Origin of the sequence: Guptibacillus spartinae, assembly GCF_028610625.1 — a bacterium.
In the GTDB taxonomy this organism is placed as follows: Bacteria; Bacillota; Bacilli; order Bacillales; family Guptibacillaceae; genus Guptibacillus; species Guptibacillus spartinae.
Map to the genome: position 1 here is coordinate 230,687 of NZ_JAQQWU010000001.1, position 55,372 is coordinate 286,058.

The 55,372-nt window shown below is 40.4% G+C and carries 66 protein-coding genes and 1 other annotated feature (2 of these 67 cut by a window edge); of the genes, 38 read left to right on the forward strand and 28 right to left on the reverse strand.

Annotated elements, in window-relative coordinates:
* On the forward strand, window positions 1-735 hold the 3' portion of the coding sequence (locus PQ511_RS01180; protein ID WP_273850111.1) for an energy-coupling factor transporter transmembrane component T family protein. It extends 60 nt beyond the left edge of the window; only the last 735 of its 795 coding nucleotides appear in the window; its start codon lies beyond the left edge, outside the window; it ends in the stop codon at window positions 733-735.
* A gap of 40 nt (window positions 736-775) precedes the next feature.
* Here the strand turns inward: PQ511_RS01180 and PQ511_RS01185 are convergent, their stop codons facing one another.
* Both PQ511_RS01185 and PQ511_RS01190 read right to left on the reverse strand, forming a co-directional pair.
* Window positions 776-907, reverse strand: a complete 132-nt coding sequence (locus PQ511_RS01185) for a DUF3941 domain-containing protein (protein ID WP_224595022.1) — start codon at window positions 905-907, stop codon at window positions 776-778.
* An 80-nt stretch (window positions 908-987) separates the two neighbouring features.
* The gene (locus PQ511_RS01190; RefSeq protein WP_273850112.1) at window positions 988-1,842 is read right to left on the reverse strand and encodes a DegV family protein; all 855 of its coding nucleotides are present in this window, start codon (window positions 1,840-1,842) and stop codon (window positions 988-990) included.
* Window positions 1,843-2,130: 288 nt separating this feature from the next.
* Between PQ511_RS01190 and PQ511_RS01195 the strand changes: the two genes are divergently transcribed.
* Complete coding sequence (locus PQ511_RS01195; protein WP_273850113.1) at window positions 2,131-2,967, forward strand: YitT family protein; 837 nt, start codon at window positions 2,131-2,133, stop codon at window positions 2,965-2,967.
* 435 nt (window positions 2,968-3,402) lie between these two features.
* Here PQ511_RS01195 and PQ511_RS01200 read toward each other — a convergent pair whose 3' ends face one another.
* Window positions 3,403-3,663, reverse strand: a complete 261-nt coding sequence (locus PQ511_RS01200) for a NifU N-terminal domain-containing protein (protein ID WP_224879337.1) — start codon at window positions 3,661-3,663, stop codon at window positions 3,403-3,405.
* Window positions 3,664-3,734: 71 nt separating this feature from the next.
* A complete protein-coding gene (locus tag PQ511_RS01205; protein ID WP_273850114.1) occupies window positions 3,735-4,193 on the reverse strand; it encodes a GNAT family N-acetyltransferase in 459 nt (152 codons plus the stop codon).
* A gap of 148 nt (window positions 4,194-4,341) precedes the next feature.
* Between PQ511_RS01205 and PQ511_RS01210 the strand changes: the two genes are divergently transcribed.
* Entirely contained in the window at window positions 4,342-4,998 is a 657-nt protein-coding gene (locus tag PQ511_RS01210; protein WP_273850115.1) for a Dph6-related ATP pyrophosphatase, read from the forward strand.
* 26 nt (window positions 4,999-5,024) lie between these two features.
* Complete coding sequence (locus tag PQ511_RS01215; RefSeq protein ID WP_273850116.1) at window positions 5,025-5,606, forward strand: SGNH/GDSL hydrolase family protein; 582 nt, start codon at window positions 5,025-5,027, stop codon at window positions 5,604-5,606.
* 77 nt (window positions 5,607-5,683) lie between these two features.
* Here the strand turns inward: PQ511_RS01215 and PQ511_RS01220 are convergent, their stop codons facing one another.
* The 3 genes from PQ511_RS01220 to PQ511_RS01230 form a co-directional block, all read right to left on the reverse strand.
* Window positions 5,684-5,902 (reverse strand): DUF3813 domain-containing protein, encoded by a 219-nt coding sequence (locus PQ511_RS01220; protein ID WP_273850117.1) that lies wholly within the window; start codon window positions 5,900-5,902, stop codon window positions 5,684-5,686.
* 2 nt (window positions 5,903-5,904) lie between these two features.
* Window positions 5,905-6,048, reverse strand: coding sequence for a hypothetical protein (locus tag PQ511_RS01225; protein ID WP_273850118.1), 144 nt, complete (start codon window positions 6,046-6,048; stop codon window positions 5,905-5,907).
* An 88-nt stretch (window positions 6,049-6,136) separates the two neighbouring features.
* Window positions 6,137-6,976, reverse strand: a complete 840-nt coding sequence (locus PQ511_RS01230) for a Cof-type HAD-IIB family hydrolase (protein ID WP_273850119.1) — start codon at window positions 6,974-6,976, stop codon at window positions 6,137-6,139.
* Window positions 6,977-7,164: 188 nt separating this feature from the next.
* Between PQ511_RS01230 and PQ511_RS01235 the strand changes: the two genes are divergently transcribed.
* From PQ511_RS01235 to PQ511_RS01245, 3 genes are all read left to right on the forward strand, one after another.
* Window positions 7,165-7,482: a hypothetical protein gene (locus tag PQ511_RS01235; protein WP_273850120.1), complete on the forward strand. Its 318-nt coding sequence runs from the start codon at window positions 7,165-7,167 to the stop codon at window positions 7,480-7,482.
* Between the two features lie 121 nt (window positions 7,483-7,603).
* Window positions 7,604-8,371 (forward strand): prolyl oligopeptidase family serine peptidase, encoded by a 768-nt coding sequence (locus PQ511_RS01240; protein ID WP_273850121.1) that lies wholly within the window; start codon window positions 7,604-7,606, stop codon window positions 8,369-8,371.
* An 81-nt stretch (window positions 8,372-8,452) separates the two neighbouring features.
* Window positions 8,453-8,773 carry a metal-sulfur cluster assembly factor gene (locus PQ511_RS01245; protein WP_098443103.1) on the forward strand — a complete coding sequence of 107 codons (321 nt, stop codon included), beginning with the start codon at window positions 8,453-8,455 and terminating at the stop codon, window positions 8,771-8,773.
* A gap of 86 nt (window positions 8,774-8,859) precedes the next feature.
* Here the strand turns inward: PQ511_RS01245 and PQ511_RS01250 are convergent, their stop codons facing one another.
* Window positions 8,860-10,539, reverse strand: coding sequence for a LysM peptidoglycan-binding domain-containing protein (locus tag PQ511_RS01250; protein WP_273850122.1), 1,680 nt, complete (start codon window positions 10,537-10,539; stop codon window positions 8,860-8,862).
* A 141-nt stretch (window positions 10,540-10,680) separates the two neighbouring features.
* On the opposite strand from PQ511_RS01250, the gene PQ511_RS01255 reads away from it, so the two are divergent.
* The 4 genes from PQ511_RS01255 to moaD are packed head-to-tail and all read left to right on the forward strand — an operon-like array spanning window position 10,681 to window position 13,131.
* Window positions 10,681-11,940, forward strand: a complete 1,260-nt coding sequence (locus PQ511_RS01255) for a molybdopterin molybdotransferase MoeA (RefSeq protein ID WP_273850123.1) — start codon at window positions 10,681-10,683, stop codon at window positions 11,938-11,940.
* Window positions 11,934-12,437, forward strand: a complete 504-nt coding sequence (mobB, locus tag PQ511_RS01260; protein WP_273850124.1) for a molybdopterin-guanine dinucleotide biosynthesis protein B — start codon at window positions 11,934-11,936, stop codon at window positions 12,435-12,437. Before PQ511_RS01255 ends, mobB begins: the two co-directional genes overlap by 7 nt.
* A 2-nt stretch (window positions 12,438-12,439) precedes the next feature.
* Window positions 12,440-12,901 carry a molybdenum cofactor biosynthesis protein MoaE gene (locus tag PQ511_RS01265; RefSeq protein ID WP_273850125.1) on the forward strand — a complete coding sequence of 154 codons (462 nt, stop codon included), beginning with the start codon at window positions 12,440-12,442 and terminating at the stop codon, window positions 12,899-12,901.
* Complete coding sequence (gene moaD / locus PQ511_RS01270) at window positions 12,898-13,131, forward strand: molybdopterin converting factor subunit 1 (protein ID WP_273850126.1); 234 nt, start codon at window positions 12,898-12,900, stop codon at window positions 13,129-13,131. Before PQ511_RS01265 ends, moaD begins: the two co-directional genes overlap by 4 nt.
* A gap of 757 nt (window positions 13,132-13,888) precedes the next feature.
* On the opposite strand, the gene PQ511_RS01275 is transcribed toward moaD, so the two are convergent.
* The gene (locus PQ511_RS01275; RefSeq protein ID WP_273850127.1) at window positions 13,889-14,578 is read right to left on the reverse strand and encodes a Crp/Fnr family transcriptional regulator; all 690 of its coding nucleotides are present in this window, start codon (window positions 14,576-14,578) and stop codon (window positions 13,889-13,891) included.
* A 116-nt stretch (window positions 14,579-14,694) separates the two neighbouring features.
* Entirely contained in the window at window positions 14,695-15,489 is a 795-nt protein-coding gene (locus tag PQ511_RS01280; protein ID WP_273850128.1) for an undecaprenyl-diphosphate phosphatase, read from the reverse strand.
* A gap of 171 nt (window positions 15,490-15,660) precedes the next feature.
* Here PQ511_RS01280 and PQ511_RS01285 point away from each other — a divergent pair, with 171 nt between their 5' ends.
* Complete coding sequence (locus PQ511_RS01285; RefSeq protein ID WP_098443110.1) at window positions 15,661-15,849, forward strand: YjzC family protein; 189 nt, start codon at window positions 15,661-15,663, stop codon at window positions 15,847-15,849.
* 51 nt (window positions 15,850-15,900) lie between these two features.
* On the opposite strand, the gene PQ511_RS01290 is transcribed toward PQ511_RS01285, so the two are convergent.
* Together PQ511_RS01290 and PQ511_RS01295 are read right to left on the reverse strand one after the other, a co-directional pair.
* Window positions 15,901-16,080 carry a YjzD family protein gene (locus PQ511_RS01290; RefSeq protein ID WP_273850129.1) on the reverse strand — a complete coding sequence of 60 codons (180 nt, stop codon included), beginning with the start codon at window positions 16,078-16,080 and terminating at the stop codon, window positions 15,901-15,903.
* Between the two features lie 75 nt (window positions 16,081-16,155).
* Window positions 16,156-16,617 (reverse strand): TspO/MBR family protein, encoded by a 462-nt coding sequence (locus PQ511_RS01295; RefSeq protein WP_273850130.1) that lies wholly within the window; start codon window positions 16,615-16,617, stop codon window positions 16,156-16,158.
* A gap of 214 nt (window positions 16,618-16,831) precedes the next feature.
* Between PQ511_RS01295 and PQ511_RS01300 the strand changes: the two genes are divergently transcribed.
* Window positions 16,832-17,554, forward strand: a complete 723-nt coding sequence (locus PQ511_RS01300) for a hypothetical protein (RefSeq protein WP_273850131.1) — start codon at window positions 16,832-16,834, stop codon at window positions 17,552-17,554.
* Between the two features lie 4 nt (window positions 17,555-17,558).
* On the opposite strand, the gene PQ511_RS01305 is transcribed toward PQ511_RS01300, so the two are convergent.
* Window positions 17,559-18,746, reverse strand: coding sequence for an NAD(P)/FAD-dependent oxidoreductase (locus tag PQ511_RS01305; protein WP_273850132.1), 1,188 nt, complete (start codon window positions 18,744-18,746; stop codon window positions 17,559-17,561).
* A 92-nt stretch (window positions 18,747-18,838) separates the two neighbouring features.
* On the opposite strand from PQ511_RS01305, the gene PQ511_RS01310 reads away from it, so the two are divergent.
* From PQ511_RS01310 to PQ511_RS01325, 4 genes are read left to right on the forward strand one after another with little or no spacing between them, the layout of a single operon-like run.
* Complete coding sequence (locus PQ511_RS01310) at window positions 18,839-19,750, forward strand: NAD-dependent epimerase/dehydratase family protein (protein ID WP_273850133.1); 912 nt, start codon at window positions 18,839-18,841, stop codon at window positions 19,748-19,750.
* Window positions 19,751-19,779: 29 nt separating this feature from the next.
* On the forward strand, window positions 19,780-20,334 hold the full coding sequence (locus PQ511_RS01315) for a DinB family protein (protein ID WP_273850134.1): 555 nt from the start codon (window positions 19,780-19,782) through the stop codon (window positions 20,332-20,334).
* Window positions 20,335-20,340: 6 nt separating this feature from the next.
* Window positions 20,341-20,556, forward strand: a complete 216-nt coding sequence (locus PQ511_RS01320; RefSeq protein ID WP_273850135.1) for a ComZ family protein — start codon at window positions 20,341-20,343, stop codon at window positions 20,554-20,556.
* Between the two features lie 12 nt (window positions 20,557-20,568).
* A complete protein-coding gene (locus tag PQ511_RS01325; protein WP_273850136.1) occupies window positions 20,569-20,712 on the forward strand; it encodes a hypothetical protein in 144 nt (47 codons plus the stop codon).
* A 31-nt stretch (window positions 20,713-20,743) separates the two neighbouring features.
* Here PQ511_RS01325 and PQ511_RS01330 read toward each other — a convergent pair whose 3' ends face one another.
* The gene (locus PQ511_RS01330) at window positions 20,744-21,064 is read right to left on the reverse strand and encodes a YppG family protein (protein ID WP_273850137.1); all 321 of its coding nucleotides are present in this window, start codon (window positions 21,062-21,064) and stop codon (window positions 20,744-20,746) included.
* Window positions 21,065-21,235: 171 nt separating this feature from the next.
* Here PQ511_RS01330 and PQ511_RS01335 point away from each other — a divergent pair, with 171 nt between their 5' ends.
* The 3 genes from PQ511_RS01335 (at window position 21,236) to PQ511_RS01345 (ending at window position 24,840) form a co-directional block, all read left to right on the forward strand.
* Complete coding sequence (locus PQ511_RS01335) at window positions 21,236-22,174, forward strand: beta-ketoacyl-ACP synthase III (RefSeq protein WP_273850138.1); 939 nt, start codon at window positions 21,236-21,238, stop codon at window positions 22,172-22,174.
* 34 nt (window positions 22,175-22,208) lie between these two features.
* On the forward strand, window positions 22,209-23,447 hold the full coding sequence (fabF, locus tag PQ511_RS01340; protein ID WP_273850139.1) for a beta-ketoacyl-ACP synthase II: 1,239 nt from the start codon (window positions 22,209-22,211) through the stop codon (window positions 23,445-23,447).
* Between the two features lie 646 nt (window positions 23,448-24,093).
* Complete coding sequence (locus PQ511_RS01345; protein ID WP_273850140.1) at window positions 24,094-24,840, forward strand: YjbA family protein; 747 nt, start codon at window positions 24,094-24,096, stop codon at window positions 24,838-24,840.
* Window positions 24,841-24,881: 41 nt separating this feature from the next.
* Here PQ511_RS01345 and trpS read toward each other — a convergent pair whose 3' ends face one another.
* Together trpS and PQ511_RS01355 are read right to left on the reverse strand one after the other, a co-directional pair.
* Complete coding sequence (trpS, locus tag PQ511_RS01350) at window positions 24,882-25,871, reverse strand: tryptophan--tRNA ligase (protein ID WP_273850141.1); 990 nt, start codon at window positions 25,869-25,871, stop codon at window positions 24,882-24,884.
* Between the two features lie 63 nt (window positions 25,872-25,934).
* Window positions 25,935-26,161 (reverse strand) — a binding site (T-box leader).
* Window positions 26,162-26,213: 52 nt separating this feature from the next.
* On the reverse strand, window positions 26,214-26,585 hold the full coding sequence (locus PQ511_RS01355) for a DUF3899 domain-containing protein (protein ID WP_273850144.1): 372 nt from the start codon (window positions 26,583-26,585) through the stop codon (window positions 26,214-26,216).
* Between the two features lie 462 nt (window positions 26,586-27,047).
* On the opposite strand from PQ511_RS01355, the gene PQ511_RS01360 reads away from it, so the two are divergent.
* From PQ511_RS01360 to PQ511_RS01380, 5 genes are all read left to right on the forward strand, one after another.
* Window positions 27,048-28,727 (forward strand): peptide ABC transporter substrate-binding protein, encoded by a 1,680-nt coding sequence (locus tag PQ511_RS01360; RefSeq protein ID WP_273850145.1) that lies wholly within the window; start codon window positions 27,048-27,050, stop codon window positions 28,725-28,727.
* 176 nt (window positions 28,728-28,903) lie between these two features.
* Window positions 28,904-29,833, forward strand: coding sequence for an oligopeptide ABC transporter permease (gene opp3b / locus PQ511_RS01365; protein ID WP_273850146.1), 930 nt, complete (start codon window positions 28,904-28,906; stop codon window positions 29,831-29,833).
* Window positions 29,834-29,838: 5 nt separating this feature from the next.
* Window positions 29,839-30,861: an oligopeptide ABC transporter permease gene (gene opp3C / locus PQ511_RS01370; RefSeq protein ID WP_273850610.1), complete on the forward strand. Its 1,023-nt coding sequence runs from the start codon at window positions 29,839-29,841 to the stop codon at window positions 30,859-30,861.
* A gap of 11 nt (window positions 30,862-30,872) precedes the next feature.
* Window positions 30,873-31,943: an ABC transporter ATP-binding protein gene (locus PQ511_RS01375; RefSeq protein WP_273850147.1), complete on the forward strand. Its 1,071-nt coding sequence runs from the start codon at window positions 30,873-30,875 to the stop codon at window positions 31,941-31,943.
* Window positions 31,936-32,868: an ABC transporter ATP-binding protein gene (locus PQ511_RS01380; RefSeq protein ID WP_273850148.1), complete on the forward strand. Its 933-nt coding sequence runs from the start codon at window positions 31,936-31,938 to the stop codon at window positions 32,866-32,868. The genes PQ511_RS01375 and PQ511_RS01380 overlap by 8 nt, the downstream gene beginning before the upstream one ends.
* Before the next feature lie 38 nt (window positions 32,869-32,906).
* On the opposite strand, the gene PQ511_RS01385 is transcribed toward PQ511_RS01380, so the two are convergent.
* Window positions 32,907-33,083 carry a hypothetical protein gene (locus tag PQ511_RS01385; protein ID WP_273850149.1) on the reverse strand — a complete coding sequence of 59 codons (177 nt, stop codon included), beginning with the start codon at window positions 33,081-33,083 and terminating at the stop codon, window positions 32,907-32,909.
* 62 nt (window positions 33,084-33,145) lie between these two features.
* Between PQ511_RS01385 and PQ511_RS01390 the strand changes: the two genes are divergently transcribed.
* Window positions 33,146-33,538 carry a hypothetical protein gene (locus PQ511_RS01390; protein ID WP_273850150.1) on the forward strand — a complete coding sequence of 131 codons (393 nt, stop codon included), beginning with the start codon at window positions 33,146-33,148 and terminating at the stop codon, window positions 33,536-33,538.
* Here PQ511_RS01390 and PQ511_RS01395 read toward each other — a convergent pair whose 3' ends face one another.
* Window positions 33,539-34,081, reverse strand: a complete 543-nt coding sequence (locus PQ511_RS01395; RefSeq protein ID WP_273850152.1) for an HD domain-containing protein — start codon at window positions 34,079-34,081, stop codon at window positions 33,539-33,541. It lies immediately after the preceding gene.
* 184 nt (window positions 34,082-34,265) lie between these two features.
* Between PQ511_RS01395 and PQ511_RS01400 the strand changes: the two genes are divergently transcribed.
* Window positions 34,266-35,468 carry a putative glycoside hydrolase gene (locus PQ511_RS01400; RefSeq protein ID WP_420541652.1) on the forward strand — a complete coding sequence of 401 codons (1,203 nt, stop codon included), beginning with the start codon at window positions 34,266-34,268 and terminating at the stop codon, window positions 35,466-35,468.
* Window positions 35,469-35,509: 41 nt separating this feature from the next.
* On the opposite strand, the gene PQ511_RS01405 is transcribed toward PQ511_RS01400, so the two are convergent.
* Window positions 35,510-35,689 carry a hypothetical protein gene (locus PQ511_RS01405; RefSeq protein ID WP_273850154.1) on the reverse strand — a complete coding sequence of 60 codons (180 nt, stop codon included), beginning with the start codon at window positions 35,687-35,689 and terminating at the stop codon, window positions 35,510-35,512.
* Window positions 35,690-35,840: 151 nt separating this feature from the next.
* Between PQ511_RS01405 and PQ511_RS01410 the strand changes: the two genes are divergently transcribed.
* Both PQ511_RS01410 and PQ511_RS01415 read left to right on the forward strand, forming a co-directional pair.
* Window positions 35,841-36,404: a GNAT family N-acetyltransferase gene (locus PQ511_RS01410; RefSeq protein WP_273850155.1), complete on the forward strand. Its 564-nt coding sequence runs from the start codon at window positions 35,841-35,843 to the stop codon at window positions 36,402-36,404.
* Between the two features lie 33 nt (window positions 36,405-36,437).
* Window positions 36,438-36,566, forward strand: coding sequence for a hypothetical protein (locus tag PQ511_RS01415; RefSeq protein ID WP_255462008.1), 129 nt, complete (start codon window positions 36,438-36,440; stop codon window positions 36,564-36,566).
* Between the two features lie 31 nt (window positions 36,567-36,597).
* Here PQ511_RS01415 and PQ511_RS01420 read toward each other — a convergent pair whose 3' ends face one another.
* Both PQ511_RS01420 and PQ511_RS01425 read right to left on the reverse strand, forming a co-directional pair.
* Entirely contained in the window at window positions 36,598-39,678 is a 3,081-nt protein-coding gene (locus PQ511_RS01420) for an efflux RND transporter permease subunit (RefSeq protein ID WP_273850156.1), read from the reverse strand.
* A gap of 11 nt (window positions 39,679-39,689) precedes the next feature.
* Window positions 39,690-40,892: an efflux RND transporter periplasmic adaptor subunit gene (locus tag PQ511_RS01425; RefSeq protein WP_273850157.1), complete on the reverse strand. Its 1,203-nt coding sequence runs from the start codon at window positions 40,890-40,892 to the stop codon at window positions 39,690-39,692.
* Window positions 40,893-41,174: 282 nt separating this feature from the next.
* On the opposite strand from PQ511_RS01425, the gene spxA reads away from it, so the two are divergent.
* The gene (gene spxA / locus PQ511_RS01430; protein ID WP_098443134.1) at window positions 41,175-41,570 is read left to right on the forward strand and encodes a transcriptional regulator SpxA; all 396 of its coding nucleotides are present in this window, start codon (window positions 41,175-41,177) and stop codon (window positions 41,568-41,570) included.
* A gap of 54 nt (window positions 41,571-41,624) precedes the next feature.
* Here spxA and PQ511_RS01435 read toward each other — a convergent pair whose 3' ends face one another.
* Window positions 41,625-42,314, reverse strand: coding sequence for a TerC family protein (locus PQ511_RS01435; RefSeq protein ID WP_273850158.1), 690 nt, complete (start codon window positions 42,312-42,314; stop codon window positions 41,625-41,627).
* Window positions 42,315-42,581: 267 nt separating this feature from the next.
* Between PQ511_RS01435 and mecA the strand changes: the two genes are divergently transcribed.
* The 3 genes from mecA to pepF all read left to right on the forward strand — a co-directional run bounded on the left by mecA (window position 42,582) and on the right by pepF (window position 46,475).
* Window positions 42,582-43,265 (forward strand): adaptor protein MecA, encoded by a 684-nt coding sequence (gene mecA / locus PQ511_RS01440; protein ID WP_273850159.1) that lies wholly within the window; start codon window positions 42,582-42,584, stop codon window positions 43,263-43,265.
* Between the two features lie 130 nt (window positions 43,266-43,395).
* On the forward strand, window positions 43,396-44,565 hold the full coding sequence (locus PQ511_RS01445; RefSeq protein WP_273850160.1) for a competence protein CoiA: 1,170 nt from the start codon (window positions 43,396-43,398) through the stop codon (window positions 44,563-44,565).
* 95 nt (window positions 44,566-44,660) lie between these two features.
* Complete coding sequence (gene pepF, locus PQ511_RS01450) at window positions 44,661-46,475, forward strand: oligoendopeptidase F (RefSeq protein ID WP_273850162.1); 1,815 nt, start codon at window positions 44,661-44,663, stop codon at window positions 46,473-46,475.
* A 34-nt stretch (window positions 46,476-46,509) separates the two neighbouring features.
* Here the strand turns inward: pepF and PQ511_RS01455 are convergent, their stop codons facing one another.
* The 4 genes from PQ511_RS01455 to PQ511_RS01470 all read right to left on the reverse strand — a co-directional run bounded on the left by PQ511_RS01455 (window position 46,510) and on the right by PQ511_RS01470 (window position 48,797).
* Entirely contained in the window at window positions 46,510-46,686 is a 177-nt protein-coding gene (locus tag PQ511_RS01455) for a hypothetical protein (RefSeq protein ID WP_273850163.1), read from the reverse strand.
* 102 nt (window positions 46,687-46,788) lie between these two features.
* Window positions 46,789-47,616 (reverse strand): ClpXP adapter SpxH family protein, encoded by an 828-nt coding sequence (locus tag PQ511_RS01460; RefSeq protein ID WP_273850611.1) that lies wholly within the window; start codon window positions 47,614-47,616, stop codon window positions 46,789-46,791.
* Between the two features lie 92 nt (window positions 47,617-47,708).
* Window positions 47,709-48,104, reverse strand: coding sequence for a globin domain-containing protein (locus tag PQ511_RS01465; RefSeq protein WP_273850165.1), 396 nt, complete (start codon window positions 48,102-48,104; stop codon window positions 47,709-47,711).
* A 117-nt stretch (window positions 48,105-48,221) separates the two neighbouring features.
* Window positions 48,222-48,797 carry a CYTH domain-containing protein gene (locus PQ511_RS01470; RefSeq protein WP_273850167.1) on the reverse strand — a complete coding sequence of 192 codons (576 nt, stop codon included), beginning with the start codon at window positions 48,795-48,797 and terminating at the stop codon, window positions 48,222-48,224.
* 113 nt (window positions 48,798-48,910) lie between these two features.
* On the opposite strand from PQ511_RS01470, the gene PQ511_RS01475 reads away from it, so the two are divergent.
* From PQ511_RS01475 to PQ511_RS01490, 4 genes are all read left to right on the forward strand, one after another.
* Window positions 48,911-49,318 carry a UPF0738 family protein gene (locus tag PQ511_RS01475; protein ID WP_273850169.1) on the forward strand — a complete coding sequence of 136 codons (408 nt, stop codon included), beginning with the start codon at window positions 48,911-48,913 and terminating at the stop codon, window positions 49,316-49,318.
* 23 nt (window positions 49,319-49,341) lie between these two features.
* Entirely contained in the window at window positions 49,342-49,983 is a 642-nt protein-coding gene (gene yjbM / locus PQ511_RS01480; RefSeq protein WP_273850172.1) for a GTP diphosphokinase, read from the forward strand.
* 19 nt (window positions 49,984-50,002) lie between these two features.
* On the forward strand, window positions 50,003-50,803 hold the full coding sequence (locus tag PQ511_RS01485; RefSeq protein WP_224594831.1) for an NAD kinase: 801 nt from the start codon (window positions 50,003-50,005) through the stop codon (window positions 50,801-50,803).
* A gap of 82 nt (window positions 50,804-50,885) precedes the next feature.
* Window positions 50,886-51,761 (forward strand): RluA family pseudouridine synthase, encoded by an 876-nt coding sequence (locus tag PQ511_RS01490; RefSeq protein ID WP_273850612.1) that lies wholly within the window; start codon window positions 50,886-50,888, stop codon window positions 51,759-51,761.
* On the opposite strand, the gene prpE is transcribed toward PQ511_RS01490, so the two are convergent.
* A complete protein-coding gene (prpE, locus tag PQ511_RS01495) occupies window positions 51,745-52,479 on the reverse strand; it encodes a bis(5'-nucleosyl)-tetraphosphatase PrpE (RefSeq protein ID WP_273850174.1) in 735 nt (244 codons plus the stop codon). The two genes, PQ511_RS01490 and prpE, sit on opposite strands and share 17 nt — an antisense overlap.
* A 91-nt stretch (window positions 52,480-52,570) precedes the next feature.
* Entirely contained in the window at window positions 52,571-53,755 is a 1,185-nt protein-coding gene (locus PQ511_RS01500; RefSeq protein WP_273850175.1) for an FtsW/RodA/SpoVE family cell cycle protein, read from the reverse strand.
* Between the two features lie 272 nt (window positions 53,756-54,027).
* Between PQ511_RS01500 and mgtE the strand changes: the two genes are divergently transcribed.
* A protein-coding gene (gene mgtE / locus PQ511_RS01505) for a magnesium transporter (protein WP_273850177.1) crosses the window boundary here: on the forward strand, window positions 54,028-55,372 show its 5' portion. Its footprint extends 17 nt past the window's final position; 1,345 of the gene's 1,362 nt are visible here — the first part of the coding sequence; the start codon lies at window positions 54,028-54,030; its stop codon lies beyond the right edge, outside the window.

Below are 55,372 nucleotides of genomic sequence, written 5' to 3' on the forward strand. Positions count from 1 at the left end.
TTGGTGTTCATTTTAGCGTTATTTCTCCTTCTTTTGTTTGTTCACAATCCGAACTTCATTAGTAATGTAACAGTGGTTCCATTCATACTCGTCATGTTCGCAACAGGACATCGAAAGAAGATACTAGCCATTTTAATGATTCCATTCTTGTTATTATTTTTCTCAAGCGCATCTAGCATGATGTTTTTCGGTCAAGGGACAACGACTTGGTGGAAGTGGGGAATCGTTCATATGACCGAAGAGAGCTTTTTTCGAGGTCTTCATATCGGATTTCGAGCTTTAAATTTCGCATTGCTTGGACTCTTATTCGCTCTTACAACGAGGCCAGTATTTCTCTTCTATTCCCTCATTCAACAGTTAAAAGTACCGCCTCGTTTTGCCTATAGCTTTATGGCGGCAGTTCGCATTCTTCCAGTTATGATGGAGGAATTTCATCAGCTAAGAGCTGCGTTGCTTATTAGAGGAATCAAAAAGAAAAAAGGGTTCGCTCGGATCATGCAGTCAGTGTCACTTTACGCGGTGCCATTGCTTTCTCAAAGTATTCGAAGGGCTCATCGGATTGCAGTTGCCATGGAGGCGAAGCAATTTAATAATAAAGAAAGAACGTATTATTACAAACAGACTCTCTCTAGAGTAGACGTCTACTTTCTCATCTACATCACGATAGGTTTTTCCCTTGCTTATTGGGTAGGAACAACATTTCCTTACTTTGATCTAACAGATGTTAGAAATTAAAAACCGGCTAAAAATAGCCGGTTTTTTGATTCCTTGATTCCTACAAATGGTCAGTATCCTTAGAATACTGATGCTTTCCGCCTTCACGGTTTTCTTCTTTTAACCTGTTTTTTAACATCCGTTTGGCATTCTTATCAACTGCTTTTTTATTATTATCTTTGGTCGATGACACGTTAAGTCCTCCCTTGTTGTTAGGATTGCCATGCACAATAATAGAGTACACGATTATGCGACATCCTATGTAATAGGGAGTTATTTATTTAAGAAAAACAAAGCAAGTGTTCCTGGTCCTGAGTGAGAACCAATTGTGGCGCCAACTTCATGAATGACAAAGTGCTCACTTCCATATGTGTCTTGAATGGCACTTTTGAGTTTTTCTGCACTTTCAAGGTCATCTCCATGTGAAATGCCGATTAATTGCGACTGAAGATTAACGCCGCGTTCCTGCATGATATCAACCATACGCTTGGTGACTTTGTTTTTACCCCGTATTTTCTCAATCGGAACGAGCTTTCCATCATCGACATGGAGCACCGGCTTGATTTTTAACATGCCGCCAAAGAAAGCAGAAGCTTTACTTACTCGACCACCACGCTGGAGAAATTCAAGGTCGTCTACTGTAAAGATGTGCTCCATGTGTGTGAGGTAGTGACTGTGTAAGCTCTCGGAAATCTGTTCGAATGATTCGCCATTCTCAGCAAGCTCAGCAGCATGAATGGCCATTAGACCATAACCAAGGGAAGCTGCTTTTGAATCAATCACTTCCATTTGAACGTCTGGAAATTCTTCCTGCACTTCGTTTTTGATAACTGCAGCAGATTGATAAGTACCTGAGATCCCAGATGAAAGGGCAATATAGATAAAAGGTTGTCCTTTTTTGGCATATTTCGTAAAGGTTTCTCTCATTCTTGCTGGTGGAATTTGCGACGTCTTCGCCATTGTTCCTTCACGTAACGTTTTATATAATTCTTTTGCTTGAATTTCTTCTCGGTCGTAATATTCTTGGTCACCGATGATAACCATCAAAGGCATAATGTCAATTTGATGCTTAACTACAAGATCCTCTGGTAAGTCTGAAGCACTATCTGTAATAATTTTAACGTTCATAATGGACCATCGTCCCTTCTTCATTTAATAAAATACGTATGTAGCTTTCCACTTGTTTTCTTAAAGTTTATCCCGTTGTCCGAGTGAAATCAATCCTATTGCATGAGTGGAATAGAAAACAGTTGACGTAGATAAAATTGTTTGTTTAGATAAACATGGCAAAGTCGAAATGATTTGTTCTTCCCTTAACGTTGAACAAAAACGATTCTAAATTAAAAAAGTTTTTTAGCTCTCATTTAAAATTCTGTAAACGGGTTTAGCTCTGTTTCAAAAAAGAAGGTGTATGAATTGGAAGAAGTAAAAAAAATAATTGTTATTCTCTTAGGTGCAATTCTAGGAGCTGTATCTCTAAACTTGTTTCTCATTCCCGCAAACGTTTATGCAAGTGGGTTTACAGGGATTGCACAGCTCATTTCAAGTGTACTAAGTGACTATACACCGATTAATATATCCACTGGTATCTTACTCATGTTGCTCAATATTCCTGTTGCGATTCTTGGGTGGAAGAAAGTAGGGAAGTCCTTTACATTATATAGTGTGATTAGTGTAGGAGCCACCACTATTTTCCTAGAAATCATTCCAGTTCAAGCACTTTCAGAAGATATCCTGTTAAATGCAGTGTTCGGTGGTGTGATTGCAGCAATCGGAATTGGTTTCACATTAAAGTGGGGGGCTTCTACAGGCGGAATGGACATCGTAGCGATGATTCTTTCTAGAATGAAAGACCGTCCAATTGGAACGTACTTTTTTAGCATGAATGCCATGATTATTCTAACAGCAGGTATGCTATACGGTTGGGAAAAAGCGCTATACACGCTCGTCACGTTATATGTATCTTCCCGTGTGATTGATGTTATTCATACTCGTCACGAAAAACTAACTGCTATGATCGTTACATCAAAAGGTGATGAGATGCAAAAAGCTATCCACGATCGGTTGGTAAGAGGAATTACCAAACTTCCTGCTAAAGGAGCTTATCGTGGCGAGCCAAAAGAAATGCTGATGATCGTTGTCACAAGGTATGAACTTTATGACCTGGAGCATATTATTCAGGACATCGATCCAACCGCCTTTACCAACATCGTCAACACCACAGGCATTTTCGGATTCTTCAGAACAGAATAGAAAAGCGAAGACGAGCGTTTAGAAACGGTGATATTGGAGCTCATGAACTAGAACCCGCTTTTTGTGTTCTGGTGAAAGAGCGAAATATCGCAGTTTCTGCGAGTCGTAGCTAGATCTCAAGAAAAGCGGAAGCGTCCGTTTAGCCTCGAAAAGCGCTGGAGCCTCATAAAAAGAACACGTTCTTTGTGTTCATTTTAAGGGGTGAAGCGATCGAGAGGCTGGGCGCTGCAGCTAGATCTCAAGAAAAGCGAAAGCGTCCGTTTAGCCTCGAAAAGCGCTGGAGCCTCATAAAAAGAACACGTTCTTTGTGTTCATTTTAAGGGGTGAAGCGATCGAGAGGCTGGGCGCTACAGCTAGATCAAGAAAAGTGAAAGCGCGCCGGTTATCGGCCACAACCTAAAAAAGTTCCCCAGGGCTTGTCCTGAGGAACTTTTTTTATGCGTTATTAGAGATGGTTTCCTTCACTTCAGGAAGTAAAGTATCCCAATCAGCTTCAGGCATTTTGTTAATTGTAATAAAATCCTGGTAACCAAATACATTATCAACGCCATCTAATTTTAGAAGGGCAGCTGCCATCGCATGGTCAGGGGTATCATTCTTCTTAAAAGAGTGACTGGAAGATCCTTCGAAAAGCTGTTGGTCAGCTGTGATTTTAACGGCATTTGGGTTTGGTGTACGGTCTACGCGTAGTTCCATAGTATACGCCTCCTTTCGCTATCACCTATTAGTGTATCAGAAATGCTCTTACCAGCAAATAACCATTCCAATTAAGAAGAGAACGTAAAGCCGTATCGTTTTGAAACGATGTCGTGAAAACCAAGTGAATTATACAAATGTTTCGTAACCGCATTATTAATTCCCGTTTCAAGTTCGATCCCTTTAATGCCCTCATTTTCTGCCCAATAAATGACGTGAAGAAGTAGCTTTCGACCAATCCCTTGGTTTCGTGTATCTGGATCAACGAACAATTCATTTAACCAAATATAAGGTCCTCCACTAGCTAGACTAACTCCGATATTAAAAAAGGCTACGCCAAGTACGTCATCGTCAGATTCTGCAATGACAATTCTAGATGCTGTTTGTTCTTCAAGGGCAAGCTTTACTCCTTTAACAAGCTTTTCATAGCTTCCATTCTGATCAGAACGGGTAATTTGCTTCATTAATAAGTTTGAGACCTTTTCAATCATTTCTTCATCTGTCTGGCTCGATAATTGGTACACATTCATTACCGTTCCACCTCCGTCATACTGTTTCGACCCCATTACCTTCAATCCCTTTTAAGAGGTCAGGAATAAAATATTAATTTAATTGCTGGATATTTGAAACATTCAGCCATTTCTATTCGTCTATAAGAGTAGGGAAGGAGCTTATAAGATGAATATCGTTTTTTCATGGAGCTCTGGAAAAGATAGCGCCATGGCATTATATGATTGTTTGACAAATTCTCAATTACAAGTGAAAAAATTATGGACAACGGTGAATGAAACGAATAGATCCATTCCATTTCACGGAGTCGATACAACATTGTTAAAAAAACAGGCAGCTGCCATTGAACTCCCTCTAACGTTAACCAATTTACCAGATAACTGTACAAATAAGCAATACGAGGAGCTTGTAGGGGAACAATATGACTTGTTTCTGAGAGAAGGGATGGGTGGCGTTGCGTTTGCCGATTTGTATTTGGAGGACATTCGGCACTACCGAAATGCGCTACTACAAGATCATCATCTTAAAGGTATCTATCCCTTATGGCAACAATCAACTCTACATACAGCGAGACGATTTCTCTCAAATGGATTTAAAGCAATTATTACGTGTGTTGATGAATCGTACCTTAAGGCTGATTGGGTAGGAAAACCATTTGATTCTGCTTTTTTAGAAAGACTTCCTCAACACGTCGATCCGTGTGGAGAGAATGGGGAATTTCATACATTTGTTTATGATGGACCGCTATTTTCTAAGGCTGTTTCTTTTGAGATTCTCGAAATCATGCAACAGGGATCATATCAAACAGCACGTTTAACTTTTTAGGCAAGGAAAGAAAGGAGGAGGAAGAAATGCCTGTACTTGTTTGTTTTGGGGATTGTCTAACTGCTAGAGAAGTGGACGATAAAGGAAATGAGCGACTAACATCTAGAATTAGAGGAGCTCTTGATGAATGGATTGTCATCAATGCAGGTTCAACCCCGACTTCACGAGAGGGAGTTTCAAGGTTTCAATCAGATGTGTTAAGTTACCAACCTGACTATGTCACGATTTTCTTTGGTACGCAGGAAGCATGCCTCATTGATGGTTCAGACATAGGGGAGTTTGAAAGAAATATAGGATATATGGTGAACAATCTTCCTCCTGAACGAGTGATTCTTATTTCACCCTCACCGGTAATAAACGAGGAGAATGCTTCAGTAACAAATCAGAAAATTGAAGGGTATGCAGAAAAAATTCGTTTTCTGGCAAAGAAATTTGGAACGAGACATATTGATCTCTGGAAACTGATTCATGAAAATCGAAAAAGCAACACGCTTTATGAGAAGGATGGTGTTCAGCTAAGTTCAAAAGGGTATAAACTGATCACAAAAGAAGTATTGAGGTCTCTGGGGCGAAAAGCAAGAATGAAACCGATCATTAAATTATTCTAAAGAAGTGACTGCATGCAATTGCCGTTATGAACGAAGAAAGCCCGTCACTTAGTGACGGGCTTTCTTCGTTAGGAAACTTAAAAGGGTTTATTGGATGCTTCATGGCTAAGTTCTTCAATGACTTCCTGGTAGGAAGTGAGCTGTTCTTTTTCAGCGCTAGTTGATTGATGGAAAGCTGCAGAAAGATTGTTTAGGGCAACGTTAATTTGATTCTGTGTATCTGGATGTCCACTCGAAGCCATTTGTTCTGCTCTTTCTACTGCTTCACGGGCAAGTTGGAAATATCGATTTCCCATCTTCATTCACCACCAGATAAGTTTTCTTGTTGTTGTTTTTTTCTTTGCTGACTGCTTAAACTTGTCAAGTCGTGCTGATCCATGTTTTGCACGGCACGATCCGCACCTTCTTTAATCATCCGTTTCCCTTTGCTGTTCTTTGCCATGATTGAATCCCTCCCTTTCCTTTATAGGATGAGTTCAACGAACGGTTATTATTCCGCATTACTTGACCTATATAGAAAAAAAGACAGCTTATGATAGCTGTCTTTTATCCGAAGTTGAGAGTTTCAATCTTTCTTCAAGAAAAGTGGCAATCCCATCTTCTTCATTTGTTATGGTCACTTCATTAGCGATGTTTTTCAACTCGTCAATTGCATTCCCCATCGCAACGCCTGTACCCGCATATTCGATCATTTCAAGATCATTGTCTTCATCACCAAAAGCAATAATTCTCTCTTGGGGGACGTTGAAGTGAGCGGCTAAGCGCTGTAAACCGACTGCTTTATTTAACCCTGCTCGAACAATTTCAATAATATTCAACGGAGCAGCCCAGACTCTGTGTTCTATCATTTCCGCATGATGATCCCTTAACATTTGCCTTAGATCGGCAAGCTGCTGCTCATGAGGATGGATAAGAAGAGACGTTGGGTCATCCTTTAGATTCTTATGAATCTCCCCCGTAAAAATGGAGGAATCATTCATGATCATATTCTGCATAATAAGCTCGTCATGCTGATGAAGGTAAACATCATCAAGCACTTCCGCCATCATATTTTTCACATTAATCTCTTTACAGGAAGAAACGATTGATTTTGCCGTCGTTAAGTCCATTGGAGAATGATGAGTTCCAAAAGAGGGATCGAGGGGGTGATGAACAAATGCCCCGTTAAAATTAACGATCGGAGAATCAAGTGCTAGTTCATTATAATAGCGAACGCTAGCTCGATAAGGACGACCTGTTGCGATCGCGACGTGATGACCTTGCCTTTTCGCTTCAAAGATAACAGATTTCGTACGTTCTGAAATATTCTTTTCGCTGTTTAACAACGTGCCATCAAGATCAATTGCGATTAGATGTGGTTTAGTTGTCATAGAAGCTCCTTTGAAAAGTGTCTTTTTGGTATAGCACCTACAAGCTTATTGTACATGGCATAAGATTAAGTGTCTATTTTGTCATATTAAAATTTTGACAAGAATGTTAAAAGGAAACGATAGTCGTTTGAGGAATAATTAAGAAGGGTACACTTTAACTATCATTCCATTGGAGGTGGCAGTCGATTATGACTAAGAAACAAACATGGCTAATATCAAGTATTGCGGCAGGGACAATCGGCATTTCATCCTATTTGTTAAAGGATGAAGAAAAGAGAGCGAAATTAAAAACAAAAGCAAACGGATTGCGTAAGCAGGTGACAAAGAAATTCAGTGACAGCTTGCCAATCGAAAAAGCAGGAAACCCTACAACTCCTGATCAATCTGAGGATAGCGGAGATAGCAAGATGGTTTATGAAGGATCACAGTTTCCAACGCAGTACTATAATAAATTAGAAAACATGAAATCAGTTGAAAAAAGTCACGAAGAGCAAGTGAAAAATTAATGAACTTGACATGCAAGCGTAGCTTGCATGTTTTTCTTTGCTAGTCCTCCTTTAAATTTCTCATGTAACCATATGAGTGGTACGATAGATAGGACGGTTACAAGAGGAAAGGGGTAAGTTCATGATTACAATTGTAAATGAATACATAGAGAATATACCCGTTCTACATATCGTAGACAGGGAACTTGCGGAGAAGAAACTTCCGCTCGTTATGTTTCAACACGGTTTTACTAGTGCAAAAGAACACAACCTCCATATAGCTTATCTTCTAGCGGAAGAGGGATATCGCGTTCTACTTCCTGATGCTGTTCATCACGGAGAACGTGAAAATGATTTATCTGGGAAAAAGCGTCAGTATGTGTTTTGGGAAATTGTCATTCAAAGTTTAACGGAACTTGACCAACTGAGACAGCATCTCGTTGATCGCAATCTTGTCCAAGAAGACCGAATCGGCATGTCCGGAACCTCAATGGGAGGCATTCTTACGTTCGGGGCCCTTACGCAATACCCATGGATTAAGGCGGCTGTGTCATTAATGGGTTCACCGTCTTACTTCAAGTTGGCAAACGCTCAAATTCGTTATTTGAAAGAAGAAGGATTCAGTCTACCAATTTCTGAAGAAGAAATGAAAAAACAAATTGAAGGCTTACAATCTTATGACCTTTCTTTACAAGAAGATAAACTTGATGGACGTCCACTTATGATGTGGCACAGTACGGTTGACAAGGTCGTTCCATACACCCTTACTTATGATTTCTATCATCAAATTAAACCGCTTTATAAAGGGAAGGAAGAGGATCTTAAATTTATTAAAGATGAGACATCCGGCCATAAAGTTTCAAGAGAAGCCGTTCTGGCCTTAGTGGATTGGTTTAAAACTCATTTATAGAATTAAGGCTTTTCGGTTTAAGTTAAATCTGAATTTGTTATAATGAAAGTTGGAAGCACTTGAATGAAAGGAGAGATTGCCATGTCTGATCAAACTGATCAAGAAATGAGAGATAAATTATTTGAAGCTCTTGAGAACGTGATTGACCCTGAGCTTGGTATAGACATCGTAAACCTTGGTCTCGTCTACGAAGCCGATCTTAACGATGAAGGTGTAGCGCAAGTCGTTATGACACTAACTGCAATGGGTTGCCCATTAGCAGGTACTATCGTCAACGATGTAAAGCGTGCCCTATCCGATGTGGAGGAAGTGAACGATGCTGATGTTAACATCGTTTGGAACCCACCTTGGTCTAAAGATAATATGTCACGCTACGCTAAGATTGCACTTGGTATTACGTGATCATATGAGAAAAGGAAGAGGGAGCTCCCTCTTCCTTTTTGTATGGTGAAGGAATGTAATTAAGCAAATATAATAAAATGACATTTCTATTCTGTGCGCTCAACGATGATTTTTTCATTAATCATCTTCCAAATCGCAGGGTCCTCCATCCCGAGTCGCCATAAGGCTACGCCCTGGACACCAAGTTCATCGGCTAAGCGAATTTTCGCTTCAATACTTTGTTCGTTTTCAAACCAGACTTCGTGCTTATTTCCTTCCTCGTCAGTATAGCGAAAGAAAGGCGTTTTCCGTTCTTCATCAAATTTAACTTCTGCGTTATATTTCTTTTGTAATTTCATTGCCATATCATACGTAACGTACGTGCTTTTATCCTTATCGAGATTAAAGTCAAATCCAAACACAGATATAGCGGAAACTAACTTTTCAGGTGGAATTCTCGTTTTGGCATATGTCATGACTTTTTCCATCCATCCGGCCGTCACGGCGGGACCTGGAGGGCTACCTGGCCAGCCAAATTCGTTGTATAGCATCACGATAAACTGATCCACAGCTTTGCCGATCTCAGCATAATTAAATGGATCTGAAAATGGGTTGACCAGTTCATCCGAAGCTCTTGATGGAACACTTGCTGAGAAGAAATACCCTTTCTTATGAAGTTCTTCCCCGATTGTCTGGTAAAGAAGCGTTAGTTTATCTGCATCTTCAATATAGACATCTTCAATGTCAATATCGACTCCATCAAAATTATATTTTTCGATTAATTTCACGAGGTTCTTTGCAAATGCTCTTCGGTTTTCCTCGCTTGAAACGAGTGTCTGGACCACTTTCTTACTTGGTTCGGTGTCTCCCCTTTTATACAGTAAGTTATGCACAACTGGCATGATTTTGATGTTTTGATCGTGAGCTAGCTGAACAAGCTTCTCGATTTCTCTGTCGCTAAACTTACCGAACTTCTCAATCGTTGTTGGATTTTCCTGGCTAATCCGAAAAAGAAACAGTGCCAGCTGCGAAAGTGCGGAACGATTTGATACAAATGATTTATAAGATGACGGGAGCGACGGGCCTTCTTCGAGCGTATAGTAACCGATAATCCGAGATACCGGCTTTTCATCTCCATGCGGTTTAAATGTAACGAGGCTATCTGATATCCACCCAGTCGTACCATCATAAAGCTGTACTTTGTACCAATTTCCTCGAATGCCTTCAACCGCAAATTTCGCTCCAGTCCTCATTTGAGCAATGATGTTATACCCTTTACCTGGACCCGTTCTCACGTTCGCTCGATCTGCTTTTACTACGACTTCTGTATAGATTGGGATCTTTAACGTTTGCCCGATCGAAAGGGCATCTGATGATAAATCATTTAACGACTGAATGCTTTGAACTGTTGTACCATAATTTTGGGCAATGCTGTAGAGGCTATCTCCTGCTTTAACTGTATAGTCAATTCGCATTGACCGAGTACGATTAAGAGGGATTTCAAGCTGTTGCCCAACATAAATGAGATTAGAGGGGAGTTGATTTAGCTCTCTCACTTCTTCGACTGGAACTTGATAACGCTCTGATATGCTTAGTAATGTATCGCCTTGTTTCACTGTATACGAATAATTTCTTGAAGATGAAGGGATGCGAAGCATTTGTCCGACATAAATAATGTTTGAATTAAGCTGATTTATTTGTTTGATTTCATTGACGGATTGCTCGTGCGTTTCTGCAATTTTAAGTAGCGTATCGCCAGGTTGAACCCAGTACTCTCTTTGAGGCATGATCCTCACTCCTTTCCATATAAGATGCATCACTAACAATCTATTCACCACCCTCTCCGTTCATTCAAGTTTTCCATTGAAACGAATGCGTAAATCTTTGTTACAATGAAGAGGAAAATGTGAACAGATGGAGATGAGATGATGGTCGAGAGAAGAAAACCAATCACTGTGGAGGAAGCTGTTCAAAAGGTAATGAAACTCTCTTATGAGGGCTCGATTGAAACGATTCCTTTAGAAGAAAGCGATGGGCGTTATCTAGGTGTTTCGCTTAAAGCCGATCATGACGTTCCACCGTTTGATCGTTCTCCTTATGACGGGTTTGCAATTCGAGCAGAAGATACATATGAGGCTTCGAAAGAAAGTCCAGTGAAGTTAAAAGTAATCGAGAAAATAGGAGCGGGGTCGGTTGCTTCCAAAGTTCCAAAGAAGAATGAGGCAATCCGGATTATGACGGGTGCGGCCATACCTGAAGGAACAAACGCAGTCATTATGCTTGAGCTCGTTCGAGAAATGGAGGAAGAGGAGCAGCCGTTTATACAGGTGAAACGAAAAGTAGGGAAAGGAGATAACCTTTCTCTTCGAGGAGAAGATACGCAGGAAGGAACCGTCCTTATCGAAAAAGGAACACGTATTTCTCCTGGTGTGAAAGCTCTCCTGGCAACATTTGGTTATGCCAATGTTCCAGTAGCTCGTAAACCTGAAGTGGGTATATTCGCGACTGGTACAGAGCTTCTCGATCCAGAAGAAGAACTTCAACCGGGGAAAATTCGAAACAGCAACTCTCCAATGATAGAAGGACAGGTGAAGGATGCAGGGGCCACGCCGCTTTATTTTGGAAAGTTAGAAGATGATTTTGACACTTGTTTTTCATCCATCAAAAGCGCATTAAATAAAGTGGATCTCCTTATTACAACAGGAGGCGTATCCGTAGGCGATTACGATTACCTGCCAGCCATTTATGAAAAACTCGGTGCTACTGTGTTATTTAATAAAGTAGGCATGAGACCAGGAAGCGTGACAACCGTTGCTGAATGGAATGGAAAATTGTTATTTGGTCTTTCGGGAAATCCTTCTGCATGTTTTGTAGGATTTGAATTGTTCACAAGACCGATCATCAGGCGGGCGCTTTTTTCGAAGTATCCATATCGTCAGAAAAGCAAAGGAGAACTGTTAACAGACTTTCCAAAACCCAATCCTTTCACAAGGTTTGTACGAAGTCGGACAGAGGAGAAGAATGGACGAATTTACGTAAAGCCGACAGGACTTGATAAATCAGGAAGCGTGACCTCTCTTGCTGAAGCAAATGCGTTTACCGTTTTACCAGGTGGAACGCGTGGTTTTGCAGCTGGTGATACGGTTGAACTCCTTCACCTACGTGAGGAAGGATCAGCTACGTGGTAAAAACACCGGTCATTCAAGTGGTAGGCTATCAGAATAGTGGAAAGACGCTTTTTGCTGAAAAATTTATTGAACAAGCTACAGCTCAAGATATAAAAGTAGGCGTGATCAAGCATCATGGGCACGGCACGCCTGATGTGTACGATCAGAAAAAGGATAGTGGCCGCCATCGGAGAGCTGGGGCTGTGGTTACGGGGGTAAGTGGTGGTGGAATGATCTCCGTTCAAGCTACCCAAGAAACAGAGTGGGAGCTTGAAAAGTTAGTTCCTTTATATGATTCCTTTGATCTTGATCTTATTTTAGTGGAAGGGTTTAAGGAAGAGAGATATCCGAAAATTGTGCTACTACGAGATAAAAGAGACATGAACTTGCTGAACAAAAAACACGTCATAGCAACGATCCTGAAAGAAGTTCTCGATGTTTCTGTAGACAATAGCTACCACTATGATCAAATGAATGACTGTATAAAACATGTGTTGAAAGATGTTAGGGGAGGGTAAGAATGGAATTTTATAAGATAACCGCTGATGAAATTGATGTCAATCAAGTGATAACGAGCGTAATCCGCCCTGAGGCCGGGGCAATCAACACGTTTATTGGGACTGTAAGAGAATTTACTGGCGAAAAGCAGACTGTTTCGCTACAGTATGAAGCCTATCCTTCAATGGCTGAAAAACAGCTGACACGAATTGGAGTAGAAATTCATGAGCAGTGGCCTGGTGTCCAAACATCGATTGTTCATCGAATCGGAAAATTAGCGATAAGTGATATTGCCGTAGTGATTGCTGTCGCATCCCCACATCGTGCGGAAAGTTATGAAGCAAGTCGCTATGCGATTGAGCGGATTAAGGAGATCGTCCCCATTTGGAAAAAGGAATACTGGACTGATGGAGAAGAATGGATTGGAGATCAACTTGAAACTACATCATTCAAAAACGGAGTGCCGAAGGAGGAGAAAGAATGATTACCGTTCTTTTCTTTGCGAAACAGCAGGAACAAATAGGATTAGACAAGATCGAACGTGCCGAATCACAACTCGCTGTAGCGGAACTGAAACAAAAACTAATTGAGGACTATCCACAGTTAACTCTCGATCATACAATGATCGCGATTAATGAAGAATACGCGGATGAGGATCAAGTTGTAAACGATCAAGATGTTGTTGCGTTTATACCTCCAGTGAGTGGAGGATGAAAAGGAAAAACACCCCTCGGGGTGTTTTTTTGTTAATTTACGGTTTCGCGGAATTATTTGTTTTTTCGCGGAAATATCATTCAATTTCGCGGAATAAATCAGGATATCGCGGAATTATTTGAAATATCGCGGAAATACGAGACTCCGCTTTTTCCTGAGATCCAGCTGCAGCGCCCAGACACTCGGTCACTTCACCTTTTCATCCGAACACAAAGACCGTGTTCAAATGAAAAGGCTCCAGTGCCTGCCGTGTCTAAACGGGCGCTTCCGCTTTTCCTGAGATCCAGCTGCGCGGGCCAAATCCTCCGGCTGTTTCGCTCTGTAGATTGAGACAAAAAGCGTCTCATTCGACAGAGCTCCAACATCCTGCGGATTTAAGCAGGCCCGCTCCGCTCTTCAATGATCCAGCTGCGACTCGCAGAAACTGCGATATTTCGCTCTTTCACCAGAACACAAAGGGCGTGTTCTAGTTCAAGAGCTCCAATATCTCCGTTTCTAAACGCTTGTCTCCGCTTTTCTGTCTAGCTGCAGTGGGCAGGGTCTCGATCGCTTCACCCCATAAAATGAACACAAAGACCGTGTTCTTTTTATGGGGCTCCAGCGCTTGTCGACCCTAAGCGCCCACTTCCGCTTTTCAATGATCCAGCTGCAGCGCCCAGACACTCGGTCACTTCACCTTTTCATCCGAACACAAAGACCGTGTTCAAATGAAAAGGTTCCAGTGCCTGCCGTGTCTAAACGGGCGCTTCCGCTTTTCCTACAACCTACAAATTGTGATTGGGCAGTCTTCGCAGTGGATGGCGCAGCGGAGGAATTCGAGGTTGTGGATGGTGATTTTTCCCTGGTTGACGGTGATGATGTTGGCTTTTTTAAGTTCACTTAGGATACGGTTGACGCTTTCTCTCGTTAGACCACAAAAGTTACCTAGTTCCTGATTGGTTAGTGGAATATCAATGAGAATATCGTCTTGCTGATGGACGCCGTATGTATTGGATAATCGGATGAGGGTGGAGTAAAGAGCTCCTTTTTTACCGTGTAGCAAAAGGTCTCGGAATTTTGATTGGTTTTTTCTGAAATTTTCTCCCATGAATTTCATGAACTCGGTAGCGAGCAAGGCATCGTTTGTGAGTGTTTTTTCAAGATGAGCTTGTTTAACGAAAGTCGCTTTTACCTCATCGACCGCCCATGCATTTGCAGAGAAGTTAAGTTGGCCTGTATATAGCGCGAGTTCACCGATGAGGTCACCGGGCTGACAAATTTGAAGTGTTAGTTCTCTGCCTTCTGATGTGATTTTATTTAACCGCACATTTCCAGATTGAATCAGAAAAAGGCGATCTGCTTTCATTCCATCCATATAAAGTGGTTCGTCTTTTTGAAATAAAGTGGACTCGCCTTCTTCCGCAATCCACTTTTTCAGGGCGTCAGAGTTGATTGGATCTTTATTCATTTTTAGCCTCCCTGGATCAATTTACGTACTAGTATCCTACTTCACCTTTCTCCACGACAACCGTGATCTCCTTGCCGTTGTCATATTCTATATACAAAAAAACCGGCTTAAGCCGGTTAAAAAATAAGTACGAGCGCTCCTACAATAAAGCAGTAGATCGAGAAATAAATTAAATTTCCTCGTGCCATAATATTCATAAACCATTTCAACGAGTAGTAAGAAGCGGTAAGTGACAATAAAAAGGCTACGATGTAGGGAATGAGCATGTCACCAAATTGAAGATCCCCTATGCTTAAGATCATGGAACCTACGCTAACTGGGATGAACAATAGAAATGAAAAACGGAGCGCTGTTTCTTGTTTCATTCCTAGTCCCATGGCGGCTACAATCGTGGCCCCAGAACGACTAATTCCAGGAATCAAAGCAACAGCTTGAGCTAATCCTACAATGAATGCATCTTTAAAGTTAAGAGAAGATTCGCCTTTTGATCCGCGTAAGTTACGGATAAGCCAAAGCGCGATACCTGTAACAATCAAAGTAGCTCCGACTACTTTAAGACCTTTTAAATGCTCACCAATAAAGTCATCGAACAAAATGCCAAGAACAGCTGCCGGAATTGTAGCAACGATCAGATATACGATGAACATAAATTCGCTTTTTGATTCTTTATCACGTGAAACGACATAGCGTACACCATGAGAAGTGAGACGAATGAGATCGTTTCGGTAAATGAGAAGTACCGCAAGTAAAGAGGCGAAATTCATTAATATCTCGAAGCTTAGTCCTTTGATTTCCAATCCAAATAGTTTTTGCGCTATGACGAGATGTCCACTTGATGAAATCGGAATGGGTTCAGTGAAGCCTTGTAGTAAACCAAGAAATGCGTATTTAAGTAATTCCAACAGTTCCATGAGTATTGTTCCTCCAGTAATTGTTACAAGATAAATTGACACATGTAACCATTAAACACCAGTCCTTCCATTTTTGTAAAGGGAAATTTTAAGTCCAGTTACATAAAAGAGTATTCGGTGATAGATGCTGATAAAGGGGGCAAATTTCGAAGAGTGGAAGGAGGCAGATGTATGGGCGGAGAAAATCGTCAGTTTACACCGGGGCAAAAAGCACCAAATAATGGGGTATACATTGAAATTGGTGAAACAGGTGGAATGGTTAAAGATCCAAAACAAATTGAGCTTCGTGCCGGTGAGGCGTTTCCTGAATGTTCTAACCAAAATCGAAAATGGTCAAGAGAGCCAAAGCCGCATCATTAATTGTAAGAAGCGACAACATAAAAAAACAAGCGCCGCTAGAGGCGCTTGTTTTTATTGTTCAGCGGGGTCCGAGATAAGTCCTTCTCCAACAACCATTGCTGCAATCGCTAAGATCACTCCGAAAAGTGATGCTGGTCCAAATTCGTAATGGCCCCCTTGCATCGACGCAAGTACGTAGAAGATCATATTACTAAGTAGAAATCCCCAAATAATTGCCCATAGATAACGCACGAAATTCACCTCATTTGTAAACGTATTCTATCGAATATCATACCACAAAACGATCGTATTCAACATCTATCAATTTTAATTCATCGTATAAAATAGCCACGATAAATAAGTAGCGAACGCTGTCCAAAGAAAATAAGGGACCAATAACCATCCAGCAAAACGGTTCTGTCTCCCTGCAAGGAAGATCAGAAGGAGGGTAGTAATGGTGATGAACAGGGCATCCATAAATGTCGCAAAAAGCGCGTGGAGGTTAAATTGTAAGTAACTAAACGCTTGATTCAATATGTAGTTGATCCCAAGCAGGGAGATGTACTCACTATTGTGACGACCGAAGCCACTTTTTTGATAGACAATGGCTGTTGATAACGCAATGAATCCGAAGAGAATAGCCCAAATAATGCCAATGACAGAGCCATCTGGCGTCCAATCAGGCTTTGAGAGTGTACGATACCAATCCGCATCAAATGGAAATAGGAAACCGGAGATACTAAAAAGAAGATAAACAATAGCAAAGACGAATAAAGTTGATTTTTTCATTTTATCACCTCTTCTTTTCCATACCCCTTTCATTTCTAATTGATGCAAGGGTATAGTTTAAAGAAGGGAACATATACTGGTTGAGGGACTTTTCTATTGTTTTCAGAGAAGGAGATAAGAAGGTGAAATTCCCGATAAATAGGCACTTCACCCTTTCTTCCATATGCAACTTGCATAGGTTATACAGAAAGTGATAAAAGGGCGAGGGGAGAGTATGTGTATTCGTAAACGAGCCTATCAATTAGACGGGGAGTGGACGATCGTTCTTGTCCCTGAACGGCCTAACGGGTTTGGCGTTTTTATAATCGGGGGTTTGACGCATTTTGTAGATGCTAAAACAAGTTTTTGGTTGCAAAATCATACGCGTCAGGGGATAATCACTGACTTCCTTGAAGCGGGTTACACAGTTTATACGAGTAACTTGTATGGCAGGCACTGGGGCTCCCCGAAAGCGGTCAAATTGACGGAAAGAATTTATAATCTGGTCCATAAACAAGAAATCCTTAATCCAAGAATCCATGTTGTTGCTGAAGGAATGGGGGTTCTTGCTGCAGGTGCTTTTTTAAACAATCGAGAGCCTATGATCCGTTCTGCGGCGCTATTAAATCCATGTTTTGATGTGAAAAGTCTTGTTCATCAAGAGCAAATGAATCGCCTGTTTTATAAAAGGTTAGTAAAAGAAATGGCGAATGCATATGAAATTGAAAATGAACAAGTTATTTCTGAAATAGAGAAAAAAGAAATCATCACTTCTACCGTTCCAATTAAAGTGTGGCATCACTCGCTTAAGAGTCCTTATTCGTTAGATCAAATTCGCGCGTATGAACGGGTTCAAAGAGAGACTGGTTTTCCCATTGAGCTTGCGCTTTTAAGCGATAGTTACCAATCACTCGGTAAGAAAATGATTCGCTTCTTTCACGAATTTGAAAAGCTGTAACGACCTATCTCTTAAGCTTTGTGATATCCATCGCAGGATGATGCCCGTATAAAATCAAGTCTTTAAGAATTTCAGCACCGAGCATACTGTAAACCGTACCGTTGCCACCATAACCTAGCATAAAATAGACGCCGTCGTATTTAGGGTGTTTCCCTATATAGGGTAGACCATCTTTTGTAGAGCCAAAAATAGCGCTCCATTCATAGGCAATTGACGTTTTAATGGAAGGAAACAGTTCGTGCAATTTCGTTAACAGCTGCTGACTTTTCTCTTTCAATTCTTCTTCATTTGTTAAATCTGTATCCAACCCTCCAATAAGGATCCGTCTATCTTCTGTTGTTCTTAAATAATGGTAAGGGCGAGCGGTTTCCCAAATAAGTGATTGATTGTGCCAACCAGGAAAATGTTCGATCGGATCTGTTGCAATCGTATAAGTGCGCTCCAAAAGGGCGCCTTTTGTTTGGGCGAACTCCTGCGTACCATATCCTGTAGCGTAGATGACGTGTTTGGTACGTATTTCTCCTTTTTCAGTCTGAAAGAGAAGCTCTTCTTTATTAAACTGATGAGATAGAACCTCGGTATGTTCAAAAATGCTGACCCCGAGATCTGCTGCATGTCTGGCAAGCGCCAGGGCAAATTGATAGGGGTTTACTTCTGCTTCCGTTTTAGTATAAATTCCTGCAGGAGCGGTGAAAGAATAAAGGTTCTCAATGGCATGCCGATCTAAATAATCCGCCTGAAAACCATGCTCCTTTAAGGCTTCATATTCCTTTTTTAACTTTTTAACATCGTGATCATTGCTTGCGAAATAAAAACTATCCGCTCGCTTGAAGCTAGTCTTGTCCTTTAACGTGGCGTTGTATTTATCAAGTTCATCAATGGCTTTCAAACAAAGCTTATAGAAATAGACAGCTTTTTCTTTGCCAAACCGATCGATAAGGTCGATAAGCATGGCATCATTTGAAAATTGGAGGAGTCCTGTGTTTGCCGAAGTGCTTCCAGAGCCGATTGTTTTCTTTTCGATTAATACTGTTTCAAGATGATAGTCTGCAAGCATTCTTGCCATAATCGAGCCTGACATACCGCCACCAATAATTAACACGTCACAAGTGATCGGGGTTGTAAGTTCTGGGAACGTTCTTGCATTCGTCACAGTAGTTGGCCAAAATAACTCGCCATGATGAAGTTTCATGATAACGCCTCCTTTTCATTCTGCAGCATTAACAACGTTATTAGAATGAACGCCATGCGCCAAAAGTATTCTTAAAGAGTTGAGGTGGGAAGATGAAAAAAGTATTTATTACAGGTGGCTTAGGGTTTATTGGGTACCATTTAACAGAGTTTCTTTTAAACGAAGGGATCGAAGTTGTAGCGATGGATGGGAAAGTTGATAAAAGAAGGATAGGCGAGTATGAAATGAAAGAAATGATGCTTCTTCGCAATGCGAATTACAAACAAATCAATAGTCGTATCGAGGAAGCTTCGCTGGCTCATCTAACGAGAGATTGTGATACGATTTTTCATCTTAGTACACCGAAGCTTCTAAATGATAAACGTCGTGGAAAAATGATTGAAGAAAGTCTGGAATGTACACGAAAAGTGATGCAAGCGGCCGGTGGAAAAGTACTTGTATATGTGTCAAGCACAGAAGTATTTGGTACACGTTATGGAAGCATCACAGAAAGAACCCCCCACCACCCACGTTCTGTTGGTGGAAAGCTAAACTCGGCAGAAGAACGAATTGCTTCAAATCGTAAAGACGAAACTGTTAAAATTTTGCGCCTACCTCTTGTCTATGGTCCTTGGCAGCCGTCTCATTATGCTTTTCAATACGCTCTTTTACATCATAAGCTTCCACAAAAATATGAAGAGGAAGGCAGCAATTTTCATTTTGATGCCGTTTATGTAAAAGATGTTTGTCACGCCATTTATCAAGCAGCCACAAGACGTGAACACTCAGAAACGTTCAATCTAACAAGTGGAAGAGAAGGAGAATGGCAAAGAGGAGTCGAATGGTGTATAGAAGAATCCATAGACTTACAAGATGAAAAGAATTTAAGGTGTGGGATTTCAAGCAAACAATGTGCAAGTAAGCTTGGTTTTACTAATATTACTTCTATCGAAGAAGGACTGCACCAACAGCGTTTGCACACGGAAAAAATGATGGCAATTGATCCTTCGATCTACTTAATGTAATTTCACTGACTGAGAAGGGAGGGTTCTGTATGATTGAAAAAACACTTGGTAATTATGATGTACACGATTCCTCTCATGGCCTTCAAGCTTTAAAGGAAACGCGGGAAAAACTTCTTTCAATGGTTAGTGACATTGAATTTCAGGAACTTCACTATGGATACTCGAATTTTCCTACAGTTGGAGGCTATTTACTTCATATTGCACAAATTGAGCTTTGGTGGGTAAAAAATGCGCTTATGGGTGAAAGTGTAACGGAAGAAGAAAAAGAACGGTTCTATTTTCAGGAAAAGCAAGTGATCGCTGCACCTGACGACAAAGAGCTTTCCTGGTTTTTAGCTCGTCTTGCTGAAGCGCGTGATTACATACGTGCGTATTTTAACCAACTCTCAGATGTAGAATACCGCAAGCTAGGACCGGAAATTACGATAAATGGAGAAACGCATCGCTATTCTCCTGAATGGATTATTAGCCATTTAATTGATCATGAAGCTTACCATAGAGGACAGGCTGCTATGGTATTAAAAATGGTATCCGGACAGCGAGAAGCATGGGAGCATTTCAATACGCCGTATTTGTCGTTATAATAGAAGATGAGCCTTTTAGGCGAAAGTGAATTAGGAGTGAATGGAATGGATCAAAACATGAAATTTATGCAAATTGCAATGAAGTATTTACCCGAAGCGAAGCAATCGCTCGGAGAACAGGACATTGAACTTGATCTTGAAAAAATGCAGCCGCTGCTTCAGCTCTTTCTTAAAGCAATGGAAGATGCTTATGAGCTTGGAAAGCAGGATGCACAGGAATAAGGGGAGAACAAAATGGGCCGTAAAGCTTTCTGGATATGGTTTGTCCCACTAGGTGGCTTATTGATAGGCATTTTGATCGGTAGTTTTAGTTTAATGGTCATCTCTGGCATTTTATTATGTATTAGTGCAGGAAGCATGCTGTTTCTTTCAAAATAAATTGAAAAGACGTGGAGGCACGTCTTTTCAATTATTTTACGAAAAAGTTGAGCAATGATCCCATTTGTTTTACCATTGGTGTGATTTGTTGCACTGTATTCATCATCTTAGGAAAGTCGTATTGACCATTTTGCTTTTTGAACTGATTCATAAATGGGTGCCCACCAGGATACCCTTGATAAGGTCCATATGGTTGTTGGTAATAAGGATGGGGGTAGGGTGGCCCGCCAGGATGATAATTTTGTCCCTGATAGGGTGGATAAGGCGGATAAGGTGTGAATGGCTGTTGTTGATAAGGCTGATAGCCAGGTTGTTGGTAGAAAAACGGCTGTTGTTGGTTATACGGATACATCCATCTATCCTCCTTTAATTCAAGTTAACTTATGAATAGCTTATGAATCTTAAGTATAAATGGTGTGGGGAGCAGTCAGGTAGACAAACAAATCAATATGGATTAAAATTAGTACCAGCTACTAAAGATTGGTTTTAAGTAAGAAAATATCCTATAAAGGGGAAATTCAAGATGAACGCTGGTTTACTAGGTGTAGGACATTATGTACCAGAACGTGTATTAACAAACCATGATCTAGAGAAAATGGTTGATACGTCTGACGAATGGATCCGCACACGAACTGGAATTGAAGAAAGAAGAATTGCAGACGATGATATGAATACTTCAGATATGGCTTATTTGGCTTCAAAAAAAGCCCTTGAAGATGCTAATATAAAAGCGGAAGAGTTAGATCTTATTTTAGTTGCAACCGTAACCCCAGACTATCCATTTCCATCAGTAGGATGTTTGCTTCAAGAAAAACTTGGTGCAACAAATGCAGCTGCGATGGATTTAAGTGCAGCTTGTGCAGGCTTCATGTATGGCATGATTACAGCTGGACAGTACATTAACAATGATACTTATAAAAACATTCTAGTAGTTGGGGTTGAAAAGCTCTCTAAAATTACCGATTGGGAAGATCGAAACACAGCTGTTCTCTTTGGTGATGGAGCTGGGGCGGCAGTCGTTGGCCCTGTTACGGAAGGCAGAGGGATTCTATCCTTTGAACTTGGATCAGATGGTGCAGGGGCAAAGCATCTCTACCAGGAGCCGAATGGCTTTATGGCCATGAACGGCAGAGAAGTGTTCAAGTTTGCAGTAAGACAAATGGGTCAGTCAGCGATTAACGTGATCGACAAAGCGGGGTTAACGAAGGAAGATGTTGACTTTTTAATTCCCCATCAGGCAAACATACGCATTATGGAAGCATCCAGACAACGACTGGAACTCCCAGTTGAAAAGATGGCAACAACGGTGAAAAAATATGGAAATACATCATCATCAACCATTCCAATTGCGCTTTCAGAAGCAATAGAAGAAGGTAGAGTAAAGGATGACGATGTTGTCATTCTTGTTGGTTTCGGAGGCGGTTTAACTTGGGGAGCTGTGGCCCTCAAATTAGGACGTTAAAACGGTAGTAGTGAAAAAAGGAGCGCTGGTATAAATGAAGAGAAGAGTTGTTATTACTGGGTTGGGGACGGTTTCCCCACTTGGAAATTCATTAGAGGAAACGTGGACAAATGTATTGAATGGAGTTTCTGGGATTAATCCATTAACTCGTTTAGATAAAGATCTGTTCGCAGCAAAAGTATCCGGGGAAGCACTTGAATTTGACCCTGAGAAATTTATGGACCGTAAAGAAGCTCGGAAAATGGACCGTTTCACACAATTTGCGGTAGCTGCTTCTCAAATGGCAGTAGACGATGCTGGTTTGAAAATTAATGAAGAAAATGCCGAAAGAGTGGGCGTTTGGATCGGATCAGGTATCGGTGGTATGGAAACGTATGAATCTCAATTCCGTACGTTTATGGATAAAGGCGCTCGTCGTGTTAGTCCATTTTTTGTGCCGATGATGATTCCAGATATGGCATCTGGTCAAGTTTCAATTATGCTTGGAGCAAAAGGAATTAACTCATGCACCGTAACTGCCTGTGCTTCAGGAACAAACTCAATTGGTGATTCCTTTAAAGTGATTCAGCGTGGTGACGCGGATGTGATGATCACCGGTGGATCTGAAGCACCAATTACAAGCATGAGCGTAGCAGGGTTTGGTTCGATGAAAGCTCTCTCAACAAATCCAGATCCGGCTTCTGCAAGTCGTCCATTTGATGCGAATCGTGATGGTTTTGTTATTGGTGAGGGTGCTGGAATTCTTGTCATTGAAAGCCTTGAATCTGCAGAAAAACGCGGCGCTAAGATTTACGCGGAAATCGTAGGCTATGGTTCGACAGGGGATGCTTATCACGTGACCCAACCTGCACCTGAAGGAGAAGGCGGCGCAAGAGCCATGAAACAAGCAATTGATGATGCAGGTCTTTCTCCCACTGATATAGGCTACATTAATGCACACGGAACAAGTACAGATTACAATGATAAATATGAAACGGCTGCGATTAAGTCGGTATTTGGAGAGCATGCTTATAAGCTTGCTGTTAGTTCAACTAAGTCGATGACAGGTCATTTACTTGGAGCTGCTGGTGCTGTTGAAGGTGTCTTCTGTGCAAAAGTATTAGAAGAAGGTATCCTTCCTCCTACAATTAACTATGAAACGCCTGATCCAAACTGTGACCTTGACTATGTGCCAAATAAAGCACGTAAAGCGGAAGTGACTGCTGTGATGAATAACTCACTTGGTTTTGGCGGTCACAATGCGACACTAGTGTTTAAGAAATTCGCGAAGTAACGACTGTAACCTCTGGAGAAATCCAGGGGTTATTTTTATTTGTCTTGTCTTCCGCTTTTTAGTGTCTAGCTGCAGTGGGCAGGGTCTCGATCGCTTCACCTTATCAAAAGAACACAAAGACCGTGTTCTTTTGATAAGGCTCCAGCGCTTGTCGACCCTAAACGCCCACTTCCGCTTTTCGTGATCCAGCTGCAGTGGGCAGACACTCGGTCACTTCACCCTATAACTCGAACACAAAGACCGTGTTCAATTTATAGGGCTCCAGTGCCTGCCGTGTCTAACCGCCCACTTCCGCTTTTCATAGATCCAGCTACGACTCACAGAAACTGCGATATTTCGCACTTTCACCAGAACACAAAAATCGTGTTCTAGTTCAAGCGCTCCAATATCTCCGTTTCTAAACGCTCGTCTTCGCTTTTCATAGATCCAGCTGCAATGGGCAGGGTCTCGATCGCTTCACCATTTCAAATGAACACAAAGAGCGTGTTCTTTTGAAATGCTTCCAGCGCTTGTCGACCCTAACCGCCCATTTCCGCTTTTCAGTGTTCTATTAATCTTTTCTTAATAATATATTGATTATGGAATAATTTAACTTGGTCCTGACTATACTGTTTTTACAAACAGTAGCGAAGTGAGGGGTAGCCAGATGTTGTATTTGCGAGATGTTTGGGTGAATTGGTTTGAGGGTGAAGAGAATGGATATAACGTTTGTGATTTTCATGAGTGGCGTAAAGACGATTTCATTGAACTTTTGGATCAGGTGCCTGTCATTAAGGTAGAGTCTGTTTTGTATCATTATATCGAGAATGATTTAAGTGAGCTTCCGGAGAGTTTACTTAGTGATGTCTTTCAACAAAGCTATATTCGTAAAAATAATGAACGATCACCGTTAGAATATTGCTTCCTGGCTACGGATGGCAGAGGGGTTATCGTGATTGATACATTAGGATACAAAATTCCGATTCGCAAAAGCCGTGTGATTCCAAGACAAGAAAAAGCGGTTTATGAAATGGTTGCCGATATTGAAGCTACGTCTTATCCATTTGAAACGGACCAGCCGGTGAAAGAGCACCATATTCTCTCTCCAGGTCCAGACATCATGATGGGGCTAACACGAAAGGAAAGACAACTAAAGCAGCTCTTGTTTATGGCACTCGATCAACTTTACTCGAGTGGAAATTCAGCAGAGATTCGGTATTGGTTCACAGAGTGTCAACCAAAAAAATATGTTCAGATTCAGAACATGGAAATGGACGAGGCATGGGAAGGGCTATACCGAGAAGTAAAAGCAGGTTGGTCAGCAAAACATGAGCAAATCTGTGAACGTATCATTAAAGGGCAACCGTATTTTGAAAAAATATGGGAACTTGAAAAAGGTACACATGTGAACTAAAGAAAGAAGGCTGCCGGATGGGCAGCCTTCTTTTATTTATCTTATCTTCTTCTTCGTTCAAGTCCCATTGCACGTTCTGCTTTTGTCAGCATTTTTGAAGCTTTACGGTTCGCTTTCTCAGCACCAAGATCAAGAATATCATCTAATTCTGAAGAAGTAATTAGCTCATTGTATCGTTCTTGAATTGGCTTTAATGTTTCAGCAATCACTTCCCCAAGTTCTGCTTTAAAGTCGCCATAACCTCGACCTTCATAAAGTGATTCAATTTCTTCAACACTTTTTCCAGAGCAAAGAGAATAAATAGTTAACAGGTTTGAAATGGCTGGTTTTTCTTCTTTGTCATAACGAACAACACCATCAGAATCCGTCACGGCTCGCTTTACTTTTTTAACAATGGTAGAAGGCTCATCAAGCATAGAAATATAAGCGTTTTGATTAGAATCTGATTTACTCATTTTCTTTGATGGATCCTGTAGCGACATAATGCGAGCACCGACTTTTGGAATGCGAGCATCCGGCATCACAAAGATGTCGTTGTATTTACGGTTAAACCGCTCAGCAAGATTTCTCGTAAGTTCAATGTGCTGTTTCTGATCATCACCAACAGGAACAATTTCTGTGCCATATAAAAGAATGTCAGCTGCCATTAGAGGTGGATAGGTTAGAAGACCGGCGCTAACTGCGTCTTTACCAGTAGACTTATCTTTAAACTGGGTCATGCGCTCAAGTTCCCCGATATAGGATACGCATTGTAGCATCCAGGCGAGTTGGGCGTGAGCAGGTACTTCAGATTGAATAAACAGCGTGGATTTTTCAGGATTGATTCCAGATGCCAAGTAAAGGGCAGCAAGGCTCCTTGAATTTTGTTTTAACGCCTGCTTTTCCTGAGGTACAGTAATCGCGTGCTGGTTAACAACACAAAAGTAACACTCATTATCGTCTTGTAGATCAGTAAAATGTTTCATTGCTCCGAGGTAGTTTCCAATTGTTAATGTTCCACTCGGTTGAATTCCGGAAAAAATAACACTCATTGTGTCTTGCTCCTCTCTAAATATATAAAATTGAATACAAAAAGGTCCATTCATCCCTCAATTGCTAGGGACGAATGGACCGTGGTGCCACCCTGCTTATCCAGTAAGACTGAATCACTTATGGTAATCAATACCGCTAGTGGTAACGTGAATGCTCACGCCAATGCCTACTTACTTGTTTCAGCAAAGGGGCTCAGAAGTCCATTCCAAACTGTGTGATACCTGTTTTCACCATCCACAGGCTCTCTAGAAACACTACAATTTGTACTACTCTTCCTCATAGCCGTTCTGTATTCTTAATGTTTACTATTATAGCGTAAAGATTTATTTTGATGCAACAAGTTAGCCAATTATGATTGCAATCGAAATGATGACTGTCATAACCGTACAAAAACCACCGGCAATTAAGAACGGATAGGTAATTGGATTATCATAATCTAACTTATATTTGATCTCAGATTGATCTTCTTCAATCATTTGGCGTTTTGCCGTACTTCGAAAATAACGTTTAAATGAGTAAACAATACCGTCGAAAAATCCGGTTTGAATAACATGAAGAGCAGCACCAATCAGCAACATAGCGAGAGCAATCATAAAGAGTATATCCGAAACAGGCTGTAAACCTAAGCCTTGATCGGAAGTAATAGATATGATCATTGAAGCAACAATAGCCAGAAAAACCAAGATACCTGCCTTAAGTGTAAGTGATTTCATAATAACCCCCAATTTTGTTTCTATCGTATAGTATAAAAAAAGAATGAGCCAAGAACAATATATAGCAGTGAGAAATACGAAACACATTTACACACTGTTCACCTGTCGGAATATTTCGCCATATGCATACGATATACACGAAAGTATACTATATACTTTTAGGTAAGGGGCGTAGATAGATTTTCATACATTTATCTGTAAAATTTTAAAGTGTACCCGTAAACCAGAGAATTTATACCAGGACTAAAGAACTATTTTCTGTTATGCAAACGTAATGCTGACGCGGTTTTTGTAAATCAGTGTAAAAATTGTGTATGCAAAATAGTTAGAAAACTTGTATAATATGATTTGTGGGCGAAACGAATCAAGAAAATCTCGCGTAAATTGTTGGATAATTTGATGAATTTCGTCATGCGGATTACTAGCTTTTATAGCTACATATTTTAAGGGAGGTCACACAGCATGAAGAAATCAAGATGGACACTTGTCCTATCTCTTGTGCTTGTATTGAGCGTATTCCTGTCGGCTTGCGGCGGCGGCTCAAACAACGGGGGGAACAGTGGCGGTGAAGGAGAAGGCGGTTCTGCTGAACAGGTTCTTAACTTAACTGAAACTGCAGAAATTCCTTCAATGGACACAACACAAGCTACTGATAACACATCTTTTAAAGCAATGAACCAGGTTTTCGAAGGACTTTATCGTCTAGATGAAAACAACGAGCCTACACTTGGTATGGCTGCTGAAGAGCCAAAAGAAGAAGAAAAAGACGGTGAAACTGTTTATACATTCACAATTCGTGATGACGCTAAATGGTCTGACGGATCTGATGTTGTAGCAGGCGACTTCATCTATGCATGGCATAAAGCACTAAACCCAGATACAATTTCTCCTTATGCTTCTATGTTTGGTACTGCAGGAATCAAAAACGGTAATGCAATCATTACTGAAGGCGATCCTCTTTACGGTAAAGTAGAAGAGCTTGGAGCTAAAGCAGTAGATGATAAAACTCTTGAAATCACTGTTGAAAACCAAGTTCCATATTTCAAATCGTTGCTAACTTTCGCAACTTTCTATCCACAACCAGAAGCATACGCTGAAGAGCAAGGCGACAAGTTCGCGCTAGAAGCTGACACAATGCTTTACAACGGACCATTCGTATTCTCTGAATGGAACCATGGTGAAGGCTGGACTTACGAAAAGAACACTGAATATTGGGATGCTGACACTGTAAACCTTGAAAAGATCACTACTAAAATCGTTCAAGACGTTGCAACTACAGTTAACCTTTACGAAACTGGTAAGATCGACCGCGCTGGTCTATCTGCTGACTTCGTAGATCAGTTCAAAGACAATGAAGAGTTCTCGACTCTTGTAGATCCGACAATGTACTTCATGCGTCTAAACCAGGGAACTGAAGCACTAGCTAACAAAGACATTCGTAAAGCACTTTACCTTGCATATGACCGTGAAGGACTTGTAAACGTTCTTCTTAACAACGGATCAATTGCTGCTAAATATTTCGTACCAAAAGACTTTGTTAAAGGTCCTGAAGGTGATGACTTCCGCGAATTCGCTCCAGACGGCTTCTATGCTGATCAAGGCGAAGAAGAAGCGAAAGAAGCTTGGAAATCTGGTCTAGAAGCACTAGGAAAAGATTCTGTTGAACTAGAATTCCTAACAACTGATAATGAGCTTGCTGCGAAAATTGCAGAATATGCAAAAGATCAGTTTGAATCAAAACTAGATGGCCTTACAATCACAATCAACAAGCAACCTTGGAAGCAGTTCCTTGAGCTTGAAGATTCAGGTGACTTTGATATCTCAACTGGTGGTTGGGGACCTGACTATCCAGATCCAATGACGTTCCTTTATATGTTTGAAACAGATGGCGAGTACAACCGCATGGGTTACTCAAGCGAGAAGTACGACGAGCTAGTTTCAGGAGCTAAGAAAGAAACAGATGAAGCGAAGCGTTGGAAAATGATGCAAGATGCTGAGAAAGTTCTAATGGAAGAGGACGTTGCAATCGTTCCTACTTACCAAAAAGGTAACGCAATCCTTCAAAAAGATTACGTGAAGAACTATTACGTTCATTCCTTTGGTGCTGACTCATCTTACAAATGGATCAAGATTGAGAAATAATTTAAGATTTTCAGGAGAGTATATGTCATCCTGACATATGCTCTCTTTTTTACCTGTAATAAGAAATATGTCGAAAAGTAAGCTAGAAACGAAATAGATAGAAAATTTAATCTAGTGAAATTCCATTTTTCGACTTATAATAAACAAGCAGGTATCTTTTGAGGAGGTTGGTTGTAGTGGGACGTTATATTGGCGGAAGAATCATCTCAATGTTGATTACCTTCCTAATTATTGCTTCGCTAACATTTTTTCTAATGAAGCTTCTCCCTGGTACACCGTTTAATAACCAGGATAAGTTAACAGAAACACAAATTGTTCAGTTAAATGATAAGTATGGTTTGAACGATCCAGTTCCTGTACAATACTTCAATTACATGAAGAATTTATTATCAGGTGACCTCGGCGTTTCCTTCCAGCAGGATGGTCGTGAAGTATCTACTATTATTGGTGAACGTATTGGTCCATCTGCTTACCTAGGATTACAATCCTTAGTAGTGGGTACCATAATTGGTCTTTTCCTAGGAATCATTGCAGCATTAAAACACAATTCGTTCCTTGATTATGGAACAATGGTTATTGCCGTTCTTGGTATTTCAATTCCAAACTTCGTTATCGCTGGCCTAATGCAATACTGGCTAGGTGTGAAATGGCAGTTACTACCCGTAGCTTATTGGGATGGCTTCGCCTATACCATCATGCCAACGATTGCAATCGCGTCTATTGTTGTTGCAACTATTGCTCGTTTTATGAGAACTGAGATGTTAGAAGTTCTTGGACAAGACTATATTACAACAGCAAAGGCAAAAGGCTTAAGTAGCACAGCGGTTGTTATTAGACATACAATCCGTAATGCTTCTATACCTATCATAACTATTATGGGACCACTGGTTGTAGGTCTAATGACAGGTACTCTCGTAATTGAGCAAATTTTTGTTATTCCAGGACTTGGTGAAAAATTCGTTAACTCGATCTTAACAAACGATTTCCCGATTATTATGGGTACAACGCTTTTCTTTAGTTTATTATTTATCATTGTTATTTTAATTGTCGATATTATGTACGGCATTATTGATCCACGAATTCGTCTAGCGGGAGGTAAGAGTTAATGAGTATGAAACAAGAAAAACTACATGATATCTCAGACGACATGTTTCAACCCGCTAAAATTGATTCTTCGGAGAATGAATTAATTGCTCGTGAAAGTACAGGGTTTTGGAAAGATGCTTGGAGAAGATTAACCAAAAACCCTGGTGCAATAACAGGCTTAATCATTATCGTTGCCATCATTATTCTTGCCATTTTTGGTCCAGGAATGAATGAACACTCATATTCTGAACAGGAATTAACGCGAGCGAAGCTCCCAGCAAGAGTTCCTGTCCTTGAAAATATTGATTTCCTCGGAGTGAATGGTGTTGATATTCGCGGAACAAATCAATATGAAGCAAAAGGTTATGAAGACGAATATTTCTGGTTTGGTACCGATGAGTTTGGTCGAGACCAGTGGACACGAGTATGGCAGGGGACACGTATTTCACTCTTTATCGCAGCAGCTGCAGCATTTATTGATTTTGCAATTGGGGTAGCTTACGGAGGAATTTCAGCTTATTACGGTGGACGTGTTGATAACATCTTACAACGTATCATTGAAGTTCTGATCGGTATCCCGAACTTAATTTTGATTATTCTCTTTATTCTAATTTTTGAGCCGGGGATATTCTCAATTATTTTAGCCCTGTCCGTGACAGGTTGGATAGGAATGTCGCGGATTGTGCGGGGACAAGTACTAAAGCTTAAAACACAAGAGTTTGTCCTTGCTTCACGTACTTTAGGCGCAACAAGCGGTCGGGTCATTGGAAAGCACTTAATTCCGAACGTACTTGGTCAAATTATTATTACAACAATGTTTACAATTCCAAATGCGATCTTCTTCGAGGCGTTTCTAAGCTTTATCGGTTTAGGGTTACGTCCACCGGAAGCATCGCTAGGTTCGATTATTAATAACGGATTTAAGAGTCTACAAATTTATCCGCATCTTGTGCTATGGCCTTCTATTATCATTTCCTTGATTATGATTGCCTTTAACCTTCTTGGTGATGGCCTGCGAGATGCATTTGATCCAAAGCTACGTAAATAGGGGGAATTCGAATGGAAAAGATTCTAGAAGTAAACGATTTGCACGTCTCCTTTGATACGTTTGCTGGAGAGGTACAAGCTGTTCGTGGCGTAAACTTCCATTTAAATAAAGGTGAAACATTAGCAATCGTAGGAGAGTCTGGATCAGGTAAGTCCGTAACATCGAAAGCCGTTATGCGCTTGATCCCAAACCCTCCAGGACGTATTAAAGAAGGTGAGATCAAGTTCGGTGATCGTGATCTTGCTCAACTGTCCGAAAAGGAAATGCAAAAAATTCGTGGATCTGAAATCTCAATGATTTTCCAGGATCCTATGACATCTCTTAACCCGACCATGACCATTGGTAAACAAATCATGGAAGGGCTAGTAAAACACCAAAACATGAGTAAGTCTGAAGCAAAAGAACGTGCTGTTGAGCTTTTAAAACTTGTTGGTATTCCCAATGCTGAAGGAAGAGTCAATGAGTTTCCTCACCAATTCTCTGGTGGTATGAGACAGCGTGTTGTTATCGCCATTGCCCTTGCATGTAATCCACGCGTATTGATCGCGGATGAGCCAACTACGGCACTGGATGTAACAATCCAGGCTCAAATTCTTGAACTTCTGAATGACCTTCAAGAAAAAATGGGTACATCGATTATCTTTATTACTCATGATCTAGGTGTTGTAGCGAATATTGCAGATCGTGTAGCTGTTATGTATGCAGGTAAAATTGTTGAAACAGGAACAGTCGATGAGATTTTCTATAATCCTCAACATCCTTACACATGGGGGTTACTTGGATCAATGCCGAGCCTTGATTCAACGGACGAAGAGCTCATTGCCATTCCAGGTTCACCTCCCGATCTTCTTGATCCGCCTAAAGGCGATGCTTTTGCACCGCGTAATCCTTACGCAATGAAGATTGATACAGAAATGGAGCCACCGTTGTTTAAGATCTCAGATACGCATTATGCAGCAACGTGGCTATTGCACGAAAAAGCACCGAAAGTAGAACCGCCTGGAGCGATTAAAAAGCGAATGCAGGGAATGGCTCCAAGTGAGCCGATCATTGGCGCGAAAGATGGTGGGAAAAATGTCTAGTCAAGAAAAACTATTAGAAATTAAAAACTTGAAACAGCATTTTAAAGTAGGAAAAAGTACTGTGAAAGCTGTTGATGGGTTAACGTTTGATATTTATAAAGGTGAGACATTCGGTCTTGTAGGAGAGTCTGGTTGTGGGAAATCAACAACTGGACGTACTATTATTCGTCTTTATGATGCAACTGATGGTGAAGTTCGATTTAATGGCGAAGATGTACATGGTAAGAAGTCTGCAAAAGAGCTTAAAAAGTTTAACCAAAAAATGCAGATGATTTTCCAGGATCCTTATGCTTCCTTAAATCCAAGAATGACCGTTTCTGATATTATTGCAGAAGGTATTGATATTCACGGTCTTTCTACGTCCAAAAAAGCTCGTATGGATAAAGTAGTTGATCTTCTTGAAACGGTAGGGTTGAACAAAGAGCATGCGAATCGTTATCCTCATGAATTTAGTGGGGGACAAAGACAGCGTATCGGAATCGCCCGTGCGCTTGCAGTAGATCCGGAATTTATCATTGCGGATGAGCCAATATCTGCATTGGATGTTTCGATTCAAGCGCAGGTCGTTAACTTAATGAAGAAGCTACAGCGCGAAAAAGGCTTAACGTATTTGTTTATTGCGCATGACCTTTCTATGGTAAAGTACATTAGTGATCGTATTGGGGTAATGTATCGTGGACAAATCGTAGAGCTTGCTGAAAGTGAAGAGCTTTACCGTAACCCGCTCCATCCATATACGCAATCATTACTATCTGCGATTCCTCTTCCGGATCCAGAATATGAGCGTTCAAGAAAGCGTAAAGTTTACGATCCTGAAAAACATCTTCCTAAAGATGGGGAAGAACGCGTCCTTCGTGAAGTGATGGAGGGCCATTGGATCGCTTGTACAGAAGAAGAGTATCAAAAATATCAGGTAACAATATAAACCGTTAAGGACCGCATTTCAATTGAAATGCGGTCCTTTTATCGTTCTTTTTTGTTTTTAACTTTTGTCAAAAGATGAGCGACATACAGAATAACAGGAACAAACAGAAATCCTTTTATGTAAAGGGATAAGTCTTTAGGTAGCGAATAGTCTACTAAAATAAGACCGCTAAGAATAAAAGTAGAAACAAGTAAACTAAATTTTAATTTTGACATAACAAACTCCTTTAACAGATACAGTCGGTCGTAGCTTAATGAAAACAATGAGGAGGAATTATATGATTTTCTACCCATTTAATCCTGAATTTGATCTTGAAACACTAAAATTAATTAGGTTAGAAAATGGAGTGGATCATAAGAAACCTTCCTTCCATTCTACAATATACCTTTTCGAAGAAAAAGACCAAACAGTCGGTTACGTATGGCTTGAGAATGGTATTGCACTGGTTGAATTAATGGAGTTTTATTATAAAGGAGCAGAAGAAAAAAAATGGGGTCTTTATGAGTTTATCGTGAAGTTAGCTAAGACACAAAATGAAGAAGGAATAAGCATGCGTATTCCAGCTACTCCTTTAGGAGAGAAATTCCTAAAAAAATGGGAGGGGAAGGTGGTGGAAAGGGATGAAAGGGAATGGCGGATTGAGATCCCTTTCCTTCGTGAAATGGCATAATTAACCTGACACACTTTGTTGCCATTTCGTTTGGTTGTTCAAAGTCTTTTCGACGAGTTGGTCTAATGAATAAAGTTCTAAGCTTGCCTCTTCTTCAGTCATCACTTTATAGTGATGATTGCCACCCGGCTCTTCATCAGCTTCATCAGCCATTGCAACAACTTCTTGAAGTGCATTGCGATTCACGGTGCCAAGGAAGTAGGAGTCAGTATGAAAGAGAATGGCTACAGCAATTTCTTTCGCTGCTACGGGATTTTCTCCTAAGCGAATCAGCATTTTATGTGCTCGTTCAGCACCTTTAATCGCGTGAATATCATTTTGTTTATATAAGTTATAATCCCACTTTCCGTTTCGGTACCACGTATAATGACCGATATCATGAAGCAAAGCTGCTTTAGTAGCAAGATCTGGATTTACTTCTAGTTTGTTTGCAAAATGATAAGCATGTTTGGCCACAGTTATCGCATGAGCCAGTCCAGCTCGCTTGAGGTATTTGCGTGCAAATGGAAGTTGGAATATATCTGTTAAAGTTACATTTCTCATGGTAATGGCCTCCTAACCGCCTTAAATTTATTTTTCTAATCATCATACCAGCTAGTGAAAAATAAATCAATTATGAACGTTCAAGAAAAAGACTTGAGAAATTTTACTGGAAGTTCTTTCAAAGACCGTATATTCATCTTATAATAGAGGAGGCAAACTAATAAAGGGGAGAGAAGCTGTGCGTATTTTTAAACTTGGGTTGAAAAGCCTGCTCGCATCGGTTTTGTTATTTTCTGTGTTCGGACAATCTGTTTTAGCAGAAGATGCACGATCAGCGACAAATCTTAAAGGTTTTGAGGTAGAAAAGAAAGAATTAACACTTCCGGATCGCCTTCCAAGGTTCGTTTATGATTCTGGACTCGATTTTAAGTATCCTGATGCTGTAAGAGGTATTTATGTAACAGGTAATTCTGCTGGAGGAAGTCGTTTTAGTAAATTGACGAAATTTGTGAATTCAACAGACTTAAATGCGATGGTCATCGATTTTAAAGATGATTTTGGTAACCTTACATATGAACCGAAGAAGGATTCTCCATTAGCAGAGTATGAGATTGGTAAACCTTATATGAAAGATCCACGCAGCGTATTGGAAGAGATGGAGAAAAACAATATTTATCCAATTGCGAGAGTAGTAGTATTCAAGGATACGGTTCTCGCAGAAGCAAGACCTGAACTATCTTATAAAGAAGGCGGATCGATTTGGAAAAATGGACGTGGTGAAGCGTTTGTCAATCCGTTTAAAGAAGAAGTTTGGGACTATAATGTCCAAATCGCAATTGAAGCTGCGAAAATGGGCTTTAAAGAAATCCAATTTGACTACGTTCGTTTCCCTGAAGGGTTTGAAACACGAGAAGATACTTTGGAATATACGATGGGTAAATATGCCGACATGGACATGGACAATGTGCAAAAACGAGTTCAGGCTGTAACAGATTTTGTTGCGTATGCAAACTCAAAACTTGAACAGTACGATGTTGATGTGTCTGTCGATATTTTTGGATACTCAGCAACGATTCCTGAAGCTCCAGGAATTGGACAAAACTTCTCGAAAATTTCTAGCAACGTTGATGTGATTTCATCAATGATTTATCCAAGTCACTGGGGATCTTACTTTGGCATTGCTAAGCCAGACCTTGAGCCTTATAACTTAGTAAACGAATATGCAAAAGTTGAGAATGAAGTGTTAGGAAAGCTTGATGATGCGCCTACAAGTCGCCCTTGGATTCAGGATTTCACTGCAAGTTATTTAGGTAGCGGCAACTACCTCAACTATGGTAAAGCAGAAGTGGAAGCACAGATTAAAGCTTTGAAAGATAATGGCATTAACGAGTTCCTTCTATGGGACGCGAGCAATAGTTATACGAAAAATGTTGATTATACTCCTTAATTTATTCGACAGAAGACCGCCAATATGGCGGTCTTTTGATATTAAGAGTGATTTCTTAATAAAGTTTTCCAGTTTTTTTGACTGTTTTGCAGGGGTTTTTGATAAGTATTCTTATTCTTATTAAATAAAAGATGACCAAATGTGTTTAAAACGATGGCTACAAAAGCAGTAAAGCTAATGATTAGAATGGCTAACAAAATAAATTCACTATAGAAATTCATGTCCAACCTCCTTAATCTTATTTAGCTTAAGTGTACGAGATGTTTACTTATGAAAGAAGAGGGGAAAATATCGAATAGCCCGTCTAGCACTATCTTACTGGATAAATGTGTTATACTTATAGGGAATAATTAATTATAAGGGAGTAGATCAATGAACTGGTATGAGAAGCTGAAGCAATATTTCCCCATTGAAGAGATGAAATCAAAAGAGCATATGGACTTGCTATTGGAAGAAAAGGGTGACATTTACAATAAGGACGAGGGACCGCACCATGTTCTAATGTATGCCGATCTTCCTGATTTCATATTCGTGGACTATATTTTCGTTTCCAGGGATGCCAGAGGTCAGGGGCTAGGAAAGAAACTAATTGAACAACTGAAAGAAAAGAAGAAACCAATTATTCTTGAAGTAGAGCCAGTTGATTACGAAGAAACAGATACTGAAAAAAGACAGCGCTTTTATTTGCGAGAAGGTTTCAAACATGCGAAGTCAATTGGGTATCGTAGAAGGTCTCTTGCTACGAATGAAATCAATGAAATGGAGATCTTGTACTGGTCGCCAAGTGAAGCTGGTGAGAAAGAAATATATGAAGCCATGAAGCATACGTATCAAGAAATTCACACCTATAAGGATAAACAGCTATACGGTGCGTCTTATCAGCCTGTAGAAGAGGTGCTAAGCCTTAAAGAACAGAAGGAACTTATCGAAGAGTAAGAGAATGGTTTTCGATCAGGAGGGAAACTTCTTATGAAGAATCGTGAGAAGAAAAAGCAAAAGAAGCGCGAATGGTTGAAGGATTTACTAAAAAGACGCTGGAAAACCTGGAAACCGCAGTCTTCGAAAGAGCCCGCCTCAAATACGAGAACATCTGCTTAACGCTAGCACAATTATCAAAAACCGAAAGCCATTAATGGCTTTCGGTTTTTTCATTGGATTCCATTTTCTTCGCTAATCGTTTTTGACGGCGAAGGTCAATTAAATAATATACCACGGGAATGAATACCAGCGTAATAAATGTAGCAACGCTTAACCCGAACACGATGACGATCGCCATAGGCTGTTGAATTTCTGTTCCCTCTCCAAAGCCTAATGATAACGGTACAAGCCCAAGGATTGTAGTTAAGGCTGTCATCAGGATGGGGCGTAATCGAATGGGACCAGCTTCAAGTATCGCTTCACGCGTGTTCATTCCTGTCTCACGAAGCTTATTAATATAATCAACAAGAACGATGGCGTTATTGACAACAATCCCTGTTAGAATCAACATACCCACGAGTGACCCTACTCCAAGCGGCTGGAAGGAGATCAGCAAACCAAAGATAATGCCAATGGCGGTTAATGGAACTGAAAACATGATAATGAAGGGATAGAGAAAGGATTCAAATTGTCCTGCCATTACCATGTAAACAAGAACGATGGCGAGAGCAAGTGCCCCTGATAGCTTAAAGAAAGCATCGTTCATTTGTTCATCCTGGCCACCAAACGTAATCTTATATGAATTACCAGGCAAAGGAACATCTTTCACGAGTTTTTCCCGAATTTCATCAGTTACTGTTCCAAGATCTCTCCCTAACAAACTAGCCGTGATTTCCACTTGTCTCAGTCGATCGGTACGAGTAATTTCAGAAGGACCTAGCCCCCGTTCAATCTCAGCTACTGCAGAGAGAGGAATTTTTTCACCAGTCTGAGTTTCAATTAAGAGACTTGAAAGCGAATCAAGTGAATCTGTATATTTGTCTTCCACTGCGAGGCGAATATCGAGTTGATTCCCATCTCGCGCTAGGTTGCTCGCTACAAGTCCTTTTGTTGCATTTGAGATCGCTGTTGAAATTTGAGAACTTCCGATTCCATAACTAGCTGCTTTCTCCCGATCGATCAGAATTTGAACCTCTGGATTATTGGATTCAATACTTGAAGCTGGTTCTCTGACACCATCTACTTCTGAAATACTTTCCATCACATCATCTGAAAGCTCTTTTAAAACATCAAGATCAGGACCGATGATATTAATAGAAATGGGATCAGCACTAAATCCTGAATCACTTGCCGAAACAGAAATATCAGCATTTGGTATACTCTTCAGTTCCTTTCGTATATCTTCTGCTACCTCTAAATCGGACTGATCTCGCTCGCCAATAGGAACAAGAAGTACACTATAAGAAGCACGATTCGTCTGACTTCCTGCACCAACACTGAAATTATCAGTACCGCCTGCCGTTAGATAGGATAGGTCTACTTCAGGAATTGACTTTAACACCTTATCAATTTCTTCAGTAACGTTCTCAGTTGCTTCTAACGAGCTTCCCGCCGGAAGATTGGCAGATATGTTAACGAAGCTTTGGTCCTGAGCAGGCAGAAATTCAGTTCCTATAAAAGGCGCTCCTGCAGCTGAAATAGCTAAGAGTAAAACAGTAACACCAACGGTTTTTTTAGGATGTGTTAATGTTTTATCCAATACGCGTCTGTACCAGTTGTTCACACGATCGAATCTTAATTGGAAAATAGATTTTGATTCGTTTCGATTCATTAAAAGTGAAGATAGTAACGGAACGATAATAAGTGCTGTAAAGAGTGAGGCTAGTAGGGAATAGGTCACTGCCAGTGCTAGTGGCTTAAAGAGCTGAGCCGCAAGCCCTGTTACAAAAACAATTGGTAGAAAGACGACAACGGTCGTCAGTGTAGAAGCGATAATGGCACTACCTACTTCTTTCGTCCCCTCTACAGCAGCATCTTTAAGAGATTTTCCCTCTTGCCTTAGTCGATAAATGTTCTCAAGAATAACGATCGAATTATCCACCATCATTCCGACCCCAAGAGCTAGTCCTCCGAGTGTAAGAAGGTTAATGGTTTGACCTGAGAAGTACATTAATATAAATGCACCTACGATCGAAATTGGGATGGAAAGTCCAATAATCAACGTGCTACGAATATTTCGTAAAAATAAATATAGGACTGCAGCAGCTAATAGACTTCCAATAATAATGTTCCATACAACTGCTCGAATCGATTGGTTGATAAATTTGGCTTGATCAAACACTGTTTTGATTTCCATGTTTTCTGGAAGGGAAGGTTGTATTTCGTCAAGCTTATCATTGATTTGGTTAACAACTTGAACTGTGTTTGCGCCCGATTGCTTCTGAATTGAAAAGCCGATTGCTGGCTCACCGTTTAAGTAACTTTCTTGAACAGCAGGTTTCATTTTCTCTTCTATGTCAACGAGCTGATCTAGTTTTACCGTACCGTTCTTCGTTGGCACAGCCAAGTTTTTTAGATCATCTACAGATTCAAATTCACCAGTCACTCGTAGCGGCAGATTTTTATTCTCGGTTTCGATGGATCCACTCGGTAAGTTAAGATTTTCTGATCCGATAAGCTGTTGTAAGTTGGTTAGTGTCACCCCGTATTGACTAAGTTTATCAGGATCAGCCGTTAGACGAATTTCTTTTTCAAGCTGCCCTTCAATATTAACGGCAGCAACGCCTGGGACGGAATCGAGTGAAGGTTTGATTTGATCTTCAATTACTTTTTTAACAGCGGTTAGATCTTCTTCTGAGCCAGCGACCCCGAGTTGCATAATTGGAATGTCACTTGGATTAAACCGCAAAACTTTAGGGATGGGAACTTCAGATGGAAGAGAGTCCCGCACCGCATCAATTTGTTCTCGCATATTGAGGGTTGCAAAATCCATATCTGTCCCCCATTCAAAGGAGACAAGAATTAATGCTCCGCCATTTTGTGAGACAGAAGAGATGCTTTCGACATTTGGAAGAGTACCCATTACATTTTCTAGAGGGGAGGCAAGTAGGTTTTCAACTTCCTCTGGTCCAGCGCCTTCATATGTAACAGTTACAGCAGCTACAGGAAAGGTTAAATCTGGAAAAAGATCGACTGGCATGTTTCGAAGTGAAACGGTTCCGATAATGAGAATGAAAATAATGACCATCCCCATGGCAATGGGGCGAAACACGGAAAGCTTAGCAATATTCATTTGGACTCAACTCACTTCTGTACCTGGATTTCGGATGCCTCATTTAAGCGGTCTTTTCCTTTTGTAATCACTTGATCTCCTTTAGAAAGGCCGCTTGTAATCTGGATGTTATCGCTCGTTTCTGTGCCAAGTTCGACATTTACTTGTTTTACTTTCTTACCCTGAGGTATGTACACAAACGTTTCTTCATCACCATAGACGATCGATTCTTTTGGTACAATGATGGCATTCTCAATGACATCCGTTTGAATGGTGGCCGTTGCTTTCATCCCGCCTTTAATTTTTAAGTCTTTATTATCAAGAGGGATTTCAATGAGAAACGAGCCAGTTTGTTCATTGGCGGTCGGAGGAATCGCATTTAATTTTCCATCAAAAGTTCCGTCAACTCCGTCGAACGTAATTTTTACTTCCTGCTCCTTTTTTAACTGTGAGATTTGAAAGCTATTCACTTGAAATGTTGCTTTAATTGGATTCAAATTAACGACGACGGCAAGAGGTGTACTTGGAACAGCCGCTGCGTTTTCCTCCGCATTAATTTGAGAAACAATCCCATTGATAGGAGATTCAATCGTCGTTGCATTTAATACATCTTGTGCTTGATTTAAACTTGCCTTGGTTTCAGAAAGCTGTGTTTCTAACTGAGTCACATTTCCAGCTGACATCGAAGGTACCTGTGTAGCTGCCTGGGATAACTGCGCTTGTTTAATCGTTACTTCAAGGCTTTCTTTTAAAACATCAGCTGCTGTCACCTCTTCAGAGTCTAACTCACTTAGAAGTTCTTTTGAGCGTTCAAGAGATTGATTTAAATCTGCTTGAAGGTTATTCAGTTCTTGAGCACTTTTCTCAGCTTGTCCTGATAATTCTTTCGCTTGATTAACCGCTTTTTCTAGTTCATCCACCGCATTTGCAAGCTGATTCACATTTTCTCTTGCTGTTGAGTCGTCAAGAGCAGCGATTAGATCTCCTTTTTCAACCTTGCTTCCAACTGAAACGTTAAGTTCCGTTACTTTAAGGGGAGAAGGAGCAGCGAGAGGGATCGTGACACCAGGAGTAGCTTGTCCAGATAATTCAAGGTCGTTTGAAATGTCTTTTTGTTCGACTGATGCTACTTCTACAGGTATAGGTTCATTTGACGTTTCTTCATTGGTAATCTCTTCTGTCGTACAAGCGCTTGCAAAGACAAGCATGCTGGCAAGAAGAACGGCCTTTTTCATATTATTCACCTCAATATTAGTGTATCTCTTACGAATCGTATCATGTGAACAAAACTTTTTTAGCATGAAATTTAAACATTTTTAAAACAATACAGGTTTGGATAGTCAGGAATGGGGAATATAGGAGTTAGGTTTAAGTAATTGTATAGCTATTGTATAGCTTTTATGTAATTTTTGTCATCCCCTATTTATTTGATAAGAATTGTAGTATAATACAAATTGTGAAAAGATAATTTTTCTAATGTGGATTTGACGTTTACTTATAGAAAGGAGCAATTCCTTATGGTAACACTCTATACATCTCCAAGCTGCACATCTTGCCGTAAAGCAAAAGCATGGTTGCAAGAGCATGATATTCCGTTTACAGAACGAAATATTTTTTCTGAGCCTCTAACGATCGAAGAAGTGAAAGAAATTTTACGTATGACGGAAGATGGAACAGATGAAATTATATCAACTCGCTCTAAAACATTCCAGGAATTGAACTTAAATCTAGATACGGTTTCTTTGCAGGAATTGTTTGAGCTAATTAGCGAGCATCCAGGATTACTTCGCCGTCCAATTATATTGGACGAAAAACGACTTCAGGTTGGTTATAATGAAGACGAAATTCGTCGTTTTCTACCAAGAAAAGTTCGTACGTTTCAACTTCAAGAGGCACAACGTCTCGTTAACTAATAAAAAACTTCTACAGTTTACCCTGTAGAAGTTTTTTTTGTGGAGTCTTTCACCTCATTTAATGTAAGGTTGAAAGTATATAATGTTTCCTTTCATCTTTTTTAAAAACCATCCTCCAATAATCACAATTAAAACGAAAACAAATTCAGTCACTTTCTCCATCGAAGGGTAAGTATAGAAAAACGTTTTTAGTTCAGCTGCGCTAGTTAACATTCTGGCGGATGTGAAAGCTAAAATGCCAGCACCGAGGTAAATTAATATCGGAAAATGATCAAGGGCATGCATGATCATACGACTACCCCATACGATAATAGGGATAGAGATCAATAATCCGAAAACGACAAGAGGTAATTTCCCTTCCGATGCGCCTGCTATGGCGAGCACATTATCAAGTCCCATGATCAGGTCCGCTACCACGATTGTTCGAATTGCCCCCCAAAATGAAAAAGTGGAATGAATCGTTTCACTGCTATCGCTATCGATCACCAGTTTAAACGAAATGTAGAGAAGAAAGAGGCTACCTACGATGAGTAAGTATGGGAGCATCAATAAATAGACAGCGACTATTGTTAGTGCTATTCTAAGTCCAACAGCAATCGCTGTACCCATCATAATCGCTTTACTTCGATGAGATGGAGGGAGATTACGACAGGCTAGTGCAATCACAACTGCGTTATCACCACCCAGCACAAGATCAATTCCAATGATAAAGAAAACCTGAGTAATCGTTTCTGCATTAAACACGGAATCCACTCCCGAGTAGCGAATTTTTAACCTCATGACAGGAGCACTTTTGGGCAAGCTATACACATAAATAAATATATCGTGTATATGGTTTAATATGAGTGAAAAAATCAAACGATTTTTTATTTCCATTCTTTGATGGTTTATCATAGAATGGTATTACAAGAGAAAAGTGGTTAATAAGAGCCGCTTAAGGGAATGAAGAAATTAGGAGTATCCCAGAGGGAATAGCCTTCCGGTTAACTAAACAGGAGGGAGAGAGTGCACATGGAAATCGAACGTGTCAACGCGAATACACTGAAATTCTTTATTACGTATAGAGACATTGAAAATAGAGGATTCGATCGAGAAGAAATTTGGTACGACAGAGAAAGAGGAGAAGAATTGTTCTGGGAAATGATGGATGAAGCGCATCAAAGAGAACAATTTTCACTAGAAGGTCCTCTATGGATTCAAGTTCAGGCTCTTGAAAAAGGTCTTGAAATCATTGTTACACGTGCTCAAATGTCAAACGACGGATCAAAACTTGAACTACCGATTTCAGAAGAAAAGCAGCTTGATCTTCCACTTGATGAGAACATGGATAAAATTCTTGATGATAAATTTGCGCTTCAGAATAATTATGAACCAGAAGACGAGCCTGAACCTCTCGAAGGAGAAGAGCTTTCCTTTATGATCGCGTTTAGAGATTTTGAAGACGTCATTTCGTTATCACATGGATTTGATCCAGTTGGAGTTGAAAATGGCTTGTACCATTTTGAGGATCGATACTATCTCCACGTTGTCTTTGATGATACATTGATAGAAGAAGATCAAGACAACCGATTAAGTCAGCTGTTGGAATATGGCTATGAGACAGACTTGACCATTCACCGCATACAAGAATACGGTAAGGAGATTCTCTCTGAGGAAGCTCTAGAACAACTCCGCGGACACTTCCCACTCTTATAAAATGATGCCGATTTCCAATGGGAATCGGCCTTTTTATATGTAACTTCCCAAATCCTGTAACGAATAAAGAAGGAATTTAGGTCTTAATAGCGAATAAAGGTTAAGGAACGATGGAGAGAGAGGTGTTGTGATGTTAACAGCTGAAACGATGAATGGCACACTGCTGAACCTGGCAGATCAGCAATATCGTCTAAAAGAACTTATGCAGCTTAGGCGATCGACTTCGTATTTTTGTCCTGGGTGTCGACAACCTGTAGTCATGAAACTAGGTCATAAGCGGACCTGGCATTTTGCTCATCAAGGATCTCCTCCTTGTGAAGCGCTTTGGGAACGCGAATCGAATTATCATCTCACTGGAAAACTGCAGCTTTATGAATGGCTGAATAAAGAGAATGACGTTAAAGTAGAACATTACTTAACAAAAACCAATCAACGCCCCGATTTATTTCTACCCCATGCTCAAACCGCACTCGAATTTCAATGTTCTTCCATTCAAGCAACCTTACTTTCTGAGCGAACTTCTTCTTATCATGAAGCCAACATCGAGGTACAGTGGATTTTAAGTGCAAAGCGTTTGAAACGATCATACCAATCGGTTTATACGATGTCTTCCATGGAGTGGGCTTCAGCCTGCCATCAGCACCGCTACCCAACCTTATATTATTATTGTCCTCTGGAACGCACGTTTGCAACTGTCATTATTCATCAAAGCTTAACCCCTACTAAATTTATATGTTCCGCTTTTTATACCCCTATATCTACAACTTCCTTCAATTGTCTATTTAAAAAACTCTCTGTTGTAAAAGAAAAGCTTAACTCTCATCCAATTTGGTTAAAACAAAAATTAATTTGGCGTCAAAACCCTCATGGAGAAAAGTCCTTTGCTTATTTTTATTTACGTAAACTTTTTTATAGCAAAGGGCATTCCATCCGCTTTTTTCCTTCCGAAGCTGGCATACCATCTGAAAACAACTATTGGATTGAAACCCCTTCTTACTTATGGCAAACCTGGATTCTCATTTGCTACCTTCCGACAATTCCGCGAAGCTTTACATTTCACTCCCTCGTCCAAGCGTTTGAACGTGTGATCCCTTCTGGTTTATTTAGGACAAGATCAACCCCTATGCACATAAATGGAATAAGTGATGCCCTTCGTGGTTACGTTAGACAATTAGTTCGGTTAAAAGTGTTAAAAGAATGGGATAATGAACGATATGAAAAACTTTATCAACCACTGATTCATCGTCATTCGGAAGAAAGTATACAAATGGATCACATAATTAGTAAAAAGCTCATGTGAACTTGCAAGGTTTGTCGAGCGAAATTGTAAGCATCATATGGAGAATATGGTACGATAATGTATGTGAGGAAATCATTTGATGGAGGTGTCGATTCATGGAAGAGAAAAAAAACGCTCTACCTAAACGAGACGAAATTCCGGTCGAAGATACGTGGGCATTAGAAGCGATTTATGAAAGCGATCAGCAGTGGGAAGAAGAATTTAAAGAAATTAAAGCGCTACTTCCTGAAATGAAGGAATATAAAGGAAAACTTGCGGAGTCAGCTGATAAGCTGTATCGCGCTCTTCAACAGCAAGATGAAATTACAATGAAGCTGGGTAAGCTGTATACATACGCCCATATGCGCTATGACCAGGATACGACGAATTCGCATTACCAGGGGCTAAATGACCGAGCAGCGAACCTTGCAACGCAGGTAAGCAGTGAGTTAGCGTTTGTTGTTCCTGAAATTTTAAGTGTACCTGAAGAAACGATTAAGCAATATTTGAATGAAAAGAAAGAACTGAAGCTTTATGAGCATGCCCTTGATGAAATCAATCGGGAGCGTCCACACGTTCTTTCAAAAGAAGAAGAAGCCATTCTCGCAGGGGTTAGTGATGTAACAAGCAGTTCAAGCAACACGTTTGGAATGCTGAATAATGCAGATATGAAGTTTCCAACCATTAAAGATGAGAATGGGGAAGAAGTAGAAGTAACGCACGGGCGCTACATTCGTTTTCTTGAGAGCAGTGATCGTCGCGTCAGACAGGATGCATTTAAAGCGGTCTATGATACGTATGGTAAATTTAAAAATACGTTTGCATCTACGTTAAGTGGAACAGTTAAAAAAGATAATTATTATGCAAAAGTGAGAAACTACGATTCCGCAAGACAGGCTGCGCTTGATAGTAACAATATTCCAGAAGATGTTTACGACAATCTGCTTGAAACGGTGCATAACCGCCTAGATTTGCTACATCGGTATGTCAGTCTTCGGAAAAAAGCACTTGGACTTGACGAGCTTCATATGTATGATATGTATACGCCGCTTGTCCCTGAAGTAAAGATGGAAGTTTCTTATAATGAAGCGAAAGAATATATTTTAAAGGGGTTAACACCACTCGGTGAAGAATACAAAGGGATTCTTGAAGAAGGCTTTGCTAATCGCTGGGTAGATGTTCAGGAGAACGTGGGCAAACGAAGTGGAGCTTATTCTTCTGGAACTTACGGCACGCGTCCTTATATTCTAATGAACTGGCAAGACAATGTGAATAACCTCTTTACGCTAGCTCATGAGTTTGGTCACTCAGTTCATAGTTATTATACGAGAGAAAATCAGCCATACCCTTATGCCAATTATTCAATCTTTGTAGCAGAAGTGGCTTCTACGACAAACGAATCGTTGTTAAACCATTATCTACTTGAAAATACTTCAGATAAAAAAGAAAAGCTCTATTTATTAAACCATTATCTAGAAGGATTTCGAGGTACTGTGTTTAGACAAACGATGTTTGCAGAATTTGAGCACATGATTCATCAAAAAGCACAGGATGGTGAGCCGCTAACGCCTGATCTCCTTTCATCTCTTTACTATGACTTAAACAAGAAGTACTTTGGTGAAGATCTCGTCATTGATGAAGAGATTGCGCTTGAGTGGGCGAGAATTCCTCATTTCTATTACAACTACTATGTATTCCAGTATGCGACAGGATATAGTGCAGCTGCGTCACTATCAAATCAAATTCTTGAAGAAGGCGATCAAGCCGTCTCTAGGTATATTGATTTCTTAAAAGCAGGTAGCTCGGACTATCCTATTGAGGTATTAAAGAAGGCTGGAGTGGATATGACATCGTCTAAGCCGATCAGCGATGCGTTAGACGTTTTTGAATCCATCCTAAACGAAATGGAAAATTTACTGTTTGAAGACTAATAAAAAGGCTTTCTCCATGTTGGAGAAGGCCTTTTTAGCGATTGAAACCTTTAAACTGATTGCGGGAATTGAAGAGGCTAACTGTCATAAGAATGGAGGCGAATAAAAGGGCAGCTCCGATTGGGATCGGGATAAATTTAAGTAGTCCCATGATAAACATCACAAAGCTAATCGCAATAAAAACAATACCGATGAAAAGATAGAAGCGCATCATTTCCCCTCCTCGTGTTATACGTATGAAAACTTTTAATACTTATACCGGTTAGAAAAGCAAAAAAAAGAATGGTGCCTACAGCACCATTCTTTCTTAAATTTATCCATTTGTTACAGTACGCCAAAATGAACCGTGTTTAGCAGGTACTTTCTCAACCTTTTGCTTTAGGGCAAGCTTCTTCATCGCTGCGTCAGCTTCTTCACAGCTCATGTCATACACGACAGCGACTTCTTTAGTTGCAACGAACCGATAGCGATCCATAAATGCATCTAAAGACGGAAGCGGTTCTGGCGTTGGCTTTGTCTTTAACATTTCAGTCAGAATGCGAACATAAACATCATATTCATAAAGACCTGTAATTTTAAGACCTTCTTCTTCAATATTTTCATTGAAAAAAACGAGCGTAGGTAGTTCATTCACTTCCATCTCAGATGAAATTTTTAAATCGCACTGAAAAGCTTTGACAGCTGCTTGTGAATGAAGGTCTTTTTGGAATTCGTGAACATCCAGACCCGTTTCTTTTGCGGCTTGAACAAGATTTTCTTCTTTCGTCATATTTTGTTTTTGTATAAAAAGTAATTCTCGCATTTTACGAAGGAAGTTAAAGCCAGGGAGCTTTCCCTGTAGCTCTGCTGCCTTTATCGCAATCGATGCAATATAAGGGGTATCCATAGGGTCCTCATACCATAAATCACCGTCACAGGACATGCCAGAGCGACTAGCGGTACGTTCCCAGCGTTCAGCTACATCGGCGTGGGTTGTAATCCCTTCATTTTTTCGCTTGAACGAATTAAATGTTTTAATATTGCCTCCAACAAGGTGGCGAATACGAAAAGTATGTCCATATTCAAGTTGTAGTTTTTTAATCATTGGCTCAAGACCCCAACAGTCAGGGCAGAGCGGGTCGATAAATGAATAAATTTCGATCGGTTTGCCCTTTTGAGTCTGGGCTGAACAAGCTACATCGGATTGTCCATTTGGATTGTAAGAATCGCAATAGGAACCAGTTACATTCGGCGTCAATTCGATTCTCCTTTCTCTTCCTGATCACCCGAGTTAACCATGTGATGGGCAGTAAACGTTAAACGTGTTAATAGATGTTCTTGTAACTCTTTGTCTAGTTGTACCTCATCCATCGCTTCTTGCATGCACGTAAGCCATGCTGAAGCCCGTCTCGGTGTAATTTCAAATGGGAGGTGTCTCGCTCTAAGCATAGGGTGCCCATGTTCTTCTGAATATAGAGAAGGACCTCCAAGAAATTGAGTTAGGAATTGCGTTTGTTTTCGAGCAGTTTCAGTTAAATCTTCTGGAAAGATTAATGTTAATTCGGGATGTTTCGCAACCCGATTATAAAAAGCAGTCACAAGCTGTTCTAGCTTTGCACCGCCAATATGATCATACATGTTTTGCTTCATAATGATTTTCCCCTTTGGCAGGTAGAACCTTATTTCAACTTCATTTTAGCAACCTCCCTACATAACAGCAAATAATCCGATTTGAAATGATTCCCATACAAAAAAAGAACAGGCTGTTTAGGCCTGTTCTTGCGAGGCGAGAAAGAAGCGGAGAATCTTGTTTTTCGCTGCTCGCTTTGGGATCTGATGCTGCTGAAGAAGGTGATTAAAAGCACGTTCTCCGGCTTCGTAGGCGCATACTTCAAATTCAAGCTCAAAATCTTCTCGGTTCAGATATTCGCTATGATCAAGAACGAGTAGCCCTTTATCCGTAGCGAATTCCGCACGGTGTGTTGTTAATCGTCCTAGATGGAGAAGCTGATCTTGAATACCAAGCTCTTGAAGTTGCGATCGTACTTCACCTTCAGGTAAAGAGCCATTTTTCTTAATCGCTTTAAAGGTTTCAAGTGAAATGGACTGATGAGTTTCAAGTAAACCTTCGTTAGCGGGTTGTTTTAACGTTAAGACGAGCGAATCTTTTTTATTTCGAACGCGTAGAGCCGCCCCTTTTTCTCTTATCAGAAAATCAACTGTATCAAAATAGTCATTTGTTTGGGTTTTGATGTTATTTTCTAACTGATAGGTCGTAAGCAATGAGGCATATTCTTCTTTTGTCAGCATATTTTTAAATTCAATTTCGAGTTCTTGTGCCAAATACGAGTCCTCCATTTTCATTGGATATAAAAGAATTATGGCATATGTCTTGAATCAGAACAACAACGATGAAATCAACCATTGCATTATGATAAACTATTAGGTGATACATAATGGAAAGATTGAGAGGAGAGGTATTTGTGCCAGAACAATACTACATCATAACAGGGGAATTAACCGATCACACACTTACCTTTGGTTTGAATGAAAACGTTGATTTAAACCACTACACTGCGACTGGAAACATGTTAGTGGATTCAGATTCCTTATCGTTTGTTTATTTACTTGACGGGGGAGAAGGGTATACATACATTCGATTCCAGGAAGAAGTTTGGCCGATGTTAGCAAATGTTCTTGAAAAAGACGTAAACGTTACGGTTACTTCAGATCAAGGATCATCATTAGAACTTGTTGACTTAAAAGAGGAACTTGGCTACCTCATTGAGAATATTAAAGGTAATTCAAACTATGGAGAAGACATGAATCAAGCTGTAGAGAAAGCCTTTCTAACAGCCTCATAATAGATATTGTCGGTGGTGGTTGGATGAAAAATTGGGAAGAATTTTTAGCCCCTTATAAACAAGCAGTCAATGAACTGAAAATAAAATTAAAAGGTCTTCGTGAGCAATTCGAAAAAGCGGATGATCATTCTCCTGTAGAATTTGTAACAGGACGAGTGAAACCTATATCCAGTATCCTTGATAAGGCAAAGAATAAGAAGATTTCGCTCGACCGGTTACAAGAGGAGATGCATGACATTGCAGGGGTACGTGTCATGTGCCAGTTTGTGGAGGATATTAATAAGGTGATTCATCACCTTAGGGGAAGAAAAGACTTCGATATTATTGAAGAACGCGACTATGTGACGAATCAAAAAGTAAGTGGCTACCGTTCTTATCATGTGGTCGTGCAATATCCAGTTCAAACTATCCAAGGTGAAAAAATGCTTCTTGTCGAAATTCAAATACGCACCTTAGCGATGAATTTCTGGGCAACAATTGAGCATTCGCTTAATTATAAATACAACAAGAAAATTCCAGAAGACGTTAAGAAACGACTTCAGCGTGCAGCTGAAGCGGCATCTAAATTAGATGACGAGATGTCTGAAATACGCGGTGAGATCAAGGAAGCCCAAAAAGTGTTTATGCAAAAAAAAGAAAACGAACAAAAGAAAGCTGAAAACTAAAGTAGACGAGGTGCCTATAGTGAAATTTGCGGTAAAGTCCAAAGGGGATCAAACCTCCAACCAACTTCAGCAGCGAATTAAAAATTATTTGCGTGATTTTGACCTGGATTATGACGAAGCAGAACCAGATATTGTGATTTCTGTTGGTGGGGATGGAACGCTGCTTCATGCTTTTCATCATTATCAGGACCGACTGGCAGATACAGCGTTTGTTGGTGTTCATACTGGGCACCTCGGTTTTTACGCTGATTGGACTCCTGAAGAAGTTGAAAAGCTGGTCATTCATATTGCAAGAACACCATTTCAGATTGTCGAATACCCACTTCTTGAGGTGACGGTTCGCTATTTGAATAGCTCGAAAGAAAATCGATACCTTGCCCTTAATGAATGTACAGTAAAGAGTGTAGAAGGCTCTCTCGTCATGAATGTGGAAATTAAAGGGGATTTGTTTGAAACGTTTCGTGGTGATGGACTTTGCATTTCCACTCCGTCCGGGAGTACTGCTTATAATAAAGCGTTAGGAGGAGCGATCATCCACCCAGCGCTTCCATCGATCCAGCTTTCTGAAATGGCGTCGATTAATAATCGCGTCTTCCGTACGGTTGGCTCACCACTTGTTCTCCCTCAGCATCATACATGTCTTTTAAGACCTGTAAACGACGCTGATTTTCAAATTACAATTGATCATCTTTTCCTTCTACAAAAAGATGTGAAGTCGATTCAATATCGAGTGGCTGAAGAGAAAGTGCGTTTCGCACGATTCAGGCCGTTTCCATTTTGGAAAAGGGTGAAAGAGTCTTTTGTCGATGAAGTATATTAAAGACAGACAGTACTGTTCAACATTTGAGCGGTGCTGTTTTTTTACTAATTGAGAAATGAGGTGCCCTTAAGTGGCAGTTAAAATGACCTGGTTGGTTGTAGAAAGTGAAGCAGGAATGGGTTTAAGAGAATTTCTTTTAAGGGAGAAAAACATGTCTCGAAGCATGTTAACGGATATTAAATTCAAAGGAGGCGACCTGTTGGTCAATGGCATTCACCAAAATGTGCGGACTGTATTATGTAAAGGGGATGTCGTGGAAGCCGTTTTTCCTGAAGAAAAGGTAAGTGAAACGATGGTACCTAAAGAAGTGCCACTACGGATTTGCTATGAAGATGACCACTTTTTGTTGATTAATAAGCAAGCGAATCTTCCCACCATCCCTTCTCGCCATTCAACAGAATCCTTAGCGGAGGGAGTATTGTATTATTATCAAACAAAAAAATGGAAGAGGACCATTCATGCAGTTAATCGCCTCGATCGCGATACTTCAGGACTCGTTCTATTTGCGAAACATCGTTATGCCCACGATCTCCTTTCACAACAGCAGAAAAGGAAAGAAATGAAGCGATCTTATTTAGCAGTAGTTCATGGTGAGGTCAATGGACAAGGAGAGGTAGAAGCACCGATCGGAAGAAAGGAAGGAAGTATTATTGAAAGAGCCGTTCGTCCGGATGGGCAGTATGCCTTAACCCGCTATCACTCCGTGGAACGATACAGCAATTTCTCTCTTCTTCAACTTTCCTTACAAACAGGACGGACGCACCAAATTCGAGTGCATATGGCTTATTTAGGTCATCCACTTTTAGGAGATGATTTATATGGGGGGACAAAGGAGCTTATCTCAAGACAGGCGTTACATAGTGCCAAGCTCGAGTTTTATCATCCTTTCTTACAGAAAAAGCTCCGATTTGAAGCGGAGCTTGATGATGATATGAAAACTCTTACTGAAATGAGGTGAATTTTTCTGCAACATAAGGCATAGAGGATGGGACCGATGTCGTTTTCAACTCGGGGTAGCTAAGCGCTGTTAATTTCCCACCAAAGACGCAGCCGGTATCGATATTCACGGTATGATTGACCCACCTTGGTTCTAAGACGGGAGTATGACCATAGACAACGAGCGCACTCCCTTCATATTGACTTGCCCAGTCTTTACGAATGGGCATTCCGTTTGGATGGCATTCACCAGTAATATCTCCGTAAAGCACGAATGTTTTAACCTTTTTTCCTACTTGTCCAATGTATTTCTCCGGTATGCCAGCGTGTGCAGCAATTAATTCCCCATCATCAAGGGACAAATAAAGCGGGGCTTTTTCATATAACGAGATAAACGATTCTGTTAACCTCGTTCGCTTTTCCTTAGAGAGTGATTCAAGTTCAGCAATCGTAGTCTCAAGACCATGAGTTTGTTGAACGTTTCTACCAATCAGATAGCGATAGAATTTGTTGCAATGATTTCCAGGGCAATAGAATGCCTGACCCATTGTCACAAGTTTAGTAACGATTTCAACCACGCCAAGGGAGTTTTTACCACGGTCTGTGATATCTCCAGGGAAAACAAGCTTTCTTCCATCAGGGTGATGGGGAACGCCGTTTTTCCAATCATACCCAAGACGCTTCGTGAGCGTCTTCATTTCCTCATAGCATCCATGGATATCACTAATGATGTCGAACAATTCTTTTTCCCTCCTTCTCTTTTCTAACTTTTCCCTAAAGTTAGAACCAGTATCAGCATTTACATAAAAAATAACCTGCCCGAGAGGCAGGTTATTCAAACATATACGTTTTTGTTCGAGACCGTACATTTAATACAAGACCAACTGCAATCATATAAGTTAAGAGGGCACTTCCTCCATAGCTAACAAAAGGTAATGGAATTCCCGTAATCGGGAGAATTCGAATCGTCATTCCAATGTTTTGAAATACCTGGAATGTTAGCATTCCGATAACTCCTGCACAGAGGTAGCTTCCAAATGATTCATTGCTTTCAAGAGCTGTATGGATCATACGGTAAATGAGCATAAAGAAAATGGAGATTGTGATGCTTGCACCGATAAAACCAAATTCTTCACCGATCACAGCGAAAATAAAGTCCGTATGTGCTTCAGGGAAGTAAACTGTTCCATCGGCATAGCCTTTTCCTTCTAATTTACCAGAGCCAATGGCAAGAATGGCTTTCGTTGCTTGGTATCCAGCATCAGCATATTCTTCAGGAGCTAGCCAGCCGTAAAAGCGGGCAAGTTGATACTCATCAAGTAAGTACGCTTTAAAAAATGCCGGAAACTTGAAGAAGATAAACACTAATGCCGAAACCCCAGCAACACCTATTAAACTTAAAAGTGAGAGAAGTCTCCAGCGTACGCCAGATACTAGCGTAATGCTAACGACGATCGCCGTAAATACCATGGCGGTCCCAAGGTCAGGCTGAGCCATCACAATAAGCAAAGGAGCTGCGGCAATGCCGAAAATTTTTGCTAATAAAATCAGATCTGTTTGAATGGTTTTTGTTGGATGTTTTTCATGATGGGAAACAGATGCTGACGCAATGGTGATGATTAAGAAAATTTTCATAAACTCAGAGGGTTGCACACTTCCGAGACCTGGAAGAACAAACCAACTTTTAGCACCATTTCGGATTGGTGCGATTTGATAGCTTCCAATGAACTCAGGACTAACAGCTAGTAAGATCAGAAGAAGAATCCCAAATCCATAGAGATACCAGGAAAGCTGTCTAAAGCGATCAAAATCAATGACCAGTGTAAGAGAAAGCACGAACGCACCTACGAAATACCATGTAAGCTGTCTTCCTGCAAAGTTAAAGTTTTTTAATTCTCCGGGTAGTGAAGCCTGTGCGCTGTAAATGGCAACAGTACTGATACACATCAGTAGAAATACAAAGAACAAAAGGGTGAAATCTATTTGTTGCCATGGTGTTTGATTGTCATTGTTCATGATATAATCCTTTCTAAAGAAAAGCGTTCCTTCTTTTAATCACATTTCCTATCTTATCTGAAATCCTTCCGTTTGCAAATCGGTTCCTGTATTTATTTTTGACAAAATAACTACACACCGACTAAGATAGGAAGGTAATTTTACTTTCTTGTAGCATAAGTACAAAGATATAACCGCTTAAGCAAAGCTTATCGAAACTTTACAATAAATGATATAGCCATATTTGAGCATTTGTAACTTTGTGATTAAAAAACAATAGGGAGGTGTGCAAAGTGGCTTACCAGGAGCAAGAAACGCAGGATTTATACGACGCACTCATACATCATTTAGAACAGGAAGAAATAGACGCATTTCGTGAGCTATTTCTCGATATACACCCATATGAACAATCGCAGTTCTTTTTAACTGTATCCGAACAAATCAGGCTACTCGTGTACACCTATTTATCACCGCGTGAAATGGCTGAGATTTTCCAGAACTTCGACATTGAAGAGCAAGAAGAGTACATTTCAGAAATGGAACCTGGTTACGCAGCAAAGATGCTTGCCGAAATGTATGCGGATGACGCCGTTGACGTATTGAATGAGTTAAATCCAGAACAAATCGCAAGCTACTTAACGATTATGGATGATGATGCAGCGGACGAAATTAAAGAGTTGCTTCATTATGAAGAAAAAACGGCTGGTAGTATTATGACAACCGAGTTTGTGTCGATTCGCGCTCACCAAACGGTAAAGCGTGCGATGCAAATTTTAAGACAGGAAGCCCCTGAGGCTGAGACGATCTACTATATATTCGTATTAGATGAGCAAAAAAGGCTCGTTGGCGTTATTTCTTTACGTGATTTAATTATTGCGGAAGAAGATACATTAATTGAAGAAATTATGAATGAACGCGTTGTTTCCATTTCGGTGGGAGAAGATCAGGAAGAAGCGGCTAGAATTATGAGAGACTATGACTTTCTCGCCCTTCCTGTTCTCGATTTTCAAAACCATTTACTTGGGATTATTACGCATGATGATATCGTCGATGTTATTGAAGAAGAAGCATCAGAGGATTATTCGAAGCTTGCGGCCATTTCAGATGATGGTTCGTTTGATCGTAATCCATTTTCATCAGCCAAAAAAAGACTTCCCTGGCTCATCATCCTTTTATTTCTTGGGATGATGACAGCGAGTTTAATTGGTCAATTTGAAGTCACGCTCGATAAAGTACCGCTCTTAGCTGTCTTTATTCCTCTTATTGCCGGAATGGCAGGAAACACAGGAACGCAGGCACTAGCAGTAGTTGTTAGAGGACTTGCAACAGGAGATTTTGAAGAGAATAGTAAATGGGCACTCATTGCTCGAGAAGCTGGAACTGGCCTGATCACAGGGGCAACGTCTGGTATTCTCGTTACAATTATCATCTTTTTATGGAAAGGGACCTTTTTACTTGGCTTATTGGTTGGCTTTTCGTTATTATTTACGTTGATTGTTGCAACGCTTGCTGGTGCACTTGTCCCATTACTGATGCACAAGCTGAACATAGACCCTGCTGTTGCCTCAGGGCCATTCATCACGACAATTAATGACATTATTAGTATACTTATTTATTTTGGAATGGCGACTGCATTTA

Coding starts and splice junctions, on each gene's coding strand:
- PQ511_RS01230 (WP_273850119.1), bottom strand. CDS start 6,976: ATGACAACTAAACCACATCTAATCGCAATTGATCTTGATGGCACGTTG.
- PQ511_RS01275 (WP_273850127.1), bottom strand. CDS start 14,578: ATGAATAAAGATCCAATCAACTCTGACGCCCTGAAAAAGTGGATTGCG.
- PQ511_RS01345 (WP_273850140.1), top strand. CDS start 24,094: ATGTTGTATTTGCGAGATGTTTGGGTGAATTGGTTTGAGGGTGAAGAG.
- PQ511_RS01390 (WP_273850150.1), top strand. CDS start 33,146: ATGATTTTCTACCCATTTAATCCTGAATTTGATCTTGAAACACTAAAA.
- PQ511_RS01475 (WP_273850169.1), top strand. CDS start 48,911: ATGGAAAGATTGAGAGGAGAGGTATTTGTGCCAGAACAATACTACATC.
- PQ511_RS01405 (WP_273850154.1), bottom strand. CDS start 35,689: ATGAATTTCTATAGTGAATTTATTTTGTTAGCCATTCTAATCATTAGC.
- PQ511_RS01220 (WP_273850117.1), bottom strand. CDS start 5,902: ATGGGAAATCGATATTTCCAACTTGCCCGTGAAGCAGTAGAAAGAGCA.
- PQ511_RS01465 (WP_273850165.1), bottom strand. CDS start 48,104: ATGAAGCAAAACATGTATGATCATATTGGCGGTGCAAAGCTAGAACAG.
- PQ511_RS01500 (WP_273850175.1), bottom strand. CDS start 53,755: ATGAACAATGACAATCAAACACCATGGCAACAAATAGATTTCACCCTT.
- PQ511_RS01395 (WP_273850152.1), bottom strand. CDS start 34,081: ATGAGAAATGTAACTTTAACAGATATATTCCAACTTCCATTTGCACGC.
- PQ511_RS01250 (WP_273850122.1), bottom strand. CDS start 10,539: ATGCCTCAAAGAGAGTACTGGGTTCAACCTGGCGATACGCTACTTAAA.
- PQ511_RS01445 (WP_273850160.1), top strand. CDS start 43,396: ATGTTAACAGCTGAAACGATGAATGGCACACTGCTGAACCTGGCAGAT.
- spxA (WP_098443134.1), top strand. CDS start 41,175: ATGGTAACACTCTATACATCTCCAAGCTGCACATCTTGCCGTAAAGCA.
- mecA (WP_273850159.1), top strand. CDS start 42,582: ATGGAAATCGAACGTGTCAACGCGAATACACTGAAATTCTTTATTACG.
- PQ511_RS01240 (WP_273850121.1), top strand. CDS start 7,604: ATGATTACAATTGTAAATGAATACATAGAGAATATACCCGTTCTACAT.
- opp3C (WP_273850610.1), top strand. CDS start 29,839: ATGAAACAAGAAAAACTACATGATATCTCAGACGACATGTTTCAACCC.
- PQ511_RS01200 (WP_224879337.1), bottom strand. CDS start 3,663: ATGGAACTACGCGTAGACCGTACACCAAACCCAAATGCCGTTAAAATC.
- PQ511_RS01310 (WP_273850133.1), top strand. CDS start 18,839: ATGAAAAAAGTATTTATTACAGGTGGCTTAGGGTTTATTGGGTACCAT.
- PQ511_RS01320 (WP_273850135.1), top strand. CDS start 20,341: ATGAGCCTTTTAGGCGAAAGTGAATTAGGAGTGAATGGAATGGATCAA.
- PQ511_RS01265 (WP_273850125.1), top strand. CDS start 12,440: ATGGAATTTTATAAGATAACCGCTGATGAAATTGATGTCAATCAAGTG.
- trpS (WP_273850141.1), bottom strand. CDS start 25,871: ATGAGTGTTATTTTTTCCGGAATTCAACCGAGTGGAACATTAACAATT.
- PQ511_RS01335 (WP_273850138.1), top strand. CDS start 21,236: ATGAACGCTGGTTTACTAGGTGTAGGACATTATGTACCAGAACGTGTA.
- PQ511_RS01205 (WP_273850114.1), bottom strand. CDS start 4,193: ATGAATGTGTACCAATTATCGAGCCAGACAGATGAAGAAATGATTGAA.
- PQ511_RS01255 (WP_273850123.1), top strand. CDS start 10,681: ATGGTCGAGAGAAGAAAACCAATCACTGTGGAGGAAGCTGTTCAAAAG.
- PQ511_RS01300 (WP_273850131.1), top strand. CDS start 16,832: ATGTGTATTCGTAAACGAGCCTATCAATTAGACGGGGAGTGGACGATC.
- PQ511_RS01385 (WP_273850149.1), bottom strand. CDS start 33,083: ATGTCAAAATTAAAATTTAGTTTACTTGTTTCTACTTTTATTCTTAGC.
- yjbM (WP_273850172.1), top strand. CDS start 49,342: ATGAAAAATTGGGAAGAATTTTTAGCCCCTTATAAACAAGCAGTCAAT.
- PQ511_RS01315 (WP_273850134.1), top strand. CDS start 19,780: ATGATTGAAAAAACACTTGGTAATTATGATGTACACGATTCCTCTCAT.
- PQ511_RS01420 (WP_273850156.1), bottom strand. CDS start 39,678: ATGAATATTGCTAAGCTTTCCGTGTTTCGCCCCATTGCCATGGGGATG.
- PQ511_RS01330 (WP_273850137.1), bottom strand. CDS start 21,064: ATGTATCCGTATAACCAACAACAGCCGTTTTTCTACCAACAACCTGGC.
- PQ511_RS01235 (WP_273850120.1), top strand. CDS start 7,165: ATGACTAAGAAACAAACATGGCTAATATCAAGTATTGCGGCAGGGACA.
- PQ511_RS01455 (WP_273850163.1), bottom strand. CDS start 46,686: ATGCGCTTCTATCTTTTCATCGGTATTGTTTTTATTGCGATTAGCTTT.
- PQ511_RS01225 (WP_273850118.1), bottom strand. CDS start 6,048: ATGGCAAAGAACAGCAAAGGGAAACGGATGATTAAAGAAGGTGCGGAT.
- PQ511_RS01425 (WP_273850157.1), bottom strand. CDS start 40,892: ATGAAAAAGGCCGTTCTTCTTGCCAGCATGCTTGTCTTTGCAAGCGCT.
- PQ511_RS01305 (WP_273850132.1), bottom strand. CDS start 18,746: ATGAAACTTCATCATGGCGAGTTATTTTGGCCAACTACTGTGACGAAT.
- pepF (WP_273850162.1), top strand. CDS start 44,661: ATGGAAGAGAAAAAAAACGCTCTACCTAAACGAGACGAAATTCCGGTC.
- fabF (WP_273850139.1), top strand. CDS start 22,209: ATGAAGAGAAGAGTTGTTATTACTGGGTTGGGGACGGTTTCCCCACTT.
- PQ511_RS01280 (WP_273850128.1), bottom strand. CDS start 15,489: ATGGAACTGTTGGAATTACTTAAATACGCATTTCTTGGTTTACTACAA.
- PQ511_RS01375 (WP_273850147.1), top strand. CDS start 30,873: ATGGAAAAGATTCTAGAAGTAAACGATTTGCACGTCTCCTTTGATACG.
- moaD (WP_273850126.1), top strand. CDS start 12,898: ATGATTACCGTTCTTTTCTTTGCGAAACAGCAGGAACAAATAGGATTA.
- PQ511_RS01215 (WP_273850116.1), top strand. CDS start 5,025: ATGCCTGTACTTGTTTGTTTTGGGGATTGTCTAACTGCTAGAGAAGTG.
- PQ511_RS01410 (WP_273850155.1), top strand. CDS start 35,841: ATGAACTGGTATGAGAAGCTGAAGCAATATTTCCCCATTGAAGAGATG.
- PQ511_RS01190 (WP_273850112.1), bottom strand. CDS start 1,842: ATGAACGTTAAAATTATTACAGATAGTGCTTCAGACTTACCAGAGGAT.
- PQ511_RS01245 (WP_098443103.1), top strand. CDS start 8,453: ATGTCTGATCAAACTGATCAAGAAATGAGAGATAAATTATTTGAAGCT.
- PQ511_RS01490 (WP_273850612.1), top strand. CDS start 50,886: ATGACCTGGTTGGTTGTAGAAAGTGAAGCAGGAATGGGTTTAAGAGAA.
- PQ511_RS01415 (WP_255462008.1), top strand. CDS start 36,438: ATGAAGAATCGTGAGAAGAAAAAGCAAAAGAAGCGCGAATGGTTGAAG.
- PQ511_RS01210 (WP_273850115.1), top strand. CDS start 4,342: ATGAATATCGTTTTTTCATGGAGCTCTGGAAAAGATAGCGCCATGGCA.
- PQ511_RS01295 (WP_273850130.1), bottom strand. CDS start 16,617: ATGAAAAAATCAACTTTATTCGTCTTTGCTATTGTTTATCTTCTTTTT.
- PQ511_RS01355 (WP_273850144.1), bottom strand. CDS start 26,585: ATGAAATCACTTACACTTAAGGCAGGTATCTTGGTTTTTCTGGCTATT.
- PQ511_RS01285 (WP_098443110.1), top strand. CDS start 15,661: ATGGGCGGAGAAAATCGTCAGTTTACACCGGGGCAAAAAGCACCAAAT.
- PQ511_RS01360 (WP_273850145.1), top strand. CDS start 27,048: ATGAAGAAATCAAGATGGACACTTGTCCTATCTCTTGTGCTTGTATTG.
- PQ511_RS01380 (WP_273850148.1), top strand. CDS start 31,936: ATGTCTAGTCAAGAAAAACTATTAGAAATTAAAAACTTGAAACAGCAT.
- PQ511_RS01325 (WP_273850136.1), top strand. CDS start 20,569: ATGGGCCGTAAAGCTTTCTGGATATGGTTTGTCCCACTAGGTGGCTTA.